The organism is Flexistipes sp., from assembly GCF_036172515.1.
GTDB lineage: Bacteria > Chrysiogenota > Deferribacteres > Deferribacterales > Flexistipitaceae > Flexistipes.
In genome coordinates, this window is sequence record NZ_JAXKVW010000002.1 from 57672 (window position 1) to 115342 (window position 57671).

The window sequence follows — 57671 nt, forward strand, 5'->3', positions numbered from 1 at the left end:
TATCCAGAATTTTTCTTCCTGCCATAATATTTTCACCTTCGGAAGCATATTTTGTGGAAACTGTTCCGCTGACAGGTGAATAGATTTTTGTATATTTAAGGGACGCTTTCACCTCGCTTATTTTGCTCTCAAGGATTTTAATCTTATTCTGCAAAATATTGATTTTATTTTTCTGTATTTTTATCTCCGATTTCAACGCTGCTATGGAGGTTTCCTCCGACTCATATTCTTCTATGGAGGCCCCTTCCACTTTCAAAAGCTCAGCAGTTCTGGCGTGTTTTTTCTTTAAGTTCTGCAGGGCAGTATGCTTTGCCCGGAGTACACTTTTTACAGACTGTATATCCCATTTTAAAGACTGTTTTTCTTCCTGCAGTCCGTTAATCTTCGAATTAAGATCATCACTGTCGATTTTAGCCAGAAGATCCCCCTCTTTCACTCTTTCGCCTGTTTGAACGGGGAGTTTTTCAATTCTGCCGGCGATTTTAGTATTTATTTCGGCTCCGGAATCACTTTTTACTGTGGCAATATACGGAAGAGTTAACAGCACTTTGTCTTTCTTTAATGTAAATGATTCAACAACAATGGGTCTTACGGCGGGTGGTTTTGCCTCAGCCATCTGTGCTTTACGCTTTTTTAAAAGCATTACTGCAGCAAAAACAACCACAATTACTATTAATATTGATATTATTTTTTTAATCACTTTAGCACCTCGATTAATCTTATTCCGTATAAGAGAGCCTGTCCTGCATAAATCTGCCATTTTTCATTTTTCAAAGCAGCCAGATTTGACTCTGACTTTAAAACATCGACCTCATAGCTGAGATAATCATCCACAGTCATCCGTCTGTTTTTATATGCCACCTTTGCCGTGTTCAGCAGTTTTTTAGCATAAACTATATCTTCTTCCGCCTGCTTGATTGATTTTTTGACAATAGGCAGTTTATTGATATATTTCCTTTCAAGAGAAGACAGGACGGAGCGTTTACTAAGATAATCCTGTTTTGTCTTTAATATTTCGTTTTTCGCAATAGCGACTTCTTTGTGCGATTTTGCATCGAAAATAGGTATTGACAGTTCCACCATAACATTGCCGATGTCTTCACTTTCAAATTCATCTTTATTGTAGGATTCACCCATATTCTGCGTATAGCTGGCAGAGAGATTAATTTTCGGATACCTGTATGCTCTTTGTTTCTCAAGCTCCTGTTTTGCGGTTTTTATGTCGTATTTATAAGGTTTCAGCTGAATAAAACCTGCATCATTATTGGAGAGAAATTTATCAAAATCAGCTGTCTTATTCATTTCTGCCGGTTTTTCAATGTGTCTGCCGGTAATTTTATATATATCCGCTTTAACATCCTCCGTCTGCCTTTTTAAATTCTCAAATTCCATTTTTAACTCAAGCAGGGACTTCTTTATGTTGTAAAGCTCCGATTTGGGAATCCGGCCGGCATCTACACCAGTTTTCACAATCTTTTTTGTTTTTTTCAGAGAGTCTATTCGCTTTTGCAAATATTCACGTTTTTTATTTAAATAATGAAAATAACTGTTCATAGAAACCAGCAGTGACTGATTTTTGATAACCGCAATGTCTGTCAGAACTCCAAATTTTTCTTTCTTTAATTTTAAAATATCAGCTGTATCAAATAATTCTTTAACAAAAACCGGCATCGAAGCTTTAACACCGTATCTGTAAATATTTTCAGAGATAGGGAGGGATTTATTTACATTCATTTCACCCGGTGTGATCGGCACCAGATTTTGCGGCCGGCTTGAATATTCGTATGATGCGTAAAAGTCCACTTTCGGGGTAAAATTATATAGTGTCTTTGCTCTTTCCTGCCGGGAAATCTTTTCACTCAATTTCAGGCTTTTAATCTCAGGTCTTTGTGAGGCGGCTTCAAGCAAAGTGGCAATATCCGCAGCGTAAGAGCTGATTGGAATCAGCAATATTGCGATAAAATATTTTATCATGAGTGCTCCTTGTGAAATGATGAATATAAAATTCGGGCAAAACTGTCCGCAAATTCTTCCAATGAAATATTTAGTTCAGTCGAATCAGCAACAACACCGGCCGCTGAAGCTCTTTCCCTTACCGGTATTGTGGAATAAAAGAACAGAAGGGAGCTGATTGTCAGTGCGTGAAATACCACCGGGTTCTTCTCAGGCAAAGAATATCCTTCACTCTTTGCCGTTTTCAATATTTCCCGAATTATTTTGATAATTTCGCCCATTTGTGACATTGCATCATCTGTTAATCTGTTTCCTTCCCCTGCAACTTCCCTCAGCATCATTGGGGCAATGTGCGGGTGTTCTTTGATAATTTCTGCAAAAGTCAGGATATAAGAATATATTTTAGATTTAAAAGTCCGGGATTTTTTTACATTTAAACTTAAACGTTCGGCATAATTGCCAAGAACATCGGATATTACAGCCTCGTACAGTTCTTCTTTTCCACCTATGTGATAGTAAATCGTGGCTTTGTTTACCTTTGATTTGTCAGCTATTTCGTCCATTCTACCCCCGTCAAAACCTTTGGCGGAGAATTCTGCAGAAGCTGTTTTCAAGATAATCGTTTTTGTTTTTTCGCTTTTTATACTCATATTGATGACTCCATATTTAACTAACCAGTTAGTAAAATATTAATCAATTTTCTTCCGGATGCAATAGTAAATTTTTAAAAAATCACTCAAGTTTCGCACTTGCACTTATTACACGTCTTTGCGAGGAGTGATAACGACGAAGCAATCTCTCTTTTTATATTATTTTGAGATTGCCACAACCCTGTTTCACAGGGTTTCGCAATGACACAGAGAAGTGCGAAACTTGAGAAATCATCTAAATTGTTGATTTTCATTTTTTGATACAAATCAATTATTTTTTATCTGTGCACATTTATACTAAAATAATATGTATTAAGCAGATATTATTAGTACATAGATAGAGATCCCTCGGCTTCGCTCGGGATGACATAAATTGTTGTTATTCCAAACGAAGTGAGAAATCTCTACCATATGAAACGATATCATGAATAAATATGCAACTGTGCTTAGAAAGGAGGATTTGGATTATGGAAATTATCAGAATGGGCGAAATTGAAGGATTTATCAACAAAAGAGGAATCAAGGCAAAACAGCTTCTGAAAAATGACGATGTTCAGATTATGAATCTTATTTTAAATCCCGGTGATGCTGTTCCTGAGCATTCGGTACCCGTGTATGTATTCTTTTATGTCGTTGAGGGCAGTGGTACATTGAAGATAGGTGATGAAGAGAATGTAGTTTCCGCAAAAGATATTATTCTATGTCCCCGAAATACTGTAATGTCTCTGAAAGCGGATCAGAATGAAACATTTGTAGTATTAAATGTAAAAACACCGAGCTTATAAACTTTTTAACATCATCTTATCTGAAGGATTGCTTTTTAAGGAGATTCATATGAAAAAGGTTGTCATAATCGGTGCAGGATTTGGCGGTCTGAATGCTGCCAAAATTTTAGCCGGCAACAAAGATTTCAGCATTACAATACTCGATAAGGAGAATCATCATCTTTTCAAACCTCTCCTTTATCAGGTGGCTTCAGCAGGATTAAACGAATCCGATATCGCTTATCCAATTCGCAGCATTTTTGCAAAAAATGAGAATGTAAAAGTATTCAAAGAGAATGTGGTGGATATTGACGGCGAGTCAAAAAAGGTCATTACCGACTCTAAAATTCATGAGTATGACTACCTTATTATTGCATGCGGTGCTGTGGAAAACTACTTTAAAAATAGCAACTGGATCAGTTTTGCTCCTCCTCTTCAAAAATTATCCCACGCACAGCATTTGAGAAACAAAATCCTGAATGCCTTTGAAATGGCTGAAAAATCCGAAGACGATGAGGAAAGGAAAAAGCATCTGACTTTTGTTATAGTGGGGGGCGGTCCCACCGGTGTTGAATTAGCTGGCGCGATTGGAGAAATTACACGTATTACTCTCACCAAAGATTTTCGGAATATTGACCCGTCTTTGTCCAGAATTATTTTAATTGAAGCAAATAACACAATTTTGCGCAGTTTTGATAAAAAACTTATTAAAAAGGCATTAAGGGATTTGGAGTCACTGGGTGTTCAAATCTGGAACAGCAGTAAAGTTACCGATATAAGAGAAGACAGTATAAGTATTGCAAGCGAAACACTAAAAACTTCCACAATTATGTGGGCTGCCGGGACAATGGCAAACAGTTTAGCTGAAAGGATTCATTGTGATAAAGATCAAATGGGGAAAATATTGGTTGAAAATGATCTCAGCTTAAATCAGTTTCCGGATGTTTATGCTGTTGGTGATATTGTTCATTTTGAGCAAAACGGTCGCGTTTTGCCGGGCTTAGCTCCTGTGGCAATGCAGCAGGGAAAATATGCGGCAAAGGTAATTTTAAAAAGAGAAGCCGGAAAACCTTATAAACCTTTTAAATACAGGGATAAAGGACAGTTGGCAACAATTGGAAGGAGCAAAGCAATTGCCGAAATAAAACGTTTTAAAGTTTCCGGGACATTGGCATGGATTACATGGCTTTTCGTACATGTTTTATACTTGACCGGATTTAAGAACAGGATGCTTGTAATGCTGCAATGGGCGTGGTCGTATTTTACATTTAAAAAAGGTGCAAGAATAATCATTGATAAATAATTTTAAGGCAATCAATATTCAGTTTAACTGAGTTCTGCCCCCGTATCTGGTCTGTTTTTTGACTTTTAAAATCAAGTAATTATGATACTTTAATGATATCAGGAATTATATTACAATTTGTTAAAATATCGAAAGCCAATTTATGGAGACTATATGTCAAAAAATCTTTTGTTGGTTGTTATTACTCTGACAGCAATCATAGTTTCCGCAATAATCAACAAAGAAAAGACAGCATTGGGATTGCGCAAAGGTATGAAAATGTTGATCACGCTTTTGCCCCAGTTTCTTATACTGCTTGTATTGGTCAGCATTTTTTTTGCATTAGTACCTCAAAAAACATTGTTATCTTTTTTAATAGAGCATGCTGGGTGGTTTGGCATTTTAGCAGCGTCTATTATCGGTTCTGTTACATTAATTCCAGCTCCAATAGCTTACCCTTTAACTGATCTGTTGATCCAAGAAGATCTACCATTAACAATACCTGCTGTTTTTATTACAACTCTCATGATGGTCGGTATTTTGACACTTCCGGTGGAAAAAGCATATTTCGGTTTTACTCTTGCCATTTTACGCAATATTCTTTTCTTTGTTGGAGCCTTAATTATTGGTCTCTTAGTCGGAGTAATTATATGAAAAAAATATCTAACATTCCATTTGGATATATACTTGCACTAATTTTTGCTATCACGTCATTTGTTTTTATTGTATTAGAAATCCCTTTAGGAAAACAGTTTATCAGGGAATTTATGATATTTTCAAGTGAAATGGTCATTATCATTCCGTGTATATTTATTCTGATTGGACTTCTTGAAGTTTGGATTCCAAAACAGTTACTTCAGAAGCATATAGGGGAAGAATCTGGTTTTCGTGGTGTTTTCTATGTAATTATGTTAGCTATGCTTCAAGGAGGACCACTATATGTAGCCTTTCCTACAGCCTATCTGCTTTGGGAGAAGGGCTGTAGCATAAGAAATGTTTTTATGTATCTTGGTGCCTTTTCTTCCCTTAAGATCCCGATGGTGCTATTTGAAGTTAATTATTTGGGTTGGGAATTTACACTTGCGAGGGCATCAATTGCGTTACCGGTATTTATAATTATAGCAGATATAATGGCAAGATATGCTAGGGCGAAAGGGTTACAATTAAACAATTTCAACCATAAAGAGACAAAAAGCCAGCAATAAAAATTCTCTGAAACCGGGCTACAATGTGAAATTTTTGAAAAATTCATGTTATCAGTCTCTTTGACTTATTTACCTTTTAAGTAATTCGCAATTCGACTTATGATTTTACTTTAGCGGCAACGGGTTTGTTAATTAATAAAGTTTTGATTTAAAGAAGGAGCGGGAAATGCCGGGTTTAAATACGATTTTTGTGATATTAGCTGCGCTGTGCTGGGGACTGTCAGGGGGGATTGGCGGTGTTCTAATGGCAGACGGCTGGGATCCTTTTGTGGTGTCCTTTTACAGGGGCGCCATCGGTCTGTTGTTTGTTGTCGGCTGGCTGGTGCTGCGTCCTCAGAAGAGCGGCCTGACAAACCGCCGTTTGTGGTTTTGGTCGGCTGTTGCCGGGCTCGGTGTGGCCGGTAACTTTTCTTTCTATTTCGTAAGCATCTCTGAGGGCAGTGTTGCAGTTGCAGCCACTCTTATGTACTGTGCTCCGGTTTTTGTTTATCTCATATCTTTTCTTCTTAAGATTGAGCGTCCTACTTTGATTAAATGGGCTGCAATTATTATGGTAATGATTGGAGTTGTGCTGCTTACCCGTATTTACCAGACCGGGACGGGAGGTGTAACGTTTATCGGTGCCGGGGCCGGGCTGCTTTCCGGACTGTCTTATGCTGTATTCATTTTCGGATTCAAATATGCGGCGCCTCACGGCAGCCCGCAGGCAATTCTCGTAATCGCGTTCACTGTTCTCGCCGCTGTGCTTATCTTGCCCAGTGATAACGAACAGGTTCTTGCAGTACTGAGTACGCCGAATTGGCCGCTGTTTGTAACTCTGGGTGTACTTGGAGCCGGATTATCATTCATTCTCTATATAATTGGACTGAATCATACCGCCCCTGCCGTGGCATCTATTGTGGCAATGGTTGAGCCGGTTACCGCTTCGCTGTTTGGTGTTGTGGTTTTGGATGAAAGCCTTGTCGGTGTCCAGGTTGTGGGAATGGGGCTGATATTGGTTACTGTTACTGCATTAAGTGTGCATGGTGCTCAGTCGAAATCTTACGATTTGCCGGTTGCTGAGTAGTACTTACCCCGGAAATCTCCTGTAATTTAACTGTTTTTAGTCAATAGTAAAAAAGAACCCATGTAAATTATACTTCTAACACAAATTTCGCACTTGCACTTATTGCACGTCTTTGTTCACCCTGTTAAATATCAGCTTCGCTGATTGCCTGTGGCATTTAACAGGGCAGGGAGTGATAACGACGAAGCAATCTCTCTTTTTATATCATTTTGAGATTGCCACAACCCTGTTTCACAGGGTTTCGCAAGGATGCCTATGGCTAGCACCAGTCTTTTAGACTGGTAAATATGTTTAGCATTCTATATATTCGCTAAAAGCGAATGTTAGACACAGAGAAGTGCGAAACTTGAGTTCTAAGTATTTTATAAAAAATTTTTATTGGTATCTGATTATGCAGGTATTATACTTAAACATAAGTCTGGATACAAACTTTTCGACACAAAGGGGGCTTTATGAGTGTCAGAAACACAATCACAGACAGAAGAGCATACAGGTCGCTGAAGCCTTTTAATGTAACCGATGATTTAATCTATGATCTGGGCGAATGTGCAGGACTCAGCTCTTCATGCTTTAACAATCAACCGTGGAGATATGTTTTTGTTTATGATGAAGATATGCTGAAAAATCTTCATACTGCTCTGTCCAAAGGGAATGAATGGGCATATGATGCATCAATGATAATTGCAGTTTTCAGCAAAAAGGATTTGGATTGTGTGGTTGCCGGCAGAGAATATTTCTTATTTGATACAGGCATGTCCACAGCTTTTATCATTCTCAGGGCGACTGAGCTTGGGCTTGTGGTGCATCCCATGGCCGGATTCAGTGAAAGTAAGGCAAAGGAAGTATTGGGTATCCCCGGAGATATGACGCTTATATCTCTTTTGGCAGTCGGTAAAAAAGCACGTGAAATAAACGATAATCTTACTGACAAACAAAAAGAAAGTGAGCTGAGCAGACCAAAAAGACTGGATTTTGATCAGTACGTTTTTTTGAATCAGTTTTCATAGCACTGAGTACTAAGGACTAAGTAATAAGTGTTAAGTGTTAAGAAATATGGTAATAAAAATTTTTTCGGAAATTGCTTCGTCTCTTTTAATCCGTTCATAAAGACGGGGGAGTAGCGTAATAGTTGGGGGTGCCTGCTATGTGTTAACAATTTCTGTGTATCTGCTTATTATCAACTCAGCACTTAGCGCTTAATGCTTAGCACTGTTTCATCGCTCAATCTTATACATCCCTCCACGCAGAGTTTTTGTTAAAAATTTCATCCGTCAAAATGAATTCATATTTTTTGACATAAATCAATTTTTTCTTTCAAAAAGCAGTTATATTTAAATATAACTAAAACATTTATAAATTTATAATGGTTATAAATGCCTGTTTAGAAAGTTTTGTTTAAGTCTGAAAATAGAACCATTTTATGGAGGAATCATGAGAAAGTTTTTATCCATTATAATCATTCTAATGTTTTTTGCTTTTCTCCCCATGATTGCACCGGCAGAGACAACATTCGGGGAACCGTTCAGCAACGGTAGTCCAGCATGTGTTTCATGTCATTCGATCGCTGCTGCCGGTTATACTACTCCGACATGGGCGATAGATCTCAGTACCGTTTACAATGACCTGGGCGGGGATCCGGAAGTGATGAAAATGGTTATAAAATCAAGCGGTGTAAAGGCTATGGATGCGGTATATGGCAATGCAGCAATTCCGGCAAAGGAGCTTGATGCTAAAGTGAGCTCATTTGCTGCGATTAATTCTGAAAAGCAGGCTAAACTCAGCAGTTTTGGAATTTATACAGCGGCCGGTGGTGTATTTATCGTGTTTCTAATAATTGTAAGGCTTTTTTTCCGCCGAAATAACAAGCTGGAGGAGAACAGATGACAAATAAAAATAAATGGTTTCAGATACTAAAATCACCGAAAAGAAGACAATGGGAAGAACTTTACAGAAACAGATGGCAGTATGACAGAGTAGTCAGGAGTACACACGGAGTTAACTGTACAGGTAGCTGCAGCTGGAATGTTTATGTTAAAGACGGGGTGGTAACGGGTGAAATACAGGCTGATGACTACCCGGCAATCGGCGGGGATATCCCTCATACAGAGCCGAGGGGATGTGCAAGGGGAGCCTCTTTTTCCTGGTACCTTTATAATCCCATGCGGATAAAATATCCCTATATACGCGGGACATTACTGGATTTATGGAGGGAAGCTAAAAATAAGCACAATGATCCTGTAAAAGCATGGGAAAGCATAGTTGAGGATAAGTCAAACAGAGAAAAATATACTTCAAGGCGCGGCAAAGGGGGATTGAGGAGAGCCGATTTTGAAGAAGCATCGGAAATTATCGCGGCATCCAATCTTTATACGATAAAAAAATACGGTCCCGACAGAATTATCGGATTCTCTCCTATTCCTGCCATGTCCCAGGTAAGTTATGCAGCAGGCTCAAGATATTTGAATCTCATCGGCGGCGTTGTTATGAGTTTTTACGACTGGTACTGCGATCTTCCTTTGGCTTCCCCGCAGGTATGGGGAGAACAGACGGATGTATGCGAAAGTGCAGACTGGTATAATTCCAAATATACCGTACTTATGGGATCCAATGTTAATGTTACAAGAACACCTGACGCCCATTACCTGTATGAATCAAAATTAAACGGTACAAAAGTGGTTGTAATGTCACCTGATTACAGCAGCGTAACGAAGGGAGCCGACTTATGGTTGAAACTCAATAAGGGTGAAGACGGGGCTTTCTGGCTTGCCGTTAATCATGTAATATTAAGTGAATTTTACAGGGATAAAAAAGATGAATACTTTAATAGCTATGTAAAAAAATATACGGATTTATCATATCTTGTAATGTTGGAAGATGACGGAGAAAACAAAAGCGCCGGCAAATATCTGAGAGCTTCCGATATAGAAAATACGAAAAATGAAGAACACGCCGACTGGAAACCGTCAGTATTGGATGAGAAAACCAGGTCAGTATCGTTCCCTCTGGGTTCGATGGGATACAGATGGGCTGAAAAAGATACGGATAAACAAAAATGGAGAATAGAAAACAGATGCGGTGTTTCCGGAAAAGAAATTTCCCCGGCTTTGAGTCTTATAGATATAGCTGATGAAACCGTTGCTGTGAATATTCCTTCATTTGACGGCGGAAACGATGCGGTACGACATGTTCCCGCAGTAGAAGTTGAAACAGTAAACGGAAAAAAGTTCGTAACCACAATTTTTGATCTTTTGAATGCCCAGCTGGGAGTCAACAGAGGTTTAAAAGGGGACTACCCGGAGTCATACGAAGATGAAAATGCCTATACACCTGCTTGGCAGGAAAAATTAACCGGAGTAAAATCTGAAACGGCTATTCAGGTGGCCAGAGAATTTGCCGATAACGCCTCAAAAACAAAAGGCAAATCGATGATTATAATCGGTGCCGGAGTAAATCACTGGTATCACAGCGATTTGATGTACCGTTCTGCAATAATGGCTCTGATGCTGACAGGATCTGTCGGTGTAAACGGCGGAGGTCTTGCCCATTATGTTGGGCAGGAAAAAGTAGCAATGCTCTCTTCATGGGCTGCTCTTGCAATGGCAGGCGACTGGCTGAAACCTCCCAGAGTTCAAAACACTCCCTCCTTCTGGTACATGCATTCCAACCAGTGGAAATATGAAGGCAGTGTATTCGATTACTTTCAGGTTAAAGATAAATCAAAATTTAAAGAACAGCATAATGCAGATTTTACAGCTAAGGCAGTCAGGCTTGGCTGGCTGCCCTTTTATCCCAATTTCAGTGAGAACCCTCTTAAACTTGCAGAAAAGGAAGATCCGGCTGCCTATATTACTGAACAGCTGAAAAACAATAAACTCCGCTTCGCTGTGGAGGAAACCGACCGTGAGGAGAATCACCCACGCGTATGGTTTATCTGGAGGGCGAATGCCATCGCTTCAAGTGCCAAAGGGCATGAGTATTTTATGAGACATGTGCTGGGTACAGATGATAATCTGAGTGCTGATGAAAAAGCCGGCGATTTACAGACCGTGGAGAATATCAAAAATTCTCAGGGTAAGCTTGATCTGATTGTCGATTTGAATTTCAGAATGGACACTTCAGCCTTGTATTCGGACATTATACTGCCAGCTGCAACCTGGTATGAAAAGGATGACTTGAATACTACAGATATGCACTCTTTTGCCCATCCTTTGAGAAAAGCGGTTGCTCCGCTTTGGGAGTCCAAAAGTGACTGGGATACATTTAAAGCGATAGCAAAAAAATTCAGTAACCTTGCAAAAGCACATTTTGAGAAACCGGTAAAGGATATAGTGGCAGCTCCGCTTATGCACGATACCCCCGGTGAAATTGCCCAGAGTGATACAGCGGATTGGAAATACGGGGAAACGGAACCGGTTCCGGGCAAAACTATGCCAAAACTTGTGACTGTAGAGAGAGATTATCAGAGAATTTACGATAAATTTGTTTCGTGGGGACCCGCCGCATCACAATCAATAGGCGCCCACGGTGTAGCATGGGATTCTTCCGAAGAATATAACGAATTAAAGAAAATTAACGGAACGGTATCGTTCGGGGGCAATGAATATCCGAAATTAGAGGAAGCCTCCGAAGCTGTGAATACAATTCTGCATATGGCACCGGAGGGTAACGGAAAAGCTGCTGAGAAGGGTTTTAAAAAGTTATCAGAAATATGCGGGATAGATTTTTCTCCTCTTGTTAAGGGTAATGAAAAAGTAAGAATGAATATAGATGATATTACCATTCAGCCCCGGAGAATAAATACTTCCCCGTATTGGAGCGGAATTGTTGATGAAGGGCGTCCCTATTCTTCCTATACGATAAATACCGAATTCGGTGTTCCCTGGCGTACCATGACAGGAAGACAGCACTTTTATCTGGACCATGACTTTTATATAGCTGCTGGTGAGGCTTTGCCCGTTTACAAGCCGAATCTTGCTGAAAATTCCCTCAATGAAACGGATAAGGTTGCCGAAGGTGGTTTAAAACTGAATTATCACACGCCCCACGGTAAATGGCAGATTCACAGTACTTATTTTGATAATCTCAGAATGCTCAGTCTTTCCAGAGGCGGCCAGGTCATCTGGCTTAATGAAAAGGATGCTGCCGGGCAGGGTATTGAAGACAACGACTGGGTTGAGGTTTACAACAATAATGGTGTGGTTGTCTGCAAAACAGTTGTCTCTTCAAGAATGCCGGAGGGGGTATGCTACATATACCATGCCACGGAAAGAACAATTAACGCCCCGCTCTCAGAAAAAACCGGTAACAGATCGGGCAATCACAACAGTCTCACAAGAGTCCGTTTGAAGCCCCTCGCCATGGCCGGAGGTTACGGGCAGTTCAGTTATTATTTCAACTATTGGGGTCCCATAGGTGTAAACAGAGACAGTTATGTGATTGTCAAAAAAGCTGAAAAAGTGAGGTTTTGATATGGATGTACGTGCACAGTTTGCCATGGTGATGAATCTGGAAAAATGTATCGGGTGCCATACATGCAGTGTGACATGTAAAAATATGTGGGCCAACAGAAAAGGCACTGAATACATGTGGTGGAATAATGTTGAAACAAAGCCCGGAACCGGTTTCCCCGGAAGCTGGGAAGATCAGGAAAAATACAAAGGCGGCTGGGAGAAAAGAGCAGATGGATTGAAACTTAAACTGGGCGGAAAGACCAAGCTTTTTACAAGGATTTTTTACAATCCCGATCAGCCGTCAATGAAAAATTATTATGAACCATGGACTTACAATTACAGCCATCTGATAAATGCACCGGACAGTAAAACACAGCCGACGGCAAGAGCGGTTTCACAGATTACCGGTGAATATATGGAGATAGAAAACGGTCCCAATTGGGATGATGATTTGAGCGGTTCTTCCAAATACGCTTCAAACGATCCCAATTTGGATGACCGTGAGAAAAAGCTGTTAAAAGAACTGGAAAGTGTTTTTATGTTTTATCTGCCGAGAATCTGTAATCACTGCGTCAATCCTGCCTGTGTGGCAGCGTGCCCTTCCGGCGCAATTTACAAGCGTGGTGAAGACGGTATTGTTCTGGTGGATCAGGAAAAGTGTAAATCATGGCGCTACTGCGTATCCGCCTGCCCTTATAAAAAGGTGTATTTTAACTGGAACACCGTTAAGTCTGAAAAGTGTATTTTCTGCTATCCCAGAACAGAGAACGGCGAATCCACAATCTGTTCAAAATCGTGTGTAGGAAAAATCAGAAATCTCGGTGTGATTCTTTATGATGCAGACGCCTTCGCTAAAGCCATGGATTCCGAGGATAATGATCTGATAGAAGCGTTTAAGCAAGCCATTCTCGACCCGAATGATGAGAACAATATCAAAGCCGCAGAATCTTCCGGTATCAATGCCGAATGGCTGAAAGCTGCTTCAAATTCACCAGTCTACACGTATATAAAAGAACTGGAGATAGCACTCCCGCTTCATCCGGAGTTTCGGACGTTTCCTTCGGTTTTTTATGTACCCCCTCTCTCTCCTGTTATGGCGGCTGCTGAGGCACACGAGGAAATACCCTCTGATGCTGACTTGAGAATACCTGTAAAATATCTGTCAAAACTCTTTTCTGCAGGCAGTGAGAGCGTAATAGAAGGGGTGTTAAAAAGGCTTTTGCTAATCAGAAAATATATGCGTGCAAAAGGGCTGGATGAAAAAGCAAAGCTTGATGAGATTACAGATAATTCTCTGCTTACTAAAGAACAGATTGAAAAAGCACATAGATTGTTTACCCAGGCCAAACCCGATGAGCGTTTTGTACTGCCACAGACTTTTCGGGCCGAAGCTGGGGAACCCTATGAAAATCAAGGACTTACCGGTTTAGGGATAAAAGGGAAAAAAGGTTTGAGAAAATGAAAAAAGATATATTTGGATTATATGCGGAAATCTTAAAATATCCAAGTGATATAAATAAGTTGTCAAAATATCTCTTTGATCTCGGGATAGATGAATCTGACGGAGTAAAGGACTACAGTCTCCAAAGGCTGCAGGAAATCTATGTGGAAACGTTTGATTTTAATGAGAAAACGGCTCTTTTCCTCTCGCAGCATACGGCGGAAACTGCAGAAGAAAAAAGCAGGATTATATTGGCGATGTCCGAGCTTCTCAGTGAATATGAAATACGGAAAACACCCAACGCCCAGCCTGATTATCTGCCGGATATTTTGAAAGCTTTCCGGGCAATTCTTAAAACAAGTGAGAATAAAGATGCTGCAATGTATCTGGCTGACATTCTTTTTGAGACCGTTCGTAAAATTGCGGAAGAACTTAAGGATGCAGGCAGCATTTATGCCGGAATTATGAAACATTTACAAGGCGATTTGGCACCTTTTACGTTTAATCGGGAGGTTACTTATGTATAACACCTTTTTTTATATAATAATTCCATATTTGTGCTTGGCAGTTTTTATAACAGGTACAGTTTACGGTATCACCAGAGGCAGATTGGCTATTTCGGCGCCGGCGACCGGTTTTTTTGAAAAAAGGAAACTTTCCTGGGGTATTACCGCATGGCACTATGCGATAGTTATCATTTTAACCGGACATCTGTTAGGGTTTTTGTTTCCCAAAGCAGTAATGAATATATTATCCGGATACAAAATTATGTTTGCTGTTGAAGCTCTGGCTTTCGGCCTGGGATTAGCGGCATTCTTAGGCACTATCATACTGCTTTTCAGACGGATAACAGAGAAAACCGTTTCAAAAAACTCGAATTTTGCCGATTATTTTATCCTCATAATTTTGTTAATCCAGGTTATCCTGGGCTTAAGCACAGCAGCAAATTACCGCTGGGGGATAAACTGGTATGTATCACATATGTCCGGCTATTTGAAAAGCCTCATAACGTTTGCTCCAGATGTAAGCTATGCTGCCGGTATGCCCGGAGTAGTGACGGCTCATATTGTTACAGGTTTTCTTATTCTTGCTGTACTTCCCTTTACCCGGCTTATGCATCTTGTTTTTGTTCCCGTCGGTTATTTTTTCAGGAAACCGCAGCAGATTATTTTTCATAAATAATAAATACAAATATATAAGGAGTTATAATGGCTAACGATGAACTTATTAAAAAATACGGTTTAAAAGGGTCTCCTCTTTCCGGGCTTGTAATGGCAACTTTCGGATTTTTTATAGGGTTTGCAGCTGTTTCGCTGTACGGACCGGTGGCCAAAAATTTTGATGATGTTATGAACATGTCCGGGCTGCTTCTCGGTATGCTGGTGGCTGCCCCCAGTCTTACCGGCTCACTCCTGCGTATCCCTTTCGGCGCATGGGTGGACAAAGCCGGCGGGAAGAAACCTCTTTTTACACTTTTGACGTTGTCGGTCATAGGGATGGCAGGCCTTACAGTAATTCTTTTCTTTTTCTACCCTGACCGGCTTACCATAGAAATGTATCCGGTTGTTTTCTTTTTCGGTCTTTTGAGCGGCTGCGGTATAGCTACTTTTTCGGTGGGAATACCTCAGACCTCTTATTGGTATCCGCAGAAAAAACAGGGGCTTGCACTTGGAACTTACGCCGGGCTTGGAAATACTGCACCGGGAATTTTCGGTGTTGTTCTTCCTTTTATTCTGGCAGGTTTAGGGCTACCAGGGGCTTATGCGGTGTGGTTTTTATTCTTGTTAATAGGTACAATTATTTATGCGATGTTTGCCCATGACGCTTATTATTTTCAGCTCAGACATAACAATGTTGAGCATGATGAAGCACGTGAAGTTTCTGAAAAACTTGGTCAGGAGCTCTTTCCTTCGGGCAAGGTTATCGAATCGCTGAAAATTTCAGCAAAAATACCGGGGACGTGGGCTCTTGTGGCTCTCTATTTCACATCTTTCGGTGGATTTCTCGCATTAACGGCCTGGTTTCCCACCTATTGGGTGGAATTTCACAACATAGGTATCAGACCCGCAGGTCTGCTGATGGCTTTTGGATTTTCGCTTCTTGCCTCCGTAATCAGGGTTTACGGGGGGCACCTTGGTGATAAGTTCGGCGGAGAGAAAACAGCCATAGGAAGTTACTCACTCGTTTTAATCGGAGCACTGTTTCTAATCATCACTTCAAACTTTTGGTTAGCTCTCATTGGTGAAATAATAATCGGTGCAGGTATGGGTATTGCTAATGCTGCCGTTTTTAAACTTGTACCGAAGTACGTTCCCAAAGCGCCCGGCGGCGCGAGCGGATGGGTAGGCGGTCTTGGTGCCTTCGGCGGCTTTGCCGTACCGCCCATACTCGGGACATTTGTTGATTTGCAGGGAACAGAAGGGTATTCAAACGGATTTATCGTTTATGTCGCTCTTGCTTTAATGGCAATGACGATTTCAATCATACTTATGAAAACACTGGGGAGTCAAAAGGAGGCTTAAATGGAGAAAAGAGTGCTGGAAGAGTTTATAGAAGAAGCACCGGATATTATACTGACTGTGGACAGGCACGGTGTTATTATATACTGGAATAAGTCAGCAGAGGAAATTTTTGGATTTACAAAAAAAGAAGCTGAAGGAAGCAGCCTTGATATAATAATTCCCGAAAAACTACAGCAGCGGCACTGGGAAGGTTTTAACAAAGTGATGGAGACGGGTAAAAGCAAATATTCCAAGAGAGATATGCTCTCCGTGCCTGCTATGACAAAAACAGGTGAAAAGATTTTTATAGAATTCACCATTACCATGGTAAAAGATAACGATGGTAATATTGAATACTGTTTTTCAGTAATCCGGGAAAAGCCTAAAAAATAAAATACTTTTAGTTTTTATGAGGGTGGTGAGATAGTGAAGTGGAGAGTTTAAAAAATCCGTTACCTTAGAATGCCCATTCAACCCTCTCAATCTCTACCTCTACCTCTACCTCTACCTCTACCTTTACCTCTTCCTTTCACTTAACACTTAGTACTAAAAATTATTCGAAGTTCCCGGATTATGTGTCGAGAACAAGTTCCAGATCTGTGGGATCAACCAGCGGCTCGTCCAGATCCACCACGATCTCAGAGCGTGCTATTACCTGAGCTTTGCCGGTAATGCGGTTGCTTACTCCATGATATCCGCCGATTTTTGTGTCACCGTAATAGGTGCCTACAAACCTTGTATTTCTCAGGGATACGGTCTCTAAACTTTCTCCGGGCTTTATCAGGCCTTCATAGTGCATCAGGGCGAGTCTGGCAGATGTTCCGGTGCCTGTGGGGCTTCTGCAGATGACGCCGGGGTGGACATATGTAGCTGAGGGGGATTCGAATCTGCCTTCGGCAACTTTTGAAACAGGGCCCATAAAATGCAGGAACGGCAGAGGACCGACATTTCCAAGCTCCGGGTGCTCATGACGAAAATCTTTGCGGATTGCCTCTGTAATTTTAAATGCAGTTGCCGCCAACTCAGGTTCTTCTTTTAGCTCAAGATTAAATCCAAGCTCAGTGGCATCAATAAGACCGTAAAAACCACCGCTCCATGCCAAACTGTATGTAACGTCTCCGATTCCTTTAACATTGATCTTTTCTTTATATGCAGCGATATAACTTGGCAGCCCTTCACAGGTGATCGATTCAACACGGCCGTTATGACATTTTGCACCTATATGTGCAAGACCTGCAGGTGATTCCAGGATAAACTCCTGCTCACCTTCCTGCATTGGTACAATCCCGCTTTCCAGCAAGGCTGTGGCTGTACATATTGTATTGGATCCGGAATAAACGGGATATCCCATCACTTCCATAATAATATAGCCTGCAACGGCGTCAGGATGGGAAGGCTCAACAATAAGGTCAACAGACATTTCAGGTATTCCGTAAGGCTCATTTATAAGAAGCTTGCGCAAACCGTCAGCATGTTTTTGAAGATATTCCATCTTTTCTCTTACATTCCCGCCGGGTAACAAGCCTATGCCACTGGTTACAATCCTGCTTACATCACCACCGGAATGTGTATCAATAAGTTGAATACGACGCACTCTGTTCATATTATTCTCCTGAAACAGCATATTTTTTCCCGTGTTCTTCCCATTCGGAATCCGGGACTATTACAATTTTGCCGACAAAATTACTGCTGCGGTTTACAAAGTAATTTTCCGCTTTGTGTATTTCCGACAATCTGAAAGTTCCATGTAATACAGGTTTCAGCTCACCTTTTCTTATCCAGTCGATAAGCTGCTTTGCTTCTGCTCTTGTACCATGGGAAATGCCGAATATCTGAACCTGATAGAGATAAATCTTTGTCCAGAGTATCTTGGTAACATTTCCACCGCTGGCACCGGCAATAGAATATCTTGGATAAGTTTTCCGTGAGGACATATCCTGTATCATGGAGTCTATCAAAGGTATAGTCATATTACCGCCCACAAGGTCCATTACTGCATCAATTGGTTTACCGTCTGCAGCCTCATTCACTGCTTTTGGCCAATTGTCAACTTCTGAGCGGTCGATAACGTTTTCAGCTCCCAGTTCAATAAGAGTATTTGCTTTTCCCGGGCTGCTTACTGCATACGGAGTAGCACCTTTTAAACGGCACATCTGAATAAGCGCTGTTCCAACTCCGCCGCTTGCTCCTGTAATAAGTACATTTTCATTTTCGCTTACACCGGCAGCATTCAGCATATGAAGGCCGGTTTGATACGAACACATACCCATAGCAGCAAGCTCAGCATCTGATAATTCAGTGTTCTCTACGGTGTAAAACTGATCAGCGGGAACCACCATATATTCTGCAAAACCACCGTCTTTACCATGACCGAAGTAGTCCGGAGTCAGGTTAATATCGTCTCTGTCTGTGGAATAGATATTAAAATCCAGAAGCCCCCTTTCTCCCACCCTGTTTTCCGAAACACCTGATCCGCATTTTACCACCCGTCCGACTACATCTGCGCCCTGGATTCTCGGAAAACTCAATCCGGAATCTTTGCTCATGCTGAAGGAAGCGACATCGCTGTCATCCTCAGTCGGGTACAAACCTTCACGAACCTTCCGGTCGGTGTTGTTTTTTGCGGTGGCGGTAACTTTTATCAGTAGTTCATTTTTACCTGGCTGCGGTACGGAAACATCTTCTCTGTATTTAAGTTTTTCAATACCCCCGTGGTCTGTTAATTGAACCGCTGACATGTGTTCAGGTATCATATATTTCACCTCTCAATTTATCATGATTAACCCAGAACCCTGGGTTAAATAATATAAAAACTATCCACTCTCCGGCATCTTTTCAGCCGCCATTTCGGGGGCTTTGGGCAGATGATTTGAAAAATAAATAGTGGCTTGCGATGCAGTTTGTCAAGAGTAAACTTGCTTTGAGGTGTAACTTTTTTGCTTTGTTGACAATAAATTGCAAACGAGAAAATTTCCAACATGAATAGTTTAGTTTGGAAATATGCTTATTTTTTGGCCGGCTTTTTAAAAAATTCTGGAATTTTTGATATATATCAAAGTTTAATTTGCCTGAAAGCCGATATTAATAATCAACAATTTAATAAAGGAGGTAATTATGAAATCCACTGAGCAGTTAAAAAATGAGCACGAAGGTATTAAAATCATGCTGGAAGTGCTGGAAAGTATTGCTGAGTACATAGAAAAAGGTAAAGTGAACAAGCTGGAAGAAGATGAAATAAGGAATACTGTAACATTTTTCAGAGAATTTGCAGACAAGTGTCATCATACTAAGGAAGAAAGAGAATTGTTTCCCACTCTTGAAAAAGCAGGAATTCAGAAAGAGGGAGGACCTATAGGTGTAATGCTTGATGAGCATGAAATGGGAAGAAATCATATAAGAGCTATGCTCGAATCCCTCGATGACTTGGCTGAAAGTGAAATAGCTGCTGAAAAATTTGCCGACAATGCATACGCTTATGTGGAGCTTTTGAGACAACATATCGATAAAGAAAACGATATATTATTTAGAATGGCAGAGCTCTCTCTTGGCAGCGACATGGATAATAAACTTTTCCAAAGGTTTGAAGAAATAGAGGAAAAAGAAATGGGCGAAGGAACACACGAAAAATACCATAAGATGATAGATGAATACAGAAAGAAATTTTTAAGATAAACAGGCAGAAAATATGGATGTTCAGTTTAAAAGGGTATACGACCCTGTGTCTCAGAGCGACGGTGTAAGAATTTTGGTGGACGGCATCTGGCCAAGAGGAATTAAAAAAGAGGATTTGCTCCTGGATTATTGGCTTAAGTATGCCGCACCCAGCATCAGTTTGCGCAAATGGTTTTCTCATGATGAAGAAAAATGGGAAGAGTTTAAAAAACTGTATTTTGCAGAACTGAAAGGAAAAGCTGAGACTTTGGATAAATTGACAGCTATTGCAAAAAATAATAATAAATTAACTCTCCTGTATTCGGCAAGAAATCGCCGGTATAACCAGGCAGCAGCATTAAAAGAATTTTTAGAGAATGAGTTAGAGATTTCTGAAAAGTGAGGAATGGGGGAGATTGTGAGATAGTGAGATGGGGAAGTTGGAGGTTGAGGTTTACCCTGCTAAATATCAGCATCGCCACGTCCGCCGGGAGGGCTGGTTGCCTACGGCATTTAACAGGGTAAAGGTTAAGGAAGTTGATAAAGTTGTGTACTCGGTTGGTATCCCACTGCCTTAACCTCCTCAAGTAACTCAAATACGTTTAATTACCTCCGTGTTATTAGTCACGCCTTTTTAAATGTGTATATTTTGGTAGCTTGCCGATGAAAAAACTGGTATCACCCCAAAAATTATATAAAAGTTTTGTTTTACATATATTTAGCTAACATGACACTGATTTCAATGTAATTTGCACGCATTTCGCAGCCGAAACTCGAAACTACTGCCGCTAACCGTCTACACCCTCCTCTCATAATTGTTTTTATTTGCAAATATTTATCCATTTTACATTCCAACACAGGGTGTGACCGCTAACCGGCAGTACGTTTCTCAAACATCGGCTGCTTCATTTGTGCAAATTACATTGAAAAATATTTGCACTGTGAAAAATGGGGTGACGCTAGTGAAAAAAGTCTTGATTTTAAGTGTTTTTGTCATTATACATATTCATCTTGAGTAAAGGCACAGTTATGTCTGGAATAAAATTGTATGAGAGCTTCAGGTCTCGTCACCTGTTTCTAAATAAAAAATCACAAATTTTAAAGGGGACAAAATTATGAAGGTTGAAGTAAAAGATGTTGAAAATTCTCAGAAGGAACTGACTGTTGAAGTTCCTGCCGAGAAATACAATGAAAGATTTGAAGCGGAAGTCAAAAAGCTTGCTCCGACTGTAAAAATACCCGGATTCAGGAAAGGTAAAGCTCCTAAAAATATTATTATCAGGGAGCACAATCACAAGCTGAGGGTTAACGCTTTGGAGAATCTTATTAACGATTCAGTTTATGAGGCTATAACTTCAGAGGGAATAAATCCGTTAAATACTCCGGTTATTAAGGATGTGAATTTTGAAGAAAATGAACCTATTAAATTCAAGGTTTATGTTGATGTATTTCCAGAGGTAAATATAGAAAATTATAAAGGCTATTCGTTTGAGAAGGAGATTGCCGAGGTCAGAGAGAATGACGTGGAAAAAGTTCTTGAAGATCTCCGTGAGAAAAACAGTTCTTTTGAGCCTGTGGAAGATAAGGCTGTTGAAAAGGATGATATGGTTGTAATCGATTTTGTCGGCACAATTGACGGAGAGAAATTTGAAGGCGGCTCGGCGAATGATTACAGCATTGTTGTGGGTTCAAATACGTTTTTGGAAGATTTTGAAGAGGGGCTTGTCGGGATGAAACCCGGGGAAACAAAAAACATTGAAGTGACATTCCCTGAAAACTATGCGAAAGATCTTGCCGGTAAAGATGCAAATTTCGAGGTTACGTTAAAAGAAGTTAAGCAGAAAGATGTCCCTGAGCTTAATGACGATTTTGCAAAGGATATTGACGAAAACTGTGAAACACTGGATGATTTGAAAAAACTTGTCAGAGAGGATCTTGAGAAAGAGGCTGCACAAATGGCTAAGGACAGGTTGTATGACAAAATTATCGAAAAACTGATAGAGGAAAATCCTTTTGAAGTTCCTGAGACTATAGTGGATGAACAGGCCGGCAGGCTTGCTGACCAGACGCTGCAACAGTACATGTATATGTACGGTGTTAATCCGGAGCAGCTGGGATTGAATAAAGACAATATCAAAGACGAGTTTAAGGGAAGGGCAGCAACTCAGGTTAAAAGTGCAATAATTCTTAACAAACTCGCCGAAATGCACAGCATAGAAGTAAGTGAAGAAGAAATTGAAAATAAAATTGTAGAACTAGCTGAAGAAATGAAAAAAGATGTAGAGGAATACAAAAAAGAAATTGAACAACAAGGCGGTAAAGAAAGTCTAAAGAATAACATCATGACAGATAAAATATTCGATTTTCTCGGCGAACATAATGAAATTGCCGAGAAATACGTTGACCCGGATGAGCTTGCTGAAAAGCAGAATGCTGAAGAAGCAGCAGAGCAGGAAGAACCGGAAGAAAATAAAGAGAAAAGTGGGGAAGAATAATGAGTTTTTATGTACCATATGTGATAGAACAGACAGGCAGAGGGGAAAGAGCCTACGATATATATTCAAGGCTTCTTAAAGACAGGATTATTTTCATGGGAACTCCTATTGAGGATAATCTGGCTAATACAATAATTGCACAGCTTTTATTTTTGGAAGCTGACGATCCTGACAAGGATATCCACCTTTATATAAACAGCCCCGGTGGAGTTATTACAAGCGGCTTAGCTATTCTGGATACAATTAATTATATAAAACCCGATGTTTCCACAATCTGTCTCGGTCAGGCTGCGAGCATGGCGGCTGTTCTTTTGGCATGCGGAGCCAGCGGAAAAAGATATTCTGTACCCAATGCCAGAATAATGATTCATCAACCTCTTGGCGGATTTCAGGGGCAGGCGAAGGATATAGAAATTCATGCGAAGGAAATATTAAGGATGAAAGCCAGAATAAACGAAATACTGGCTGAAAAAACGGGAAAACCTCTGGAACAGATTGAGGCTGACAGCGACAGAGACTTTTTCATGAGCAGTGAAGAAGCTCTCCAATACGGCTTGATTGATGAGGTCATCTCAAAAAGGTCTTGATAAAATTAATCAATACCGTATCTTGAATAACTGATAAATTACTATTTAGTTGAAGAGGTGCCTAATGGCGAAAAAGAAAAATGAAGAGCTTTTCTGCTCTTTTTGCGGAAAACATCAGGAAGAGGTTAAGAAGCTTATAGCCGGTCCAACTGATGTGTATATCTGCGATGAATGTATATATTTATGTAATGATATTCTGGAAGAAGATCTTGAAGCAAAAGAAGCACAAGGTGATGTGAAGCTTTTAAGTCCGAAAGAGATAAAAGCCAAGCTGGATGATTATGTGATTGGTCAGGACAGTGCCAAGAAGATATTGAGTGTGGCCGTGTATAACCATTTTAAGCGTGTACTGTACGGTAATAAATCTGAAGTTGAATTGGAAAAATCCAATATCCTTCTGTTAGGTTCCACCGGGACAGGGAAGACATTGCTGGCAAGGACTCTTGCCAGGATACTGAATGTTCCTTTTGCTATAGCGGATGCAACAACACTTACAGAAGCCGGCTATGTCGGTGAGGATGTTGAAAATGTTGTTTTGAAACTTCTTCAATCCGCTGACTTTGATGTGGATAAAACGGAAAAAGGTATCATTTTTATAGACGAAATTGACAAAATCACACGTAAAACAGACAGCCCTTCAATTACCAGGGATGTCAGCGGTGAGGGAGTGCAGCAGGCACTGTTGAAAATAATTGAGGGTACTGTTGCCAATATACCGCCTCAGGGGGGCAGGAAACATCCAAATCAGGATTACGTTCAGGTGGATACTTCCAATATACTGTTTGTATGCGGCGGTGCTTTTGAACATCTTGACGGCATTATAAAAGAGCGTATAGGCAAGAAAGCAGTTGGTTTTAAATCAAACAGTAAGAATGTCAACGATTATGAGAGAGCAGATATACTGAAGCTTTTGCAGCCTGAGGATCTTATAAAATATGGACTGATACCGGAATTTGTCGGACGTGTACCGGTTGCAGCTGTTCTGGATGATCTGGATGAAGATGCACTTGTTTCTATACTTACGGAACCGAAGAATTCACTGGTAAAACAGTATGAGGAAATTTTCAAATTTGATAATGTGAAATTGTCTTTTACCGATGGCGCTCTCAGGGGAATTGCCAGACAGGCTATTAACAGAAAAACAGGAGCCAGAGGTTTAAGGGGCATTTTAGAGGAAACAATGATGGATATTATGTATAAAATACCATCCCACAAAGATATCAAAGAATGTATCATTAATGAGGATACGGTCAGTTCAGGGGCTGACCCGGTGATAATAAATGAGGATGAAAAAGAATCAGCATAAATTATCAGGCGCCTGAAGGCGCCTTTTTTATTCGTTTAATTCAGATAATAAATAAAGGAGTTATAGATAATGGCAGATAAAACTGAGCAGTTTTCTCTGATACCGCTTAGAGATATAGTTATATTTCCCACAATGGTTACACCCGTTTTTGTGGGAAGAAAAAAATCTATAAACGCACTTGATGTTGCAGGGGACACAGATAAAAAAATATTTCTGGTTTTACAAAAGGATTCAGGTGTCAATGATCCCGGTATTGAGTATTTATACAATGTTGGTGTAGTAGCTGATGTTCTTCAGGTACTCAAACTTCCTGACGGGAGTATTAAAGTTCTTGTTGAAGGGGCATATCGGGCTGAGATTAAAGATCTGTTTGTGGAAGAAGAGTGTACTTATGTGAATGTAAAACCTTTTGAAGATAAAAATGAAGATGAAACATTTTATAAATACCTTAGAGAATCACTCATGCAGCACTTTAAGGAATTCGCACAAACAGAGAATAAAATTCCCAAAGAAATTTATGATTCAATCATCAAAATGGACGACTTGAATAACCTTTCCTATATGATTGCCTCCAACTTAAGTATACGTGTTAGTGAACAGCAGGAAATACTTGAAATAGCGAGTTTAAGTGAAAGAATTGAAAAAATTATTGAATTTATTGAAATGGAAACTGAAATCAAGAAAATTGACAAAAAGATAAAGCAGCGAGTCAAATCTCAGATAACCAAGACCCAGCGGGAGTATTATTTGAATGAGCAAATAAAAGCTATTAATAAAGAGCTGGGAAGAGATGAGGATATAAAGGCTGATATTGAAGAGCTACAGACAGCAATTAATGAGAAAAAAATGCCGAAAATTGTCAGGGAAAAAGCAGAGAAAGAGCTTAAAAAACTGAGAATTATGCCGCCGATGAGTGCAGAAACAACGGTAGTCCGAAATTACCTTGACTGGATAGTCAGTTTACCCTGGGGCGAATATACCGAGGATATTCTTGATTTAGAAAAGGCTGCAAACATATTAAACAGGGATCATTACGGTTTGGAAAAGCCCAAGGAAAGAATTTTGGAGTTTCTTGCGGTTAAAAAGTTTTCCGAAAGAATAAAAGGCCCTATACTCTGTTTCGTTGGTCCGCCAGGAGTGGGCAAAACCTCGCTGGCTAAATCCATTGCTGAGTCGATGAATAGAAATTTTGTCCGGCTAAGCCTCGGCGGAGTAAGGGACGAGGCTGAAATCAGGGGGCACAGAAGAACATATATAGGCTCGATGCCCGGCAAAATTATTCAGTCTGTCAGAAGGGCTGAGAGTATGAATCCGGTGTTTCTGCTTGATGAAATAGATAAACTTGGTATGGATTTTAGAGGCGATCCTTCATCAGCACTGCTGGAGGCTTTGGATCCGGAGCAGAATAACAGCTTTTCTGACCATTATCTGGAAGTGGACTTTGATCTTTCGAAAGTATTTTTTATTACAACTGCCAATACAGTGGAATCCATTCCCCATGCTCTTCTGGACAGAATGGAAGTTATACGTATCCCGGGTTATACGGAACGGGAGAAGCTTAATATTGCCGAAAAGTATCTTTTTCCAAAGCAACTTTCAGAGCATAATATTCCGGCTGAGAAAGTTGACATTGCAGAAAATGCTATTTTGGATGTAATCAGATATTATACCAAAGAAGCTGGTGTGAGAAATCTTGAGAGAGAACTGGCATCGGTTATCAGAAAGGCAGCAAAAAAGCTTATAACAGAAAACAATGTTACTTCAGTCAAGGTTACAAGAAAAAATCTTGAAAATCTTCTCGGTGTGAAGCGATTTCGGCTTGAGCACGTTGAGGAATCCGAAGATGTGGGAGTTGCCACTGGTCTTGCCTGGACACCGTACGGTGGAGACATTCTCCAAACGGAAGTTGCTGCCTATGAGGGCAACGGTCAGCTGCAGATTACGGGTCATATCGGGGATGTGATGCAGGAATCTGCCCGAACAGCTCTTTCTGTTGTAAAAAGCAGAGCGAGAAGATTCCAGGTTCCATCATATAAATTTAAGGATTTTGACATTCATCTGCATGTGCCTGAAGGAGCCGTGCCCAAAGACGGACCGTCAGCCGGCATTACCATGGCTACAGCTATATTATCTGCCTTGTCAGGTATTTATGTGGACTGCAATGTTGCAATGAGTGGTGAGATTAATCTCAGAGGGAAGGTGCTTCCGGTTGGAGGTATAAAAGAAAAAGTACTTGCGGCTCATCGAGCAGGTGTAAAAAAGGTGATTTTGCCGGAGGATAACAGGAAGGACTTGACAGAGGTTCCATCGGATGTTAAAAAGCAAATCTCGGTAGTGTTTGCTAAAACTATCGATGATGTTTTTGATATTGTTTTAAAAACCAAAATTAAAGAAATGGGGTGATGAACTTGGCAGTAAACGCTGTAGTAAAGGTTGACGGAGAAAACGTCGATTTCGCTTTAAGGCTTCTCAAGAAAAAAATTGAAAGAGAAGGTCTTATCAGGGAAATTAAAAAGCATACTTACTATGAAAAGCCTACTGAGGTGCGAAGAAAGAAAGTACTCAAGGCTAAAAGAAAGCAGCAGAAATTAGTCAGAAAGCTGCAGGAAAAGTACAAATATTATTAAGCCAAAAAAGCCGCCGGAAGGCGGCTTTTTTATTCTAAATTTTTCAGTATTTCCCGGTAGACGGTGTTAAAGGGAGTGCCTGTTTGGCGGGCAATTTCTGCAACACTTTCATACTCAGGATATATTTTAACAAAATTATCACCGGAAATTTTCTTGAGAGTAACTGTGTATCCTTTGAATTCCAACGAGGTGAACTCCCTGTCCAGAATTATCCTCTGTCGTTCGCTGAATCTGATGCCTGCAGTGGAACTTTCCCTGAGGAGTTTCTCAGATAAAAATTCAGCTTTATCGGGTGAGCAAAGAATACTGATTTTATACCCCGGTCTGTTTTTTTTCATATAAACCGGTGTGAAGAATATATCCAAAGCACCTGATTTTAAGAAGCTGTCCATGAGAAAACCCATCTCTTCACCGGTCATGTCGTCAACGTTAGCTTCGATTTCAATAATATTATGTGCCTGACTGTTTTGTTTCAGAAGGAGGATTCGGAGTATATTGGGCAGTTCTTCGAATGATTTGGTGCCAGTTGAATATGCTGTTTCAAGGATTCTCCCGCTGAAAGATATATTTGCATTGTTACAGTAATATTTTATGATTGCTGCACCTGTTGGTGTGGTGAGTTCATCGCCTGCGTCAATGCGTTTTATATCTAATCCTTTTAAAATTTCCATTGTTGCCGGAGAAGGTACAGGAATAGTCCCGTGTCCAGATTTTATTATCCCGGAGCCAGTGAGAGGGGTGGAAAATACTATTTTGTCGGGGGATATTTTTTCCAACAGGTAGGCTGTGGAAATAATGTCTATTATGGAATCAACAGCTCCTACTTCGTGAAAATGTACATTGTCGATATTTTGACCGTGTATTTTTGATTCAGCTTCGGCAATGATTCTGAAAATTCCTGTTGAGGCAATTTTCACTTTTTCACTGATAAGGGAGCTTGATGAAATCATTTCTTTTATTGTTAAGAAATCTCTTTTTTTTACTGCAGTTTTGTCGAAGTCTATAGACAACCGGCTGCATTTAATTCCATTGACAAAACAAGTCTCTAACACTATTTCCACTTTGCTTTTGAAAAATTTTGAAAAGAGTTCTGAGAGCACTCTGCTTTTTACCCCGCTAATGTGCAGGAGCCCGGCAACAGTCATGTCGCCGGCAAGACCGGATGTCATATCAAAATATAGAGTATTCATAATTAAAGTGATAATACAGCCGGCATTATTTTGCAATATATTCTCTTTGACAACAGAGGGGAAAACATTAATTTTATATATGTAAGCATAAATTCATGGAGGTGCAATAATGAAAAAGCAAATAAACGGGGTTACTTTAGAGACTGTTCAGGGTGATATTGCATCCCAGGAGGATATTGATGCTGTAGTTAACGCCGCCAATGCCAGGCTTATGCCCGGAGGGGGTGTTGCAGGTGCGATTCACAGAGCCGCAGGCAGCGGGCTTGCTGAAGAGTGTAAACCCTTAGCTCCCATAAAGCCGGGCGATGCTGTGATTACCGGAGCACATAATTTGCCTAATTCTCATGTAATACACTGTCTGGGACCTGTCTATGGAGTGGACAAACCGGAAGATAAACTGTTGCGAAACTGTTATAAAAAAGCTTTGGAACTGGCTGAAGATAATAATATTGAATCCATTGTTTTTCCGGCTATTTCCACCGGTGCATTTGGTTATCCTTTAAAAGAAGCTACAGAGATAGCTGTGGATACAGTGGCAGCTGAAATACCAGTCTTGAAAAAAGTGAAACTGATTAGGTTTGTTCTTTTTGGGAAGAAAGACTTAGATGTATACGAGGAAATTATTAGCAAAAAATTATAAAAGCCGTGATGGGTGATGTGTAATGCGTTAAGGGTAAAGAGTAAAGAGTGGAGCGTAAGATGCAGGATGGGTTGAACGTTCAAAGTTCAATACCATAATACACCAATACGCCACTCAGCAAATTACTACTTCTTTACTTCCCTTCTCACCATATTACTCTCTCACCGGTTATTTGACATAGCTCTTTAAAAAATGGGAGGGTGTCAGGTTAATTTGCAAAAGTATTACGTAGAACTTCAGCTGCAGGTTCTCCGCCTACCGTTTTCACACCTTTCAGCCATTTTTCAACTATATCTAAATTTTCTCCAATCCACTCTTTTGCCACATCTTCAGGTGTTCTTTTTTTATAACCAAATTCATAAATCCATTTACTCTGTATCTCAGAGTTGACTTTAATCTGATCGAGAAATTTGTAAACCTCGGGATAATCTTCTTTTAGTCCCTTTCGTACAATTGTATAGACAACGCTTTTACTGACAAACTTTTCTGTGCCCGGTACCCCTTCCAGATATTTGACATCAAGAATGACATTCATCCAGTGAGGTTTCCAGCATCCAAAAGTGACCCACTTATTCTGTCTCATCTGGGCTCTTACTGTAGCAAGCATGGCTGGTGTGGAGCTTTCCACCTGCGTCCAGTCGCCGAGTCCTGCTACATCGTTTGCTATTATCTCTGTCATATGATTGTTCATTCCTGTTCCAGGCTGAAGGTTATATATTTTGTTTTTAAATTTTTCCGCATATTTATCTAAATCTGCAAATGATTTTACGCCGTCTTCCCAAACATACGTGGGGACACAGAGACTGATTCGACCTTCATCTAAATTTGTACCGAGTAGTTTTATTTCACCCTTTTCTTTTAAGGGATCTATCATAGTGTCTTCCTGTGGGCTCCATCCAGCCAGGTATGCATCAAGATTATTTGTTTTTAAACTTTCAAAAACAGCCGGTGCGCTTAAAACACTTTGTTCTGTTTCGTATCCCATTGTTTTAAGTATCTGGGCGGCTACCTCTGATTTTACAGTAACTCCAGGCCACGCAGGTACCCCAAATTTGACAGCCGGTTTGGCAAAAACTGATACGGCTGCTGTCAAAAACAGAATCAAAAAAAACAGTCTAAAAAAAATCTTCATTATCGACCTCCATTGTATATTTTATGCTTGATTATTATATACATGAAATATTAGCTTGTCAAATATGTATACTGAAACTTCTGCCATGTTCGTCAAATACTAACAGAAAAAGACCTTTGAATAATGTATTCTTATAAATTTTACCACCCTTCATCCCCTCCTAACTCTTCGATAGGAGGGGAGATAAAGCTCCTTCCCTAATTTAGGGGAAGTTGGGTGGGGTACTTATTCAAAGATCTCAGGAATACTTAAATCATTATAGAAGAGATTGATACGTCATTTGGATACAGGTTTATATTTTAGGTGAGTTAACCGTTTTATGGGTAAATAGTTGATTGCAAATCCATAAGGGGATTTTCCACTTTTTTGATGCAAAATGCCACGTTTATTATTCAAATAACAATTTCAAGTTTCGCAAAGAAGTTTAGGAAGGGTAAGTGCGAAACTTAAATGACAATATTGAAACCTGCAATGCTAAAGAGAATAAGAGCCGGCACAATTAAGCCGGTCTCCTTTTTATAACACCTAATATCTGTAATATTCCGGTTTATAAGGCCCTTCAACTTTCACACCGATGTAATCAGCCTGTTCTTTTGTCAATGTTGTCAGCTTTACACCAATTTTTTCCAGATGCAGTCTTGCAACTTCCTCATCAAGTTTTTTAGCCAGCATGTAAACCCCAGGTTTATATGTGTCTTTATTTTTCCACAGATCAATTTGAGCCAGGACTTGATTTGCAAAAGAGTTGGACATCACAAAGGAAGGATGGCCTGTTGCACAGCCTAAATTTACAAGCCTTCCTTCAGCAAGCATAAAAATTTCGTGTCCGTCCGGAAAACGGTATTTATCCACCTGAGGTTTAATATTTTCCTTTTTTATACCCGGGATACCGTTGAGCTGGGATACCTGTATCTCGTTATCAAAATGCCCTATATTACATACGATTGCCTGATCCTTCATTTGCTCCATGTGCCCGGCTTTTATCACATCCCTGTTTCCTGTAGCCGTTATGTATATATCCCCTGTTCCGAGAGTGTCTTCCAGTGTTTTAACTTCATAGCCTTCCATGGATGCCTGAAGTGCACAGATGGGGTCGATTTCCGTGACAATTACTCTAGCCCCCATTCCTCTGAGAGCCTGAGCGCATCCCTTTCCGACATCCCCATAACCGCAAATAACGGCTGTCTTGCCAGCTATCATGACATCGGTTGCGCGCTTTATGCCGTCTATGAGTGATTCTCTGCAACCGTAAAGGTTGTCAAACTTGGATTTTGTTACAGAATCATTTACATTGATAGCGGGTATGAGAAGTTCCCCCGTTTGCGTCATCTGATATAACCTGTGAACACCAGTTGTTGTCTCCTCGGATACTCCCTTTAAATTTTTTACAAGTTTTTCCCAAAAATTGTTATCTCTCTGACGTATATGTTTGAGTCGAGCTAACAATTCTTTTTCATCCTCACCATCTGGTGTCTTATCAAGTAGTGACGGATCCTGCTCGGATTTATATCCTAAATGAACCATTAACGTCGCGTCCCCTCCGTCATCTACAATCAGATTAGGGCCGCCGTCTTCAAATGAAAGAGCCTGCTCTGTGCACCACCAGTATTCTTCCAAAGTTTCCCCTTTCCAGGCAAATACCGGAATCCCGGCTTCTGCAATAGCTGCTGCAGCGTGATCCTGTGTGGAGAAGATATTGCAGCTTGCCCACCTTACATTTGCACCGAGCTCAACGAGCGTTTCTATCAGGACAGCTGTTTGAATTGTCATGTGGAGGCTTCCGGATATCTTTACGCCTTTCAGAGGTTTTTCGTCTGCATATTTTTCTCTGATCGCTATCAAGCCGGGCATTTCCTTTTCGGCTATTTTTATCTCTTTTCTTCCCCACTCTGCAAGGTTTATATCTTTAATTTTATAGTTCTCATTTTGCACCTTCATATTTACTCCTCAGTCATATTTTTGAATGAAGTATAATGATTAATAATGAAATTTTCAAGATTTTAAGGACTTTTACTCAATCCCATTTTTTAATAGCTTTGCCAACTTGTTGGTTAGAGAGTAAAGTAGTAATGTGGTGAAGTGGTTATTGGTTGAGCGGAGCAGCGGTTGATCAGCGCCTAAAAATAAAAATCTAATACCTGTTTGACACTATTTGGCGGCGGGACTATACTTAAAATTATGAAAAGAGTTTTTATCAGAGATGTTTCTTTATCTGACTTCGGAAAGCTTAAAACCAGCCTTATCGGTATAATTCAGGAGACTTTTGAGAAACTTAATATGGATTCTGATGATGTCGACGGAGTATTTATCGGCCTTATGAATCCTGAAGGTTTCACAGGCGTGGGTAACATTGCTTCCTATATTACGGATAAACTGGGAATATATGGTAAACCGGCTGTTCGCATTGAAACGGCTTCTTCAACAGGGGCAGCTGTTTTTTACAGTGCATATGCAGCAGTAAAAGCAGGTTTATATAAAAATGTGCTTGTCATAGGTGCTGAGAAGATGACGAGCCTTTCCACGGGTGAAGTTACCGGTTTGATTTCTCAGGTGATTGATCCTTACGAACGCAAAACAGGTCTGACAATGCCTGCACTGGCTGCGATCGTGGCTAATCGTTTCCGTTATGAAAGCCGCATCAGACCTTCAAAATTTCAAAATCTCTTAGCAGAAGTTGCAATAAAAAATCATTTTTACGGAAGCAAAAATCCTACTGCTCACTTTAAAAAAGAAATAAACAGGGAAAAATATTTCAACAGTAAATATATATCCGAACCTTTGAGACTTTTTGACTGTTCACCTGTCAGTGATGGTGCAGCAGCAATTGTTCTCTCTTCTGAAAAAGGAAGCGTGGAGATCATCGGTATTGGTCAGGGTACTGACAGGCAGTCTCTGAGTAAAAGGGAGACGATAACTTCTTTTGATGCAACGATAAAAGCTGCTACTCAGGCTTACCAAATGGCAGGTATTGCTCCTGAATCTATAGATTTTGCAGAAATACACGATGCTTTTACACCTTTTGAGATTTTAGGGCTTCTGGATACAGGGCTTTTAAAACGGAGTGAAATAGAAAATTTTTATCTTTCAAAAGAAGGATATCACGACGGGAGACTACCCGTGAATATTTCAGGCGGTTTAAAATCCAGAGGACACCCCCTTGGAGCTTCCGGACTTGCTCAGATTGCAGAAGCTTTTAAAATTATGACTGATCAGTATCCTCCGGAAATAACCCCTGAAAAAAAAGATGTATGCCTTACCCAGAGTGTGGGAGGATTGGCAACAAACAATTTTGTAACAATTTTACGGTTAAGGGGAGCTGTACTTAAGCCTGCTAAAAAAGATACAGAAGAATTTTTCAGCAAACCGCCAAGGTTTAAAAGTGATTCCAATCTCAGGGTCTACTCGCATACCAGGCTTAACTCCACAGCCGAAGGGGTGGAATCCCCTTTAGATCTTGTGATTTGTGAGCATAATTATAAAAAATTTTTTGCACGTTATTCGGATAGAGACAAACCCCGAATAAAAAGCAAAGTTAAAATAACGAAAAAAGAGAACGGTATAGTTTATGTTAAACAACTGCGGCGGTTTTCGATAAAAGGGTAGATTTTTGATAAATACATTTAAAAAAGAGCTTGTTGTTGATTATGAGGTGGAGAAGCTTTTCGGATACCATGAAAGACCGGGAGTCTTAAGGCGTCTGACGCCTCCTTGGGTTAATGCTGAAGTCCTTAGAGAGCCGGACAATCTATATGCCGGGAGCTCTGCGGTTATTAGACTCAAAAAATTCGGGATTAAATTAAATTGGGAAGCCAGCCACACTGAATATGATAAAAACAAATTCTTTAAAGATGCCCAGATTAAGGGACCTTTCAGATTTTGGCAGCACAGCCATTATTTTAAGAATATTTCAGCAGGCAGTTCAAAACTGACCGATTTCGTGGAGTATGAACTGCCCCTTTCTGCTCTGCTTGACATTGCTGCCGGAAGATCGGTTAGAAAAGAGCTCGGGAGAATGTTTTGCTACAGGCATTCCGTTATTAAAAATGACTTATCAGTAATAGAAAAATACGACGTACCTGAGAAAAAAATTCTTATTTCAGGTTCCGGTGGAGTTATTGGAAGGGAATTGACAACTTTACTGAAAATGATGGGTCATAAAGTTTATAAATTAATCAGAAAAAAAAGCAGCAGAGCAGACGAAATTGTTTATGAACCCTACTCCGGTTATATTTCTGATTCATTGGAAGGTTTTGACATTGTAATTCATCTCGCCGGAGACCCTATAGGTAAAGGCAGATGGACTGACAATAAAAAGAAAGCAATCAGGGAAAGCCGTATTAATACAACAAGATTCTTGGTTGAGCGAATCAAACAGCTTGAAACCCCCCCAGAGGTTTTTTTCTCAGCTTCTGCAATCGGTTATTATGGTGACAAAGGGGAAACAGTAGTGGACGAAGAATGTGAAAAAGGTGCAAATTTTATTTCAGATTTGTGCTGGGACTGGGAAAAAGAGGCTTTGAAACTGAAAGATACATGCCGGATTGTTACGGGAAGGTTTGGCGTTGTTTTAACCCTTAAGGGCGGGGCATTGAAAGAGTATTATAATTTCTACAGATTTGGACTTGGCTTTAAGATTGGCAGAGGTGAGCAGTGGGTAAGCTGGATTTCTCTTGATGATGCTCTGTATTCAGTACTTGAGTGTATTTTTAATAAAAAAATCCAGGGTGCTGTGAATATTGTTTCGGATTTGCCAGTCAAACAGAAGGACTTTGCCGAAACACTGGCAAATTTTATGAAGCGACCGGTTATTTTGAAGTTGCCGCCATCCTTCGTTTGTGGTTTGTTCGGACAAAAGGGTAAAGAGATTCTGCTTGAAGGCTGCAGGGTGACACCATCGAAGCTGAAAGAACAAAAATTCACTTTTTTCTACAATGATTTAAGTTCGGCTTTACTTCATCTTATGGGAGGAAAACATGATGCCTAAGCCAGTTAAAATTATTTTTCTGCTGACAATGACTTCTGCGCTCAGTTTTGGTTTTATGCATCTTTTTTTCCCGCAGATTAATTTTGAGCGTCTTCATATTTTTCTTTTTAATTTAAGCAGCGGCGGTACAATAATTTTGTATTTCTCAGAAAATTTCGAATATCTAAGTAAAAAGGTATGGTTATTTTTCATCCTTTCGATATGTTATGCACTTACGGCCTTTTTTGAATTATATGCATTGTCTATTATTCTTGCTTTGATTATGGCATACATCGTGGAAAAAGTGCGTGTCAGTGTCTTTAACTTTTTCCCTTCGGGTTTTTTCCGAATGGATGTACCCACTGCGCCCAAGTTTCATCATGCATCCCTTCTTTGCTTGTCAATCGGGCTTGTTTTTTCGGCTTTTGCCGTACTTAATCACCAGTATATTCATATGCTCCCCTTTAGAAAACTGACTCTTAATACGTTTTTTTTGGGGTTTTCATTCCCTGTTTCTCTGATTACGCTCTCGGTAATGTTCAGCATGATGCACAGGGCAAGAAATTTATTCAAAAAACGTCTGAAAGTATTATGTTTCTGGACGATAACACTTGGTGTTATTATCTTTTTCGGATTCATTCTTTTTGAATCGCTCATTCTCGAACTAATAATTTCCATGATCCTATTTATAGCTGTAGGGACAGTTCTTTATCTGTATGTATTTCTGGGAATAAAAGAACAAAGGAAAAGTTTTTTGACATCCGGAATTATTTTTCTCCTTCTGACCGCTGTAACAGGCATTTTATACATTGCACTATATTTCTTTCTTGGCTCCGGAAGTAAAGAAGGGGAAATTGTTTTAAATTTTCACAGAATAATTTCACTCTATGGATGGAATATGAGCGGGCTTGCTGTAATATCAAGATTTCATAATTTTCCAATAAAACTGCATTCGGGTTATGTGATTATACTTCACTGGATTATTGTATGCATCTTTATTCCTATCGGATATTACAATGTTATCTTTGCAATCATTTCTATTGCTGCTTTTTTTATCTTTCTCCTGCTTTTGTTTTTCAGTAAAGGCAGTGAAGTTATGCCTTCCACCAGAATAGAAGTTGTTCCATAAAGTCAGTGCTGAGTGTGAAGCGCTAAGGATTAAATTGAAGGCTTAGTTAGGGATTTAACCTGTTGAATGCCGTGAGTAAAATGACATCCAACAGGTTATTAAAGTTACATATGTTTACCTACAGACAAAGCAACTGTTCTTATCTGTCCCATCATTTTTATAAACTCATCAGGATTTAGTGATTGTGCCCCGTCGCTTAGAGCATTCTCCGGGTCAGGGTGCACTTCTACTATCAAACCGTCTGCTCCAACTGCTATGGCAGCTTTTGACAGAGCGGGCACATAGTGCCAGTGACCGGCAGCATGACTGGGATCTATAATTATTGGAAGATGTGAGCGTTCTTTGACAACAGGTATACAGCTGATATCCAAAGTATTTCTGGTTGCCGTTTCGAAAGTTCTTATACCTCTCTCGCAAAGCACTACATTTTTGTTGCCTTCTGATAGAATATATTCTGCCGCCATGAGAAATTCATCTATTGTTGTTGCCATACCTCTTTTAAGGAGAACGGGCTTATCTGTTTGCCCCAGGAGTGTGAGCAGAGCAAAATTCTGAATATTTCTTGCACCCACCTGAAACATATCCGTATATTTGTAAACGAGGTCGACATCCCTTGGGTTAACCACTTCTGTGGTGAAGGGGAGACCTGTTTCTTCTCTTGCCTGGGATAGATATTTCAAACCTTCTTCTCCCAATCCCTGAAAAGAGTATGGACTTGTACGTGGTTTAAATGCTCCTCCCCGCAGCATTTTTGCTCCGGCAGCCTTGACATATTGCGCCGATTTGACAATTTGTTCCTCGCTTTCCACTGCACATGGGCCGGCAATTACCGTGATTTCTTCCCCTCCAAACTGGACGCCGCTGACATCAACAGTTGAATATTCTTTTTTAACTTCCTTGCTGGCAAGTTTGTAGGGCTTAGTGATTGGCAAAACTCTGTCAACACCTTCCATATCTTCGATTATACCCATTTCACTTTTGCCGAGTCCCACAAGTCCCACCACATTTCTTTCTTTTCCGTAAATTACATGGGGCTTGAATCCCATTTCTTCACCTTTGCTGCAAATCCGATTCAGCTGAGCATCTGATGCTCCGATTTTCATTACTACAATCATGACAACCTCCGTTTTTAGATATAAAAAAAGGCCGCAAGCGGTGTACCGCCTGCGGCCTTGGTTTACTTTGATAATATACTACCCAGCCTACGCGGCACACCCCGAATCTCTGTTATAAAAAAAGAAAAAATAGAAAGAAAAATACTGAGAAGCAAAAGATATTGATGTGCCTAAAAGATTGAGTGCGGGTAAACTATTTTTAATCATGTTAAATAAATATAGACTAATAAAAATTATGTCAACAGTTTTTTTACCAGAGATAAAAAAAGCGGAGGCGAACCTCCGCTTTTTTTGGTTTATTTGCCTGCCATCATTGCTTCGATGTCTGTTTCAGGATTTTCAATCGGTTTAATTCCGAAATTTTCAACCAGTACATTTACCACATTGGGTGATAAAAATGCAGGAACTGTAGGTCCTAACCTTATCCCTTTTACACCCAGGGAAAGCAATGCTAAGAGTACACAAACAGCTTTCTGCTCGTACCAAGCGATGTCGTAAGAAATGGGTAAATCATTGATATCATCCAGACCGAATGCATCTTTCAGCTGCAATGCAATATAAGCCAGGGAATATGAGTCATTGCACTGACCTGCATCAAGGACTCTTGGTATGCCTCCGATATCTCCGAGATCAAGCATGTTATAGCGGTATTTTGCACAACCGGCTGTAAGAATTACAGTATCTTCAGGGAGCTCTTTTGCGACTTCAGTGTAGTATTCCCTGCTTTTTTGTCTTCCGTCACAGCCGCCCATTACAACGAAACGTTTGATTGCACCGCTTTTTACAGCGTCAATTACTTTATCAGCCAGTTCCATAACCTGGTCTTTTGCGAAACCTATTGTCAATTCTTTATTTTCCTGCGGCTGCAAACTTCCAAGCTGTTTGGCATGCTCTATTAACGATGAAAAGTCTTTCTGCTCTCCCGTCTTTGCATTAGGAATGTGCTTACATCCCGGCCATCCGACAAGTCCGGTTGTATAAATTCTGTCTTTGTATGATTCTTTAGGTGGAACTATACAATTTGTAGTGAAAAGTATTGGTCCGTTAAACTCCTCAAACTCGGATTTTTGGTTGTACCAAGCCGTTCCGAAGTTTCCGGCCAAATGATCATATTTCTTAAATTCCGGATATGCATTTGCAGGCAGCATTTCACCGTGAGTATAAACATTGATACCTGTTCCTTCCGTCTGCTTGAGCAGCTCTTCGAGATCGAGAAGATCGTGTCCTGAAACCAGAATACCAGGACCTTCCTTCAGGCTTGTATTAACTGATGTGATTTCCTGTTTGCCGTACGTGCCTGTATTTGCTTTGTCAAGTATTTCCATTGCTTTGACAGCTGTGTCTCCGGCTTGCATAACAAGTGAGATGAGTTCTTCGGATGTAATATTTTCTCTTGTGGTTTCAGCGAGAGCTGTTTCAGCAAAAGAAAAAATTTCGTCACTCTTTTCATTAAGAACATATGCATGATCAGCATAGGCTGCAATACCTTTAAGGCCGTAAATTATAAGCTCCTTAAGGGATCGTATATCTTCATTCTCTTCTGCCAGCACTCCGTCTTCTTCGGCTTTTGCAAGATAATCCTCTTTTGTCTTAGCAGGCTCCCATGCAGCTTCTTTGGGTATTTCTTCGCTGAAATCTATGCCTTCTTTTTGTTTATAGGCATTGAGAAACTCACCTTTGATTTTTGCTTTTAAATCAGCCGCTTTGTTGCAGTACTCAACAAAACGATCTGCATCAAAATTCACGTTTGTGACGGTAGCAAAAAGTCCTTCAAGAATAAAAAGGTCAACCTCTTCGTCTGTTACTCCGTATTGACGGGCTTTTTTTGCCCAGAATCCTGTTCCTTTCAAGAGGTATACAAGCGCATCCTGCAGCTTTGCCACCTCTTCATCTTTTCCACAAACACCTTTTACGGTGCAGCCTTCATTTTTTGCCGCTTCCTGGCACTGAAAACAAAACATACTCATTTGAACCTCCTTTTGTTATTTATATCATATTACATAATGGCTTGTTAAAAATATTTATTTGATGTATGTCAAAAAAATACAAAAAAATATTGTAAGGATTTGTAATGAATAAAGATGCGGCAGTTAAAATGTTTCTAAACATATTTACAGGCTCCCGGGATGAGGATGTTTATAATACATTATACCAGATTAGCAGTGTAGTTAGCAAAGAGAAAAAAGAGATTTTCTTTCTGGAAGATGAGGAGGGCAGTCATATCTACTTTTTGCTTTCAGGGGTTGTAAAGCTCTCCAAAACCAATGACGAAGGCAAAGAAGCTGTTATACACTTTGTAAAGAACGGCGAAATTTTTGCGGAGATACTTCTTTATCTTAAAAACAGATATCCTGTTACTGCCACGGCACTGGAGGATTGTGAAGCTCTTGCAATTGATTCGAAAAAACTTTTTGACGAAATAAAAAGACAGCCTGAATTTTCAATGAAGCTCATAGGTGTGTTAGCCGGAAGGATAAAATATTTTGTCAATATGATAGAAAATCTCACGCTGGCGGATACAAGAAAGAGATTTTTATCGTATCTTAATAATATTGCAGAGAAGCAAAATTCGAAAATTGTGAAACTTCCCGTGAATAAAGGTGAGCTTGCACTGCTTCTGGGAACTACGCCGGAAACGTTTTCCAGATTGCTTAAAAAGCTTACAGAAGAAGAGGTTATCGAGGTTAGGGGCAAAGAGATAACTCTGATTGATCTCGGTGAGCTGCAATGAAACGTTTTGTTGTTTTTTTTCTGCTTATTCTTTTTGTTTCGTCAAATCTGAATGCTTCTGAAAATAATCCATTGAGTTCCCTTTATGATATGTTTCCCAAAATGACTGAACTGAAAGGTGGAAGCTCGCGGTGGATAGCCACCGGAGTGGTTCATGAACTGTATGATAATTACGTAAGACTTGAGAGTACGTACAACTATTTCAGCGAAAAAACGGAAAAAATATGGGATATAAAAAGAGATAAAAACTATTCTGTGGATGTAAAACTTTTTTTTGCTAAAGATAATAAAGCTGCTGTGAATCTTTATGAAAATATGACAGATAAGAGAGAAAGCAGGTTTGAGCGGGATGTAAAGTTCGGAGATGAAGGAAGAATTTTTGTAAGGCCTGTTTCTGTGGTCAACATGGTGTCAGAGTATAATCTTATTTTCAGAGAAGAGAATTTTATTGTTCATCTTCATACATTTGACGGTTTTGCCCTGATGGATTTCGCCGATTTTTTCCAAAAGAAAATCAATTCATTTGTTTTGAGTAATATAGATATGTATGTTTTTAAAAACTTTCGTCTCAAAGCAAGGAAAGAGGGTTATATTCCGGAAGAAGAGGAATTAACAGTTGAAGCTGACAATGCCTCAGCAATTGAGATATCCGGCAGGGTCACAGATGAAGAAGGTAATCCTGTTTCCGGAGTCAGTATAGATGTATTGGGGCATGACAAAACGGTGGTTTCAGGTGCCGAAGGGTATTATTCTGTAACGTTTGTATTGGGTGAAAAAGGTGTAAAAAGGGAGTTTAAGACAAATTTTACTCTTGTAAACAGAAAAGGGCGGAATAACAAAAATAATAAAGTAAAAATGTATAAAATGAATGTAAAATATCCCGAAAGGGAGGAAACATTCTATCTGAGAATAAACTTAGATGAAAATTCCGGAGAAATATACATTCCATCCAAAGGTATTTTTAATAACGTAAATGATATTGTAAAGCAGGGAGATTATCTGGAATTTAAAAGGAACTGTACACCGGAGGGTTCGCTTTTTCAATGCAGACAAACGTATTCGGGGTTAATGAAGGAATCAGGTTTTCAGGGAAACTGGAAAGGCACAGGGGGCAAAGGTACATTTAAAGGGATACCTATGAAAACTTCTTCTGAGGAATACAATATTGCCGAAACGGATTTTTGCAGTATTAAAACGGTCCGGTTAGCATCAGATAATTTATCCGGAAATAAACAAAGTACTGATAAGCTTTATATCGACCAAAATCACGGTATTTCATTGAAATGCAACAGAGAAGAGAGAGATTTTTTTATAAAAGATGTGCAGATGAAAATTACCAAGAAAGCGTCTGAGGAAAGATTTTTACTTTATAAGTATAAAGGGCATGAGACAAAGGGTGGTATTTCTTTAAAAAATAAAACTTATATTGGAGTTGTTGGTCCTAATGATGATTTTCTCAGCATAGATGTCTTTTTAATGCCTGATTCATTGCAAGGTGTGACCGTATTTGCAGGGGGCGGTATTCAAACTTATGATAAAACAATTTCTTTTGCCTCAGGCGTTCTTTATCCTGAAAGGCAGCCCAAATTAATTATTGAAAAATTTATAACGGACAAAGCGAAACAGAATGTCACCGACATTAATGTAACGTTAAAAAAGCTTGCAAGTGAAAAGGATGTTGCAGCGGATAAGGAGACTCTGGGAAGAGACGGGAACAAGGATATGAGCTTGGAGCTCAGGATAAAGGGTGTAAGTGGAGATCTTAAAGCTGTTGAACTTAGTCATAAAGGAGAAAATTTTTATATTTGGAATACTAAACCTTTTGATATATATCCTGCTGTTGCGCTATTTCTGAACGGGGGACTGATTAATCAAAACTCAGGGAAAATCAATTTTCCTGTGGACAACAATGCAGTGATTGATATATTTATTCATAAACCTGAATATTTGAATAAATCAAATATCAATATGACTTATAAAATATTAATTGGTGATAAGTGGTACAGCGGCAGAGTGGAAAAATAGGAGGTTCTTTTGGGTGATTATATTGGAGTAATCATTTTTATACTGCTGATTGTAGTTTTTGCTTTTTTCGGCGGGGGCGGCTGAGCAGCTGATTCATGCAGTATCGAGGATCGATACAAAAAAGATAAAAAGAAGAATAAGAAGAAATAAAAACCGAAGAAGATGAGAAGAGGAGTAGGGGTAAAGGTTCACCCCTTTAAAATTTACAGGCATTCAGCGAAGTTGATATTTAAAATTGGGTATAGTTTTATCCTGTTAAAAATGTTGATGCGGTTAAGAAGTTTGAGTTAGTTATGACGTTAGTTTTCGTGTTTTATTGCTCATGAACGCATCTGCTCAACAATAGGATATCCCAAATGCTTGGAATACCGCATTTCATAAATAAAGTTTTTTTCTAACAAGCTCACTTTCCCTGAATTGTTGGAAAGGTCTTTAAGCTTAATGCTTTAAAAATCCAATATTTCTGTTATTATCTAAAATTCAAATCAGCAAAAGGCGGGCAGTCTTGTATAGAATATTATTAACATTTGTATTTTTCTGCTTTTTAGGAGTTTTATTCACTGCTCATGCGGAATATCGGATAGTCAGTCTCGCACCTAATGTGACGGAGATTCTTTTTGAAGTTGGTCTGGGCAACCAGGTTGTAGGCGTTACCGATAAGTGCAACTATCCGGCAAAGGCCAAAAATATCGCCGAAATTGGCAGTTACTACAGACCGAGCATTGAAAAGATTCTTATGCTTGAGCCGACGCATGTTCTTGGTATGAGAGAAGGGTATACAAAAAGGCTTAAGTACAGGCTGGATAAACTGGGGATTCGAAACAGGTTTTTCAAAGTGGATGATTACCGTGATATAAGCCGGATGATTGATGAGATCGGCAAAATATTTGGTAAATCAACGAAAAATATTCGCAACAGAATTGATTCCTATTTTAATTCCGGTAAAATAGATTATAAAGGGGATGTTGTATTTCTTATCAGTGCGAAGCCTGCATATGCCGTTGGGGGAGGTAATTTTGTGAATGATATTCTCAAATGTGCAAATCTTCGAAATGCACTTGCTGACAGTAATAAGGATTTTCCACAGATTAATTATGAAAAAATATTCCAACTAAACCCTGATTATATAATATTGGCAAGAAGGCACGGAAGGTCGGAAACTGACAGCTTTTTTTATGAAAAAATCAAAGGGCTGGGGGAGAAAGCGAAGATACTGGAGGTTAAGCCGGATATCTTTCTCAGACCCTCGTACAGGATAATAGACGCATGCAAAATGTTAAAAAAATTAATCAGGTAACCTATTCAAAGATTTTCTTTTACTTTTTAATCTGTTTTGCTGTAAGTGTCAGTATTATTTTTTTCAGCCTTTCTTTTGGCGGTAAATTTATTAATCCTTTTGATTTTTTCGCATCTGAGAATTCTGTTTTTATGTCACTGCGGCTGCCCAGAGTGCTGGCTGATTTTATGGTGGGCGCGGGATTATCCATTGTTGGGTGCAGTTTTCAGACGTTTTTCAGAAACCCCCTTGCTGACCCTTTTATTTTGGGGATAGCCGGAGCGGCCGCGGTGGGGGTGGCGTTTTCTCTTTTTCTCGGTGTATCCGGATTTATCCCAACGCAGATATTAAGCCTTAGCTTTGCGCTTGTTACAATATTTTTTGTATACTGGGCAGCCGGTGGGCTGAGCTCTGTTACTGCCAATTCTCTGATATTGGTGGGAGTGGGGCTGAATTTCTTTTTTACATCAATTATCACTTTTTTTAATTCGGTACTCTCGGAAAGTTTTACAAAAGATCTGCTTATGTGGTATCTGGGCAGTACTGTCTTTCTTGATCTTAATATCGTTCTTATCAGTCTTTTGATAGTGATTGCTTTATCCGCTGTTCTTTATATGCAGAGCGGTAAATTGAATGTATATCTGCTTGGGGAATCTTTTGCCGTTAACTCGGGTGTCAGTATAAAGCAATTTTCACTGATTATTTATATTACCGGCTCACTTATTACTTCGGTATCTGTGGCTCTGTGCGGTGCGATAGGTTTTGTGGGGATTATTATTCCGCACATTGTAAAAATTATTGCAGGACTTGATCACAGACTGAATATGATACTCTGTTTCTTTGCAGGCGGGAGTTTTCTGGTTATTATAGATACATTTTTTAAGACAGCTTTTTTCCCTTATGAGGTTCCTATAGGTGCAGTTACAGCAATAATCGGGACACCGTTTTTTATATATATACTTAGAAGGCGTATATGAATATTGGTCTCAGGAATCTTAAGATTAGATACAATACGGGCTTTACACTTGATATTGATAATCTCTTTTTCCCTTCGGGAATGATTACCGGTATTTTAGGTCCTAATGGAAGCGGGAAAAGTACACTTCTGAAACTGATATCAGGTATAATTGATTCACAGGCCGGTGAAATTACTGCCGGTGGTAAAGATATCAAGACACTCTCTAAAGCTGAAGTGGCAAGGTGCATATCCTATGTGCCGCCTCAGTTGGATAATTTTCCTATGATCAGGGTTTTTAATCTGCTTGAGGCTGGGAGATATCCCTATTCTTTGGGGTTTGGAATTCTGGATAAAAAGGATAATGAAAAAATTAATGAAGCCCTTGAAATATGTGATTTGACAGAAAAAAAAGATTTTTTCCTTAATCAGCTTTCTTCCGGAGAATTGCAGCGGGCACTTATAGCCAAAGCCATTGCCCAGGATACCGAAATTGTTCTCATGGATGAACCGTTTTCCAACCTTGACCCGAAGTTTACCCTGAAGATTATAGAAATAATAGAATCCATTAAAATGAATAAAACCATTATTATTGCAGTTCATGATGTTAATATAGCCCACTATTTATGCGATAAACTGGTAGGGCTGAAAGATGGTAAGCTATATTTTGCATTTGACAACAGCTCAGAATTTGATGTAGAAAAGATTAATAGTCTGTATGAAGTGAATTTCAGGTGTACGGACGGTAATGTTTTTTTAGATTTTAAATAAATTGCTGCAGCGTTTTATATAAGGGGAAGTCCGGTGAGAGTCCGGCGCTGTCCCGCAACTGTAAGCCTGACGAAACTCCATTATGCCACTGACCCGCCCCGAAATTATCCTAAAGTAATTTTGGGGCGGGATGGGAAGGCGGAGCAGTAGGAGGAAGGCAAGCCAGGAGACCCGGATAAAACGATCGCAGCACCTACTTACGAGGATAAGGGGGTGCCGAATGGTATTTTTTAACAGTTCCTGATTAACCTTCCATATTTTAAAAACCGTGACGCTTAATGTGTAAAGCTTGATGAGTAATGCGTAAAGCGTAATATGTGTGGTGCATTATTAGGGAAGTGGTGAGATAGGGAGGTAGTCAGGTAGTGAAGAACCTTGATGTGGAATGTGCTGGTTCAATGCTCAAAGCGACCTAATTTTTTCTGCCAATAACCGATACACCACTAAACTAATCAGCAAATAATTCTGTTTAATGACGAAAAAGTTATAATAAGCAGATACGTAGAAATTATTGGAATATAAGAGAGTTGTTGTTGCGTTGTTTGATAAAATATACCCCCTCTTGCATCTCCCTCTAAATTAGGGGGAGAGATTAGTTCCCCTCCCAAGCTAAGGGGTTGAGGTGGTAAAAAATTAATTTATTTGCGACGAGACCTACATCCTTTGGTCTGTATGACATTTGTTCAAGTAGGTATAGGAAAAAGTATCTTTTAAAAATAAAGGAGGAACAATGAGAATTTTAATAACCATTTTTTTTATGTTGTTATCTATAAATGTTTATGCAGTCACGCTGGAGGGAATAAATGTTTTCGGTGAAATGTATACAAAAGAGGACTTAAGCAGAAATCCTTCAGTAGAAGTTATCAACAGAAAGAAGATTGATAAGCTTTCCCCGTCCTCAACTCTTGATCTTTTGAGTTACGCTGCAGGTTTGCAGATAAAATCCTACAGTAAAGTCAGTTCAACGATTTCCATGGGCGGTTTTGTGGGGGACAAAGCGGCTTTTAATAATGTTATACTTGTAAACGGCAGACAAGTTAACCCAGTTGATATGAGCTCTTTTGATATCAATTCAATCCCCGTTGAAATGATAGAAAGGGTGGAGATATATTACGGCCCCAACTCTGTACTTTTCGGTGACAGGGCAACTGGAGGAGCGATTAATATAATTACAAGAAAGCCGGTGCGAAGCGGCGGCTATCTGAAAGCTGAAGGCGGCTCTTATGATACATCAGAGTATTTTGCCCAGGGGACATTTTCCGGTGAGCGCTTTTCTCTGCTGTTTAATGCCGATAAATACAGAACCGACGGTTACAGGGACAACGGAGAGTATTACAAAGAAAGTTTCAGCGGCGAAACTACATATTATGGAGAAAAATTTGATATAGGGGTTAACGGTTTGTACATTGACAAGGAATACGGACTGCCAGGCGGCCTCAGTGAGATTGATATAAAACAATTCGGCAGACAACATTCAAATTCTCCTGATGACGGCAGTGATGACTATGAATGGCTCATTGGAGGCAATGCTAAACTTTATACAGGATACGGGAATTTTATACTGGATGTTTCACAGTACAAAAGACACAGGGATACAAACTGGGTTTCTTACTCGATGAATAGAAAGGATGAAATTGAAAGTTTTTCTGTAGACCCTTCCTACATTTATACAATAGAAAATAACGGATATTCAAATAAACTTATAGCCGGCTACTCCAACAAAAACACAGATCTGGAAGTATTTACCAGTAACAGCGAATTAAACAGAGAAAAAGAAAGTTTTTACCTCTCTGATACCGTAAATATTCACAAGACTGTGCTGGAAACCGGATACCGGTATTCAAAAATAGAGGACGATTACAAAGATATAGATAAAAGAAAAGACTATGATGCTGATGCTTACTTTGTAAAAATCGGTTACGAACTGGGTAAAAACAATTTCATTTATATAAAATATGACAAAAGTTTTCGTTTCCCCACAACGGATGAAATCAATGAATTCGGCGGATTGAACTCCGAAATTGAGGAGCAGACCAATAAAACTTATGAGATAGGCTTTAAAAGGGAGCATGACTCTTATCATTTCGATGCATTGGTATACAAACAGGAATCCAATGATGAAATCTTCACAAACCCAGATTATACTTTCATGGGGACAGAACCTGCCAACACGAATCTGGATACTAAGAAGACTGTTTTTTTAGCAAGATTCGGTTTAAACAGAAAAAATGCAGTGTTCGATGTGGCATACACGTATACCGACTCTGAGATCGATGAAGACCCCTGGAAAGGTAATACTGTACCACTGGTTTCAAAACATACCGTTAAAACAAATATAGGTTATAGGTTTGAGAACGGTTTTGGTATGTATTATTTTTACCGTTATTTCAGTGAGTTTTATCAGGGCAATGATTATGACAATGCAGCCGGAAAAGTTGACGACTACAGTATAAGTGATGTCAAAATCAGCTATAATTTTGGTAATATTGAGGCGTATTTAAAAATTAATAATATTTTTGATGAGGAATACAGCAATTATGTTATCTATAGCGATTTTTCGGGATCAAGTTACTATCCGGCTGCCGAAAGGAATTATTTAGCCGGTGTTAAAGTCACATTCTAAAAGAAGCGGAGGGGTGAATTCCCCTCTGCTTATACTTTTTGTAGTATTATCAGGGCTGTTTCATTTTATCCTTGCCGGTATGATTGTATTTCCTTATTCAAAAAATCATCAGACTGCCCGCTCAATTGCAGTAAGTTTTTATAAAATAGACAATATTCAAAATTCCAAAAAAACGAAACAAGCGAAATCTGCAGGCATTGTTGATAAAGAAAGAATAAATAAAAAATCAATAAAGTCGGAGAAAGTTCATAAAGAGCCTAAAACTGAGAAACGTACCGAAAAAAAAATTGAGAAAAAGACATCGGAAAAAGCAGGGAGTAATAGGAAAAAGGCAGAAGCTGATGAATATAAGACACCGACTAATAGTGAGAGCGGCAAAAAAGTAGTAGTTGAACGCAATTTGTCAAAACTAACGTTTAATAATGAAAGAAAGCGTGAAATAAGCCAAAGAAGCAGTCTTAAAGTGGTAAAAAACAGCTGGAACGATGAAGAAAAGAGTAAGTATCTGCAGCATATACGCAAAGAAATAACAAGCCGGATTGAATATCCTTCTATTGCAAAAAGAAGAGGACTTGAGGATAAAGTATTATTATCGTTTAAGATCAGAAAAGACGGGACTCTGGGAGAAATTGAGATAGCAAAAGAAAGTTCTTATTCAATTTTGAACGATGCAGTGTTAAAAGCTGTTGAGAATGTTATTGTTACAGAGAAGCCTCAAGAAGAAATAGCAGTTAATATTCCGGTAAGTTTTACGTTAAAATGAGGATAGAAAAGGAAACCATCTTGTTAGATATGAAACAATAACCGTTAATAAATCGGTGAGCATAAGCAGACCAATAACTATAAGCAAAATACCGGCAATTTTTTCCACGATTATCATTGTTTTACCCGCTTTCCTTATTCCACCTATTACAAAACCGAGTGCAAGAGCAGAAATTAAAAAAGGAATCCATAATCCAAGGGAATAAGTGAAAAGCAGCAACATTCCCTGTGAAACCGTTGCTTCCTGTGAAGCCATAGCGAGTATACCGCCGAGGATGGGGCCTATACAGGGTGTCCAGCCGAAAACAAAAGCCACACCGAGAAGGAAGGCTTCAATATAAAAAGGTCCCTTATTTTTTTTCTGATAGTTCCATTTTTTCTGATTTAATAACTTTTGGATTTTAAAGACACCCAGCATATGAAGACCAAGGATAATAACAACAATCCCGGCAATTTTTGCCAAAACGCCTTTATATTCATTAAGCAGCTGCCCTATACTTGTGGCACTTGCACCCAGCATTACAAAAATCAGCGTAAAACCCAAACCGAAAAAGACTGCTCCGAGAAAAGCTTTCAGGCGCGGGGCATGGCGCCCCCCTTTGGTGAGGGATTCTATACTTTCACCGGATATAAATGAGATATACCCCGGCAAAAGAGGGAGAACACATGGGGACAAAAATGAAAGTACTCCGGCAAAAAATGCACTGTAAAACGATAAATTTTCCATTGATTTCAAACTTTTTTATTGTATTTTTATCTTACAATGTGTAAGAGAATTCATTATTTATGTCAAGCAATAACATAATGTTTTGCATATATTTGAATAGGTCAATATAAAGGAGTGATAGTTATGAAAAAGAGTAAGTTTTTAATAGCCGGGCTTATTGTTGTAGCAGCAGTGGGTTATCTGATAATTTCCGGTTTTAATTCCAGCAGTGTTTACTACCTTGAGGTTAGCGAATTGGTGAAAAAACCTTCTGCTTATTCTGAAAAAGGTCTGAGGGTAAGTGGTGATGTAAAAAACGGTACTGTACAAAAGGATGTGGTTAATCAGCATTTGGAATTTGTTATGTCTGACAAAAAAGGATCTGAAATAAATGTTGTATATAATGGAATAATCCCCGATGCTTTTAATGAAGATGTACAGGTTATTATTGAAGGTGAGTATTCCAAGAAAACGAATACTTTTAAAGCCAGAACCCTGTTGGCAAAATGCCCATCAAAATACGAAGCTAAAGTTGAGAAAAAATCGTAACGATTATATAAAATTTCTGTAAAGTTACTTTTAAAAGAGGGCACTTGAGTCAGTGCCCTCTTTTTTTATACCAGATACAACAAAAGTGTAATGGCTAAAATGCGCAGGAGATTGCTTCAATGCCCAAACTTGCCGGATAACTGGACGGGGCGGTTCGCAATGTCCCCGAAAAAGTCAAAGCTCGCCCTGTTGATAAATGGCTACTTTATTCTCATGATAAGTTAGAAGATTATTTACATGAGGAGCAATTGTCACAAGAGAAGAAGCCCCCGGCCGGGGGCTTAAAGGTAATTATAATTCTGTTTAGTGAAAAATGGAAGTTTTACTTCATAAGTTTTTTAATGCTTATTCTCAATCGTTCGATTGCGTTAGACAGTGCTCCTATTTCGTCCTCCCTTTCTGTGGCTGTAGATATCGAAATATCGCCTGTACTTATTTTTTCAGCTCTGTCCGTTAGTTGTTTAATCGGTTTTGTAACTATATTTGATAAGATAAGTATCAGGGATACGAGTACAATAATAAGTGTCGATATGCCAAAAATTCCGAAATAGATTCTAGAACTCTTGATTTCCTTTAATGTATCCTGAATGGGAATTGTAATGCTTATTCCGCCGTTAATGTCTCCTACGGTGTATTCCGGATGGCATTTTATGCAAAACTCTTTTGTAACCATAGGTTTTATATATCTGAGAACCTTGTCTTTTTTATTTATTTTGTAAATTTCCGTATCTGTTCCCTTTGTTTTAAACTGCATAAGAGCCTGGGTTTCGAATGCATCTGCTTTGTTGCGTTTTTTTATGGGATAGGGACTGACAACTTTAAAGTTATACATGTTGTTACCCACAGCTTGCTCTGATAAATCACCGAGCACAATGGAAGTATTTTTTCTGCCGAAATTTCCTTCTTTTAAAATGAAGTCGTCACCTTTTGGATTTTTTATCCAAATTCCCCTGTGTTTGCCGATGTAAGTTTTTAGGAAACTCAGCTGCTGATACAATAACTGTGCCTGCTTAATCTTTTGCTGCCATGCATTTTCCCTTAGTTTCGCATCGAGAAAAAAGCTGAAAAACAAAAAAACCAGTACTAAAACCACCGTAATGATTGCGTTAACTTTCGCCTGAATTGATTTAAACATTAGCCTTCCTCCTTCATTGAATTAAATATTTTCTCTTTCATGTTGTTAATAAAAATTTCCCTGTTCTTTTTTGTTTCGATTTCTTCTGCCACCCGTTCCACTGTTTTCAGCATATCCTCTTTGGTGCTGAAAGTGTACTTTTCCTTTAATTCTCTAATGATGGCATTGGCTACCGGGCCTATTTGACGGGCAAGTTCCTTCTGAAGGCAGTCGAAAAAGCCTTCGCACTCGACAGGTGCTTCAAGATCTTCAGAATTGTCGTCAGTGACGTTTTCCCCCGGTTCTTCAAAATCAATGCAGCCTTTTTGTTTTAAAAGCTTCAGCCTCTCCATACATTCTTCTCTGCTGAAATGAGAACTTTCAGCAAGGTTGTCAAAGTCTTTTTGTCCGTCTACCAGAATAAAAAGTCTGCGGAGCTTGAGGTCTTTTTCCGAGAATTCCTTAAGGGAAATTTTTTTAACAGGTACTTTTGTTTTGCCGGACATATAGCCCTCCTTAATAAAGTGTTATAAAGAAACCTTTAAATTTGATGGTATTAACCAAACATTTTAAAATGCTTTAAGCCGGACAATTACCAGCAAAAGTAAAATAAAAAATGTTTATATGAAAAACTGCTCGAACTTCAGCAGCCTCTCTTTTAACCTCAACCCTGAAGAAAAGCCTCCTATATTATTTTTGCCCACCACCCGGTGGCATGGAATAATTAAGGCAAAAGCATTTGACTTCATCAAAGTGCCGGCGGGTCTTGCTGCCCTTGGTTTCCCTGCTTTTTCTGCAAGTGTTGAGTAGGTAATAGTTTGTCCTATAGGTATTTTTGATAAAACGGAATAAATATTGTAAGCAAAATCAGACATTCTTCGAAAGTTGAGAACAGACAAGTCAATCCCAGGATTATTTTCATAGTTGTCAAGAATGTGCAGTATTTTTTGCTGTTGTTTAGTACTTATATTATTTGACAGCAGGGCATTTTCAGGTGAAGATGAAAAACTTACAGAGTCAAGATTATTGTTATAATCGTTGAAACTGAGCTTAAGATTTACTATACTTCTGAAGTTATAATAAAGGTCCATTTGTACTCTTGAATAAATAAAATTATGTTACCTGATTACGATTATAAAGAATATTATGAGATTTTCAAATATAAAAAGAGGCTAAGCTGTATTTTTTAACAATGCTGCAAAAAAACCGTCTGTAAGTGTCTTGTGAGGCAGGGTATAATAAAATTTGTCCCAAAAGAAATCTGAGGGTATATAATGAACATCCGGTGTCAAAATTTTAAAATTTGGGTTTGAGTCTATAAACTTATTGATAACATCAATACCCTCTTCTGCTTCAAGCGAACAGACGCTGTAAAGAATGTAACCACCGTGTGTGACAAGCTGCGAAGCTTTTTCCAAAAATTTGTTCTGGTAAGAAGCCATCTTTTTAATGTCTTCTCTTGTTCTGAGCCAGCGTATTTCCGGATGCCTTTTCATTGTCCCAAGACCGGTACAAGGTGCATCCAGAAGGATCAAGTCAAATTTTTCCTGATTTTTCAGATTAAAATTTAAAAAGTCTTCATTTATTATTCTGACATTATCAGCATTATATTTTTTTACATTGTGAGCGAGAATATCAGACCTTTTGCTGTCTTTTTCCAAAGCGGTGATTTTTGCATTGGGGTGTAGTTGTGATAGTACAAGAGTTTTCCCCCCGGGTGCTGCGCATGCATCCATAATGGAGGAAGCTCTGATATTACCGCTAAGCATGGGAATATAAAATGAAGCCAAATCCATTGGATAAGAGCGGTTTGTATTCTTTATGTAAGGCTCCGGTGTCAGGCTGTCCAGGTTTATTGAATGAAATTCAGGGCTTTTGTTTAAAAAATTTAAGAAATAATCCAGCTCACTGTCATTGGAAAATAAGTTAGACCACTTTTGTACAAACCAATCCGGGAAGTTTTCTTTTATCGAGTACGATTGAATAAGTACTTCTCTGTTGCGGGCTATATTCCTCAGTGTAGCATTTATAAATTTTTTCAAATATACAGGGGCTAACTTTACTGTTTCATTAATACATGCATAATCAGGGATATCGTCCATAAAAAAAATCTGTGACGTTCCGAGGACAAGAAGTGATTTAGCTTTTTTATCTTTAAGGTTTTTTGTGTGTTCAGTCAGTATTCTTTCAATAAAGCCGAGGTTTCTGAAAATATTGAAATAAATCTTTCTGTAAATACGCTGATATCCGCTGTCTTCGAAAAAGTCTTCTTCCAGATATGAGGAGCCGTTGTGCTGTGAATTGTAGAAAGAAAGAAGGAGGCTTAAAAGCCTCCTTCTGAATTTATCAGGCATATGCCATATTTTCGAGACGTTTAATCCTTTCTTCCACCGGAGGGTGTGTCGAAAAAAGATTTGCTAAATTTTTTCCTTTAAGTGGATTCATTATAAGCATATGGGTGGTTGCTGCATTGGCTTTCATTGGGGTTTTCTGTACTCCTGCTGAGATCTTTCTCAATGCACTTGCCAATGCTTGAGGATTGCCGCATAAGCTTGCACCTTTCTGATCAGCCAGATATTCTCTTGATCTGGATATAGCCATTTGCACCATCATTGCTGCCAAAGGGGCCACAATCATTGCAATAATTATTCCTGCTATACCGAGTGGATTGTCTTCATCATCTCCCATACCGAAAATAAGCGCCCATTGAGCCCAGTCGGCTAACATCATAATAGCACCGGCAATGGTTGCTGCCAATGTGCCTATAAGGATATCTCTGCCGTGTACATGTGCCATTTCATGAGCCAATACACCTTCCAGCTCATCAGCAGTGAGTAACTCTTTGAGGCCGGTTGTTACGGCCACTGCTGCGTGTTTTGGATTTCTGCCCGTTGCAAAGGCATTAGGTGAGGGGTTCTGGATTATATAAACTTTTGGCATCGGCAGCTGTCCTTTTGTTGCCAGTCTCTGTACAATACTGTAAAGTTCCGGAGCTTCACTTTCGGTTACCGGTTTCGCTTTGTACATTTTCAAAACCATCTTATCACTGAACCAGTATGTGAAAAAATTTATACCCATAGCTATAACAAAAGCTATGATCATGCCGGTTCTCCCGGCCAGGATTCCTCCCAGACCTATGAAGAGAACCATCAACAGTACCATAAAAAATACTGTTTTCATTGAGTTCGTGTTCATTGTTCCTCCTCTACACTTCCCGCCTGCCGGCGGGTGATATATTTAAAAGTTTTATTATTTCCTCAATAAGATCCACATCCACCATTGTGTTTATACAAGGTCCGTTTGGCCTGGTGTTAAAAACTCCGAGAACGGGCAGTGGATATGTATCCAAAACACCACTCAGCAGGTCCCTTTCGCAAGCCACAGCCAGAATGACATCAGGACGTTTTTCTTTTATCAAACGTCTGGCAATGGTTCCGCCTGTGGCTACTTTCATTGTTAAATTATACTTTTCTGCAATTTTTGCAAGACCTCCTATATCGCATCTGCCACATTTCTTGCATATTAAGATATCCTTTGTGATTTTTAGTTCACAATCTTCCAGCTGAATACAATGAGGCAGCAGTACAAGAAGATCTTTTACAGTTTTTTTATTGAGATACTCCATTACAAGTTCGTTATTTATTGCTATAAAAGATCGGGTTATCCTGTCTTTATCAAGATGTAAGAGTTTTGAAACTTTTATTACAAGAGGAAAAAGAAGTTTATTCAGCGGGCCGCGCAGTTTTGAGGCAATTTTGGACTGTTTACCCGATATCATCGTAAAAACAAGCACTAAAACAGAAAAAAGTAAAAAAACTCCGAAAGCGAGTATCAGAAGTGTGAAAATATTTCCGGCAAATTTTGATATGGAGTCTAAGCCTTTATAGGATATATACCAGAATAAGCCTGTCAGTACAACCAGTGTTGAGCCTACTATCGACAGAAGTATTATAAAGAGCCGTTTTTTTTCCGGTTTTAACCTATTGTCCAAGTCTTATACCCTTTTCTAATTTATTCCCGGAGAGAAAGTTTTTAACTGTTGTACGTTTTTTCCCTTCCATCTGCAGCTCCAGTATCCGAAGGCAATCTTTACCGCATTTAACAGTAAAAGATTCTTTGTTAATTTCAATTATTGCCCCGGCTTCATGGGAAGATTCAATATTTTGGACAACCTCAGCTTTAAAAAGTTTTATCATTTTACCATTGATATAGGAAAAAGCCGATGGCCAGGGTTGAAATCCTCTGATTTGTCTTTCTATCTGCGATGCACTTTCTGACCAGTCTATAAGCCCGTCTTTTTTCTTGATAACAGGAGCGTAACTGCTTAAACGGTGGTTTTGCGGTCTGGGCTGTATATGTTCAAAGTTTATCAGTGTTTTTACAATTAATTCAGCGCCGAGTTCCGACAGTTCTTCTGACAGCTCAATGCTGTTTTTTAAATCGATTTCTACTGATTTCTGGAGCAATATGTCCCCCTCATCCAGTCCCTCGGACATGAGCATTGTTGTAACCCCTGTATGCTCTTCACCATTAACGACAGCCCAGTTAACCGGTGCCGCTCCCCTGTATTTTGGCAGAAGCGAAAAATGCACATTTATCGGGGCATATTTGGCGGAATTGAGAATGTTATTCGGCAAAATCCTGCCGTATGCCACCACTACCAAAAAATCTGGCTCAATATGGGAGATTTTCTGCACCAGCTCATTGTTATTTTTTAATGTTAAAGGCTGATAAACTTCAACTCCGGCTTTTTCGGCAAATTCTTTTACCGGTGGAGGTGCAAGCTTTTTGCCTCTGCCTTTGGGTTTATCCGGCTGGCATATAACAAGAGGAATATTTATTTCAGGGTGGTTTACCAGCCTTTCGAGAGGTTTTATGGCAATGCCGGGAGTCCCCATATATATAACTTTCATTTTTACTCCTTGAAATGCGGCTGTTATGGACAGGTGAGGGTGCATGTTTCAACCCTCACCTATAAACAATAATGATGTTAGAATATAAAATCTTCTTCAGAAAGTCTTTTTTTGATTTCTCCGATTATTCTTTCTTCCTCATCAAGGGATTCGGCTTCAAAAGTTGCACTGAATCTCAGGAAATTTCCGGCGTCATCCCATGGAACAGAAGATATATATTTTTCTCTGATCATAAAATCGCAGAATTCTTCAGCATTGTTGAATTTCTTGCCGCTTTTTGTTCCTTTTGGTATCTCAAAGTACAAATAAAATGTGCCTTTGGGCTGATTCACGTAAAAACCCATATCTGAAAGTATTTCCGACAGTTTGGAAAGACGCCTTTTGTATTTTTCCCTTGTTTTGTCTATGAGTTCCGGATGCTGCAGAGCGTATGCTCCTGCTTTCTGAATGGGAATAAACTGACCTGAGTCATAATTGTCTTTTACTGTGGCAAATGCTTTAACAAGCGTCTCATTGCCGCAAACAAATGCCAGTCTCCAGCCTGTCATGTTAAATGATTTTGAAAGAGAATGAATTTCTATTCCAACATCTTTGGCGCCTTCAACTGAAAGAAAAGAAGGCTGCTTTTCACCGTAGGTAAGTTCTATATACGCAGCATCGTGGACAACAGCTATATTGTTTTCTTTGGCAAACGTTACAACCTTTTCAAAAAAGTCTTTACCTGCTACCGCTCCGGTGGGATTGTTGGGGTAGTTTAAATAGAGCAGTTTGGCTTTTTTTCTTATATCTTCGGGAATTGCATCCAAATCGGGGAGAAAATTGTTTTCTTTTGTAAGGGGGAGGGTATAAATATCACCTCCGAGGTATTTTGTAAGGCTGCCTGTTACAGGATAACCCGGTACCGTCATTAAAGATATATCACCAGGATTTATCAGGGTGAAAGGTATCATTGCCAGCCCTGGTTTTGATCCGATGCTGTGGTTCACTTCACTTACCGGATCTATATCAACGTTAAAGCGTTTTTTCATATAGTCTGCCGCTACATCTTTGAACTCCTGTATACCGTTGTCCGAATAAAATCTGTTTTCCTTTTTGTCCACTTCTTTTTTTAGGATATCTGCGATTTCAGCAGGTGCTTTATCATCAGGTTCTCCCACACCCATATCGATCAATTCGGCAGAGGGATCTTTTTCCATCGCCGCCTTTTTAGCTCTCTTTATTTTTTCAAACTTGTAGATTTTCGTGTCTTTGCCGAACATATTGCCTCCGAGTCTTTCGGCAATCATGTTTTGCATAAATTTACTCATGTTTTCCTCCGTTTTTTTGTTTTATGTAAAATTGCATTAATTTCAACTTTTAATCAACGTCGATTCTTACTTTTTTGTCACAATAGTCTATACCGGGGCAATTTTCATCTTCGCACGGCTCAATATGTATAATAACGTCTGAGTTTTTTATTTCATCTCTAATCCTTTTTTCAATTATGTCAGCTATTTTATGAGCATCTTTCAAAGAGACTTCCCTGCACAGCGTAAGATGCAGGTCCACAAATTTTTTTGAACCGGCTTGTCTTGTTCTCAAGCGGTGAAAATCCAGGTGGTAATCATCATATTGCTTGATTATATCTATGATTTTTTCTTTAATATCAACCGGCAATTCAGTATCAACGAGATCCTTTGTTACATTAAAGTTCAGTTTTAATGCGGAATAAACGATGTAGACAGCTATTAAAACAGACACAACCGGGTCTATAATTTCAATACCCGTGAACTTTACTACAAACAGCGTCCCTATTACACCGAGATTTGTCAAAATATCAATCTCGTAGTGCAGTGCATCCGCTTTAAGAACTGCCGATTCCTCTCTTTTGGCAGTACGCCGCAGAAAAATTGTAAGAAAGAGAGTAACCAGTATAGAAAAAAACATAACATACAATCCGTTATTCACGTTGGTAACGGATTCTTTGTTGATGTATTTTGAATATGCCTCGTACAATATGTAAAATCCTGACAGCATAATTATTATGGACTGTATAAAGGTTGCAAGTGACTCATACTTGTGGTGTCCGAACGGGTGCTCTTTGTCAGGTGGTTGTTCTGA

General features: G+C 39.3%; 53 protein-coding genes and 1 riboswitch (2 of these 54 cut by a window edge). Of the genes, 33 read left to right on the plus strand and 20 right to left on the minus strand.

All coding sequences use genetic code 11. The annotated features are described in order from the left end of the window. The 3 genes in view from UMU13_RS01970 to UMU13_RS01980 are tightly spaced (each overlapping or abutting the next) and all read right to left on the minus strand, a layout consistent with a single transcriptional unit that may run on beyond the window. Positions 1 to 700 carry the 5' portion of an efflux RND transporter periplasmic adaptor subunit gene (locus UMU13_RS01970; RefSeq protein WP_328216769.1) on the minus strand. The gene continues 443 nt to the left of window position 1, outside the view, so the window shows 700 of its 1143 coding nt (coding positions 1-700); its start codon is at positions 698 to 700; its stop codon lies off the left edge, out of view. Continuing rightward, on the minus strand, positions 697 to 1974 hold the full coding sequence (locus UMU13_RS01975) for a TolC family protein (protein ID WP_328216772.1): 1278 nt from the start codon (positions 1972 to 1974) through the stop codon (positions 697 to 699). Before UMU13_RS01975 ends, UMU13_RS01970 begins: the two co-directional genes overlap by 4 nt. Beyond that, positions 1971 to 2603, minus strand: coding sequence for a TetR/AcrR family transcriptional regulator (locus UMU13_RS01980; protein WP_328216775.1), 633 nt, complete (start codon positions 2601 to 2603; stop codon positions 1971 to 1973). Before UMU13_RS01980 ends, UMU13_RS01975 begins: the two co-directional genes overlap by 4 nt. Positions 2604 to 3070: 467 nt before the next feature. Here UMU13_RS01980 and UMU13_RS01985 point away from each other — a divergent pair, with 467 nt between their 5' ends. The 13 genes from UMU13_RS01985 (at position 3071) to UMU13_RS02045 (ending at position 16705) form a co-directional block, all read left to right on the plus strand. After that, complete coding sequence (locus UMU13_RS01985) at positions 3071 to 3388, plus strand: cupin domain-containing protein (protein WP_328216778.1); 318 nt, start codon at positions 3071 to 3073, stop codon at positions 3386 to 3388. A 49-nt stretch (positions 3389 to 3437) separates the two neighbouring features. Then, positions 3438 to 4670, plus strand: a complete 1233-nt coding sequence (locus tag UMU13_RS01990) for an NAD(P)/FAD-dependent oxidoreductase (RefSeq protein WP_328216780.1) — start codon at positions 3438 to 3440, stop codon at positions 4668 to 4670. 153 nt (positions 4671 to 4823) lie between these two features. Then, a complete protein-coding gene (locus UMU13_RS01995) occupies positions 4824 to 5303 on the plus strand; it encodes a hypothetical protein (RefSeq protein WP_328216782.1) in 480 nt (159 codons plus the stop codon). Further along, positions 5300 to 5854, plus strand: coding sequence for a permease (locus tag UMU13_RS02000; RefSeq protein WP_328216784.1), 555 nt, complete (start codon positions 5300 to 5302; stop codon positions 5852 to 5854). Before UMU13_RS01995 ends, UMU13_RS02000 begins: the two co-directional genes overlap by 4 nt. Positions 5855 to 6020: 166 nt before the next feature. Continuing rightward, positions 6021 to 6920, plus strand: a complete 900-nt coding sequence (locus UMU13_RS02005; RefSeq protein ID WP_328216786.1) for a DMT family transporter — start codon at positions 6021 to 6023, stop codon at positions 6918 to 6920. 452 nt (positions 6921 to 7372) lie between these two features. Beyond that, the gene (locus UMU13_RS02010) at positions 7373 to 7927 is read left to right on the plus strand and encodes a nitroreductase family protein (protein WP_328216789.1); all 555 of its coding nucleotides are present in this window, start codon (positions 7373 to 7375) and stop codon (positions 7925 to 7927) included. 424 nt (positions 7928 to 8351) lie between these two features. After that, entirely contained in the window at positions 8352 to 8804 is a 453-nt protein-coding gene (locus UMU13_RS02015) for a hypothetical protein (RefSeq protein ID WP_328216792.1), read from the plus strand. Next, positions 8801 to 12388 carry a nitrate reductase subunit alpha gene (locus UMU13_RS02020; RefSeq protein WP_328216795.1) on the plus strand — a complete coding sequence of 1196 codons (3588 nt, stop codon included), beginning with the start codon at positions 8801 to 8803 and terminating at the stop codon, positions 12386 to 12388. The genes UMU13_RS02015 and UMU13_RS02020 overlap by 4 nt, the downstream gene beginning before the upstream one ends. 1 nt (position 12389) lies before the next feature. Next, positions 12390 to 13832 carry a nitrate reductase subunit beta gene (gene narH / locus UMU13_RS02025; RefSeq protein ID WP_328216798.1) on the plus strand — a complete coding sequence of 481 codons (1443 nt, stop codon included), beginning with the start codon at positions 12390 to 12392 and terminating at the stop codon, positions 13830 to 13832. Further along, positions 13829 to 14338: a molecular chaperone TorD family protein gene (locus UMU13_RS02030; protein ID WP_328216801.1), complete on the plus strand. Its 510-nt coding sequence runs from the start codon at positions 13829 to 13831 to the stop codon at positions 14336 to 14338. Before narH ends, UMU13_RS02030 begins: the two co-directional genes overlap by 4 nt. Beyond that, entirely contained in the window at positions 14331 to 14993 is a 663-nt protein-coding gene (gene narI / locus UMU13_RS02035) for a respiratory nitrate reductase subunit gamma (protein WP_328216805.1), read from the plus strand. Before UMU13_RS02030 ends, narI begins: the two co-directional genes overlap by 8 nt. Positions 14994 to 15019: 26 nt before the next feature. After that, positions 15020 to 16333 carry an MFS transporter gene (locus UMU13_RS02040; protein WP_328216807.1) on the plus strand — a complete coding sequence of 438 codons (1314 nt, stop codon included), beginning with the start codon at positions 15020 to 15022 and terminating at the stop codon, positions 16331 to 16333. Further along, on the plus strand, positions 16334 to 16705 hold the full coding sequence (locus UMU13_RS02045; protein WP_328216811.1) for a PAS domain-containing protein: 372 nt from the start codon (positions 16334 to 16336) through the stop codon (positions 16703 to 16705). Positions 16706 to 16883: 178 nt separating this feature from the next. Here the strand turns inward: UMU13_RS02045 and UMU13_RS02050 are convergent, their stop codons facing one another. Further along, a complete protein-coding gene (locus tag UMU13_RS02050) occupies positions 16884 to 17915 on the minus strand; it encodes a proline racemase family protein (protein ID WP_328216813.1) in 1032 nt (343 codons plus the stop codon). Between the two features lies 1 nt (position 17916). Beyond that, positions 17917 to 19065, minus strand: coding sequence for an alcohol dehydrogenase catalytic domain-containing protein (locus tag UMU13_RS02055; RefSeq protein WP_328216817.1), 1149 nt, complete (start codon positions 19063 to 19065; stop codon positions 17917 to 17919). 225 nt (positions 19066 to 19290) lie between these two features. Between UMU13_RS02055 and UMU13_RS02060 the strand changes: the two genes are divergently transcribed. The 8 genes from UMU13_RS02060 to rpsU all read left to right on the plus strand — a co-directional run bounded on the left by UMU13_RS02060 (position 19291) and on the right by rpsU (position 26978). Continuing rightward, positions 19291 to 19440: a hypothetical protein gene (locus UMU13_RS02060; protein ID WP_328216820.1), complete on the plus strand. Its 150-nt coding sequence runs from the start codon at positions 19291 to 19293 to the stop codon at positions 19438 to 19440. Next, complete coding sequence (locus tag UMU13_RS02065) at positions 19427 to 19984, plus strand: hemerythrin domain-containing protein (protein ID WP_328216823.1); 558 nt, start codon at positions 19427 to 19429, stop codon at positions 19982 to 19984. The genes UMU13_RS02060 and UMU13_RS02065 overlap by 14 nt, the downstream gene beginning before the upstream one ends. Positions 19985 to 19997: 13 nt before the next feature. Continuing rightward, entirely contained in the window at positions 19998 to 20366 is a 369-nt protein-coding gene (locus UMU13_RS02070) for a DUF488 domain-containing protein (RefSeq protein ID WP_328216826.1), read from the plus strand. A 712-nt stretch (positions 20367 to 21078) separates the two neighbouring features. Next, positions 21079 to 22458 carry a trigger factor gene (gene tig / locus UMU13_RS02075; protein ID WP_328216828.1) on the plus strand — a complete coding sequence of 460 codons (1380 nt, stop codon included), beginning with the start codon at positions 21079 to 21081 and terminating at the stop codon, positions 22456 to 22458. After that, positions 22458 to 23045 (plus strand): ATP-dependent Clp endopeptidase proteolytic subunit ClpP, encoded by a 588-nt coding sequence (gene clpP, locus UMU13_RS02080; protein WP_013885368.1) that lies wholly within the window; start codon positions 22458 to 22460, stop codon positions 23043 to 23045. Before tig ends, clpP begins: the two co-directional genes overlap by 1 nt. Before the next feature lie 64 nt (positions 23046 to 23109). Next, a complete protein-coding gene (clpX, locus tag UMU13_RS02085) occupies positions 23110 to 24351 on the plus strand; it encodes an ATP-dependent Clp protease ATP-binding subunit ClpX (RefSeq protein WP_273264542.1) in 1242 nt (413 codons plus the stop codon). A 69-nt stretch (positions 24352 to 24420) separates the two neighbouring features. Beyond that, positions 24421 to 26754 carry an endopeptidase La gene (lon, locus tag UMU13_RS02090; protein WP_328216835.1) on the plus strand — a complete coding sequence of 778 codons (2334 nt, stop codon included), beginning with the start codon at positions 24421 to 24423 and terminating at the stop codon, positions 26752 to 26754. Continuing rightward, entirely contained in the window at positions 26754 to 26978 is a 225-nt protein-coding gene (gene rpsU / locus UMU13_RS02095) for a 30S ribosomal protein S21 (RefSeq protein ID WP_013885371.1), read from the plus strand. Before lon ends, rpsU begins: the two co-directional genes overlap by 1 nt. A 29-nt stretch (positions 26979 to 27007) precedes the next feature. Here rpsU and larC read toward each other — a convergent pair whose 3' ends face one another. Further along, positions 27008 to 28168, minus strand: coding sequence for a nickel pincer cofactor biosynthesis protein LarC (larC, locus tag UMU13_RS02100; protein ID WP_328216837.1), 1161 nt, complete (start codon positions 28166 to 28168; stop codon positions 27008 to 27010). A gap of 109 nt (positions 28169 to 28277) precedes the next feature. Here larC and UMU13_RS02105 point away from each other — a divergent pair, with 109 nt between their 5' ends. Continuing rightward, positions 28278 to 28808 (plus strand): macro domain-containing protein, encoded by a 531-nt coding sequence (locus UMU13_RS02105; RefSeq protein WP_328216840.1) that lies wholly within the window; start codon positions 28278 to 28280, stop codon positions 28806 to 28808. 208 nt (positions 28809 to 29016) lie between these two features. Here the strand turns inward: UMU13_RS02105 and UMU13_RS02110 are convergent, their stop codons facing one another. Both UMU13_RS02110 and ahcY read right to left on the minus strand, forming a co-directional pair. Then, positions 29017 to 29940, minus strand: a complete 924-nt coding sequence (locus tag UMU13_RS02110; protein ID WP_328216843.1) for an ABC transporter substrate-binding protein — start codon at positions 29938 to 29940, stop codon at positions 29017 to 29019. A 525-nt stretch (positions 29941 to 30465) separates the two neighbouring features. Beyond that, positions 30466 to 31878: an adenosylhomocysteinase gene (gene ahcY, locus UMU13_RS02115; RefSeq protein ID WP_328216845.1), complete on the minus strand. Its 1413-nt coding sequence runs from the start codon at positions 31876 to 31878 to the stop codon at positions 30466 to 30468. Positions 31879 to 32118: 240 nt separating this feature from the next. Between ahcY and UMU13_RS02120 the strand changes: the two genes are divergently transcribed. The 3 genes from UMU13_RS02120 to UMU13_RS02130 are packed head-to-tail and all read left to right on the plus strand — an operon-like array spanning position 32119 to position 36032. Beyond that, positions 32119 to 33543 (plus strand): thiolase C-terminal domain-containing protein, encoded by a 1425-nt coding sequence (locus UMU13_RS02120; RefSeq protein WP_328216848.1) that lies wholly within the window; start codon positions 32119 to 32121, stop codon positions 33541 to 33543. Between the two features lie 4 nt (positions 33544 to 33547). Continuing rightward, on the plus strand, positions 33548 to 34924 hold the full coding sequence (locus tag UMU13_RS02125) for a TIGR01777 family oxidoreductase (RefSeq protein ID WP_328216851.1): 1377 nt from the start codon (positions 33548 to 33550) through the stop codon (positions 34922 to 34924). Continuing rightward, a complete protein-coding gene (locus UMU13_RS02130) occupies positions 34914 to 36032 on the plus strand; it encodes a hypothetical protein (protein ID WP_328216854.1) in 1119 nt (372 codons plus the stop codon). Before UMU13_RS02125 ends, UMU13_RS02130 begins: the two co-directional genes overlap by 11 nt. 104 nt (positions 36033 to 36136) lie before the next feature. Here UMU13_RS02130 and aroF read toward each other — a convergent pair whose 3' ends face one another. Next, positions 36137 to 37147 (minus strand): 3-deoxy-7-phosphoheptulonate synthase, encoded by a 1011-nt coding sequence (aroF, locus tag UMU13_RS02135; RefSeq protein ID WP_328216856.1) that lies wholly within the window; start codon positions 37145 to 37147, stop codon positions 36137 to 36139. Positions 37148 to 37443: 296 nt separating this feature from the next. After that, positions 37444 to 39114 carry a hydroxylamine reductase gene (gene hcp, locus UMU13_RS02140; RefSeq protein ID WP_328216859.1) on the minus strand — a complete coding sequence of 557 codons (1671 nt, stop codon included), beginning with the start codon at positions 39112 to 39114 and terminating at the stop codon, positions 37444 to 37446. Positions 39115 to 39218: 104 nt separating this feature from the next. On the opposite strand from hcp, the gene UMU13_RS02145 reads away from it, so the two are divergent. The 7 genes from UMU13_RS02145 (at position 39219) to UMU13_RS02175 (ending at position 48290) form a co-directional block, all read left to right on the plus strand. Beyond that, entirely contained in the window at positions 39219 to 39878 is a 660-nt protein-coding gene (locus tag UMU13_RS02145) for a Crp/Fnr family transcriptional regulator (protein WP_328216862.1), read from the plus strand. Next, positions 39875 to 41902: a carboxypeptidase-like regulatory domain-containing protein gene (locus UMU13_RS02150; RefSeq protein ID WP_328216865.1), complete on the plus strand. Its 2028-nt coding sequence runs from the start codon at positions 39875 to 39877 to the stop codon at positions 41900 to 41902. Before UMU13_RS02145 ends, UMU13_RS02150 begins: the two co-directional genes overlap by 4 nt. A gap of 505 nt (positions 41903 to 42407) precedes the next feature. Then, positions 42408 to 43199 (plus strand): ABC transporter substrate-binding protein, encoded by a 792-nt coding sequence (locus UMU13_RS02155; RefSeq protein WP_328216868.1) that lies wholly within the window; start codon positions 42408 to 42410, stop codon positions 43197 to 43199. Then, complete coding sequence (locus UMU13_RS02160; protein WP_328216871.1) at positions 43169 to 44155, plus strand: FecCD family ABC transporter permease; 987 nt, start codon at positions 43169 to 43171, stop codon at positions 44153 to 44155. Before UMU13_RS02155 ends, UMU13_RS02160 begins: the two co-directional genes overlap by 31 nt. After that, complete coding sequence (locus UMU13_RS02165) at positions 44152 to 44904, plus strand: ABC transporter ATP-binding protein (protein ID WP_328216874.1); 753 nt, start codon at positions 44152 to 44154, stop codon at positions 44902 to 44904. The genes UMU13_RS02160 and UMU13_RS02165 overlap by 4 nt, the downstream gene beginning before the upstream one ends. Beyond that, positions 44875 to 45097: riboswitch (cobalamin riboswitch) on the plus strand. (Overlaps the previous gene by 30 nt.) A 537-nt stretch (positions 45098 to 45634) precedes the next feature. Then, positions 45635 to 47527, plus strand: a complete 1893-nt coding sequence (locus tag UMU13_RS02170; RefSeq protein WP_328216877.1) for a TonB-dependent receptor — start codon at positions 45635 to 45637, stop codon at positions 47525 to 47527. Between the two features lie 13 nt (positions 47528 to 47540). Then, complete coding sequence (locus UMU13_RS02175) at positions 47541 to 48290, plus strand: energy transducer TonB (protein WP_328216880.1); 750 nt, start codon at positions 47541 to 47543, stop codon at positions 48288 to 48290. Here the strand turns inward: UMU13_RS02175 and UMU13_RS02180 are convergent. Next, complete coding sequence (locus UMU13_RS02180; RefSeq protein ID WP_328216882.1) at positions 48282 to 49016, minus strand: cytochrome c biogenesis CcdA family protein; 735 nt, start codon at positions 49014 to 49016, stop codon at positions 48282 to 48284. The two genes, UMU13_RS02175 and UMU13_RS02180, sit on opposite strands and share 9 nt — an antisense overlap. 123 nt (positions 49017 to 49139) lie before the next feature. On the opposite strand from UMU13_RS02180, the gene UMU13_RS02185 reads away from it, so the two are divergent. Beyond that, positions 49140 to 49544 carry a cytochrome c maturation protein CcmE gene (locus tag UMU13_RS02185; RefSeq protein WP_328216884.1) on the plus strand — a complete coding sequence of 135 codons (405 nt, stop codon included), beginning with the start codon at positions 49140 to 49142 and terminating at the stop codon, positions 49542 to 49544. Between the two features lie 322 nt (positions 49545 to 49866). Here the strand turns inward: UMU13_RS02185 and UMU13_RS02190 are convergent, their stop codons facing one another. The 9 genes from UMU13_RS02190 to UMU13_RS02230 form a co-directional block, all read right to left on the minus strand. Then, a complete protein-coding gene (locus UMU13_RS02190; protein WP_328216886.1) occupies positions 49867 to 50679 on the minus strand; it encodes a c-type heme family protein in 813 nt (270 codons plus the stop codon). Next, complete coding sequence (locus tag UMU13_RS02195) at positions 50679 to 51164, minus strand: hypothetical protein (RefSeq protein WP_328216888.1); 486 nt, start codon at positions 51162 to 51164, stop codon at positions 50679 to 50681. The genes UMU13_RS02190 and UMU13_RS02195 overlap by 1 nt, the downstream gene beginning before the upstream one ends. A gap of 114 nt (positions 51165 to 51278) precedes the next feature. Continuing rightward, positions 51279 to 51749 (minus strand): methylated-DNA--[protein]-cysteine S-methyltransferase, encoded by a 471-nt coding sequence (locus tag UMU13_RS02200; RefSeq protein ID WP_328216890.1) that lies wholly within the window; start codon positions 51747 to 51749, stop codon positions 51279 to 51281. Positions 51750 to 51830: 81 nt separating this feature from the next. Then, positions 51831 to 53012, minus strand: a complete 1182-nt coding sequence (locus UMU13_RS02205; protein WP_328216893.1) for an RsmB/NOP family class I SAM-dependent RNA methyltransferase — start codon at positions 53010 to 53012, stop codon at positions 51831 to 51833. Next, positions 53005 to 53853 (minus strand): zinc metalloprotease HtpX, encoded by an 849-nt coding sequence (htpX, locus tag UMU13_RS02210; RefSeq protein ID WP_328216898.1) that lies wholly within the window; start codon positions 53851 to 53853, stop codon positions 53005 to 53007. Before htpX ends, UMU13_RS02205 begins: the two co-directional genes overlap by 8 nt. A gap of 10 nt (positions 53854 to 53863) precedes the next feature. Beyond that, the gene (locus UMU13_RS02215; protein WP_328216900.1) at positions 53864 to 54649 is read right to left on the minus strand and encodes a DUF116 domain-containing protein; all 786 of its coding nucleotides are present in this window, start codon (positions 54647 to 54649) and stop codon (positions 53864 to 53866) included. Next, positions 54639 to 55571 carry a methionyl-tRNA formyltransferase gene (fmt, locus tag UMU13_RS02220; RefSeq protein WP_328216903.1) on the minus strand — a complete coding sequence of 311 codons (933 nt, stop codon included), beginning with the start codon at positions 55569 to 55571 and terminating at the stop codon, positions 54639 to 54641. Before fmt ends, UMU13_RS02215 begins: the two co-directional genes overlap by 11 nt. A gap of 77 nt (positions 55572 to 55648) precedes the next feature. Then, positions 55649 to 56878 carry an LL-diaminopimelate aminotransferase gene (locus tag UMU13_RS02225; protein WP_328216906.1) on the minus strand — a complete coding sequence of 410 codons (1230 nt, stop codon included), beginning with the start codon at positions 56876 to 56878 and terminating at the stop codon, positions 55649 to 55651. Between the two features lie 49 nt (positions 56879 to 56927). Next, a protein-coding gene (locus UMU13_RS02230) for a cation diffusion facilitator family transporter (protein WP_328216909.1) crosses the window boundary here: on the minus strand, positions 56928 to 57671 show its 3' portion. It continues 171 nt past the right edge of the window; 744 of the gene's 915 nt are visible here — the last part of the coding sequence; the start codon falls outside the window, past its right edge — the gene reads right to left on this strand; its stop codon occupies positions 56928 to 56930.

Excerpts from the sequence above, each read along its gene's own strand:
- UMU13_RS01975 (WP_328216772.1), bottom strand. The coding sequence starts at position 1,974 with ATGATAAAATATTTTATCGCAATATTGCTGATTCCAATCAGCTCTTAC.
- UMU13_RS01980 (WP_328216775.1), bottom strand. The coding sequence starts at position 2,603 with ATGAGTATAAAAAGCGAAAAAACAAAAACGATTATCTTGAAAACAGCT.
- UMU13_RS01985 (WP_328216778.1), top strand. The coding sequence starts at position 3,071 with ATGGAAATTATCAGAATGGGCGAAATTGAAGGATTTATCAACAAAAGA.
- UMU13_RS01990 (WP_328216780.1), top strand. The coding sequence starts at position 3,438 with ATGAAAAAGGTTGTCATAATCGGTGCAGGATTTGGCGGTCTGAATGCT.
- UMU13_RS01995 (WP_328216782.1), top strand. The coding sequence starts at position 4,824 with ATGTCAAAAAATCTTTTGTTGGTTGTTATTACTCTGACAGCAATCATA.
- UMU13_RS02000 (WP_328216784.1), top strand. The coding sequence starts at position 5,300 with ATGAAAAAAATATCTAACATTCCATTTGGATATATACTTGCACTAATT.
- UMU13_RS02005 (WP_328216786.1), top strand. The coding sequence starts at position 6,021 with ATGCCGGGTTTAAATACGATTTTTGTGATATTAGCTGCGCTGTGCTGG.
- UMU13_RS02010 (WP_328216789.1), top strand. The coding sequence starts at position 7,373 with ATGAGTGTCAGAAACACAATCACAGACAGAAGAGCATACAGGTCGCTG.
- UMU13_RS02015 (WP_328216792.1), top strand. The coding sequence starts at position 8,352 with ATGAGAAAGTTTTTATCCATTATAATCATTCTAATGTTTTTTGCTTTT.
- UMU13_RS02020 (WP_328216795.1), top strand. The coding sequence starts at position 8,801 with ATGACAAATAAAAATAAATGGTTTCAGATACTAAAATCACCGAAAAGA.
- narH (WP_328216798.1), top strand. The coding sequence starts at position 12,390 with ATGGATGTACGTGCACAGTTTGCCATGGTGATGAATCTGGAAAAATGT.
- UMU13_RS02030 (WP_328216801.1), top strand. The coding sequence starts at position 13,829 with ATGAAAAAAGATATATTTGGATTATATGCGGAAATCTTAAAATATCCA.
- narI (WP_328216805.1), top strand. The coding sequence starts at position 14,331 with ATGTATAACACCTTTTTTTATATAATAATTCCATATTTGTGCTTGGCA.
- UMU13_RS02040 (WP_328216807.1), top strand. The coding sequence starts at position 15,020 with ATGGCTAACGATGAACTTATTAAAAAATACGGTTTAAAAGGGTCTCCT.
- UMU13_RS02045 (WP_328216811.1), top strand. The coding sequence starts at position 16,334 with ATGGAGAAAAGAGTGCTGGAAGAGTTTATAGAAGAAGCACCGGATATT.
- UMU13_RS02050 (WP_328216813.1), bottom strand. The coding sequence starts at position 17,915 with ATGAACAGAGTGCGTCGTATTCAACTTATTGATACACATTCCGGTGGT.
- UMU13_RS02055 (WP_328216817.1), bottom strand. The coding sequence starts at position 19,065 with ATGATACCTGAACACATGTCAGCGGTTCAATTAACAGACCACGGGGGT.
- UMU13_RS02060 (WP_328216820.1), top strand. The coding sequence starts at position 19,291 with ATGAATAGTTTAGTTTGGAAATATGCTTATTTTTTGGCCGGCTTTTTA.
- UMU13_RS02065 (WP_328216823.1), top strand. The coding sequence starts at position 19,427 with ATGAAATCCACTGAGCAGTTAAAAAATGAGCACGAAGGTATTAAAATC.
- UMU13_RS02070 (WP_328216826.1), top strand. The coding sequence starts at position 19,998 with ATGGATGTTCAGTTTAAAAGGGTATACGACCCTGTGTCTCAGAGCGAC.
- tig (WP_328216828.1), top strand. The coding sequence starts at position 21,079 with ATGAAGGTTGAAGTAAAAGATGTTGAAAATTCTCAGAAGGAACTGACT.
- clpP (WP_013885368.1), top strand. The coding sequence starts at position 22,458 with ATGAGTTTTTATGTACCATATGTGATAGAACAGACAGGCAGAGGGGAA.
- clpX (WP_273264542.1), top strand. The coding sequence starts at position 23,110 with ATGGCGAAAAAGAAAAATGAAGAGCTTTTCTGCTCTTTTTGCGGAAAA.
- lon (WP_328216835.1), top strand. The coding sequence starts at position 24,421 with ATGGCAGATAAAACTGAGCAGTTTTCTCTGATACCGCTTAGAGATATA.
- rpsU (WP_013885371.1), top strand. The coding sequence starts at position 26,754 with ATGAACTTGGCAGTAAACGCTGTAGTAAAGGTTGACGGAGAAAACGTC.
- larC (WP_328216837.1), bottom strand. The coding sequence starts at position 28,168 with ATGAATACTCTATATTTTGATATGACATCCGGTCTTGCCGGCGACATG.
- UMU13_RS02105 (WP_328216840.1), top strand. The coding sequence starts at position 28,278 with ATGAAAAAGCAAATAAACGGGGTTACTTTAGAGACTGTTCAGGGTGAT.
- UMU13_RS02110 (WP_328216843.1), bottom strand. The coding sequence starts at position 29,940 with ATGAAGATTTTTTTTAGACTGTTTTTTTTGATTCTGTTTTTGACAGCA.
- ahcY (WP_328216845.1), bottom strand. The coding sequence starts at position 31,878 with ATGAAGGTGCAAAATGAGAACTATAAAATTAAAGATATAAACCTTGCA.
- UMU13_RS02120 (WP_328216848.1), top strand. The coding sequence starts at position 32,119 with ATGAAAAGAGTTTTTATCAGAGATGTTTCTTTATCTGACTTCGGAAAG.
- UMU13_RS02130 (WP_328216854.1), top strand. The coding sequence starts at position 34,914 with ATGATGCCTAAGCCAGTTAAAATTATTTTTCTGCTGACAATGACTTCT.
- aroF (WP_328216856.1), bottom strand. The coding sequence starts at position 37,147 with ATGATTGTAGTAATGAAAATCGGAGCATCAGATGCTCAGCTGAATCGG.
- hcp (WP_328216859.1), bottom strand. The coding sequence starts at position 39,114 with ATGAGTATGTTTTGTTTTCAGTGCCAGGAAGCGGCAAAAAATGAAGGC.
- UMU13_RS02145 (WP_328216862.1), top strand. The coding sequence starts at position 39,219 with ATGAATAAAGATGCGGCAGTTAAAATGTTTCTAAACATATTTACAGGC.
- UMU13_RS02150 (WP_328216865.1), top strand. The coding sequence starts at position 39,875 with ATGAAACGTTTTGTTGTTTTTTTTCTGCTTATTCTTTTTGTTTCGTCA.
- UMU13_RS02160 (WP_328216871.1), top strand. The coding sequence starts at position 43,169 with ATGCAAAATGTTAAAAAAATTAATCAGGTAACCTATTCAAAGATTTTC.
- UMU13_RS02165 (WP_328216874.1), top strand. The coding sequence starts at position 44,152 with ATGAATATTGGTCTCAGGAATCTTAAGATTAGATACAATACGGGCTTT.
- UMU13_RS02170 (WP_328216877.1), top strand. The coding sequence starts at position 45,635 with ATGAGAATTTTAATAACCATTTTTTTTATGTTGTTATCTATAAATGTT.
- UMU13_RS02180 (WP_328216882.1), bottom strand. The coding sequence starts at position 49,016 with ATGGAAAATTTATCGTTTTACAGTGCATTTTTTGCCGGAGTACTTTCA.
- UMU13_RS02185 (WP_328216884.1), top strand. The coding sequence starts at position 49,140 with ATGAAAAAGAGTAAGTTTTTAATAGCCGGGCTTATTGTTGTAGCAGCA.
- UMU13_RS02190 (WP_328216886.1), bottom strand. The coding sequence starts at position 50,679 with ATGTTTAAATCAATTCAGGCGAAAGTTAACGCAATCATTACGGTGGTT.
- UMU13_RS02195 (WP_328216888.1), bottom strand. The coding sequence starts at position 51,164 with ATGTCCGGCAAAACAAAAGTACCTGTTAAAAAAATTTCCCTTAAGGAA.
- UMU13_RS02200 (WP_328216890.1), bottom strand. The coding sequence starts at position 51,749 with ATGGACCTTTATTATAACTTCAGAAGTATAGTAAATCTTAAGCTCAGT.
- UMU13_RS02205 (WP_328216893.1), bottom strand. The coding sequence starts at position 53,012 with ATGCCTGATAAATTCAGAAGGAGGCTTTTAAGCCTCCTTCTTTCTTTC.
- htpX (WP_328216898.1), bottom strand. The coding sequence starts at position 53,853 with ATGAACACGAACTCAATGAAAACAGTATTTTTTATGGTACTGTTGATG.
- fmt (WP_328216903.1), bottom strand. The coding sequence starts at position 55,571 with ATGAAAGTTATATATATGGGGACTCCCGGCATTGCCATAAAACCTCTC.
- UMU13_RS02225 (WP_328216906.1), bottom strand. The coding sequence starts at position 56,878 with ATGAGTAAATTTATGCAAAACATGATTGCCGAAAGACTCGGAGGCAAT.